Origin of the sequence: Paenibacillus sp. HB172176 (assembly GCF_011947265.1) — a bacterium.
Taxonomy (GTDB): Bacteria; Bacillota; Bacilli; order Paenibacillales; family Paenibacillaceae; genus Pristimantibacillus.
The window spans coordinates 399,286-456,956 of the sequence record NZ_JAATHD010000002.1; the positions used below are offsets into that span (position 1 = coordinate 399,286).

At 52.1% G+C, this 57,671-nt stretch carries 50 protein-coding genes and 1 other RNA gene (2 of these 51 only partly in view); 3 read left to right on the forward strand and 48 right to left on the reverse strand.

Annotation, left to right across the window (positions count from 1 at the left end):
- From HFP08_RS04340 to HFP08_RS04365, 6 genes are all read right to left on the reverse strand, one after another.
- Positions 1–1,925 carry the 5' portion of a glycoside hydrolase family 15 protein gene (locus HFP08_RS04340; RefSeq protein WP_168119276.1) on the reverse strand. Its footprint begins 49 nt before the window's first position, so the window shows 1,925 of its 1,974 coding nt (coding positions 1–1,925); it begins with the start codon at positions 1,923–1,925; the stop codon falls past the left edge of the window.
- The gene (gene glgA / locus HFP08_RS04345; protein WP_168119277.1) at positions 1,907–3,370 is read right to left on the reverse strand and encodes a glycogen synthase GlgA; all 1,464 of its coding nucleotides are present in this window, start codon (positions 3,368–3,370) and stop codon (positions 1,907–1,909) included. Before glgA ends, HFP08_RS04340 begins: the two co-directional genes overlap by 19 nt.
- 70 nt (positions 3,371–3,440) lie before the next feature.
- Positions 3,441–4,553 carry a glucose-1-phosphate adenylyltransferase subunit GlgD gene (gene glgD / locus HFP08_RS04350; RefSeq protein ID WP_168119278.1) on the reverse strand — a complete coding sequence of 371 codons (1,113 nt, stop codon included), beginning with the start codon at positions 4,551–4,553 and terminating at the stop codon, positions 3,441–3,443.
- A complete protein-coding gene (locus HFP08_RS04355; RefSeq protein ID WP_168119279.1) occupies positions 4,550–5,716 on the reverse strand; it encodes a glucose-1-phosphate adenylyltransferase in 1,167 nt (388 codons plus the stop codon). Before HFP08_RS04355 ends, glgD begins: the two co-directional genes overlap by 4 nt.
- Positions 5,717–6,009: 293 nt before the next feature.
- The gene (gene glgB, locus HFP08_RS04360) at positions 6,010–7,902 is read right to left on the reverse strand and encodes a 1,4-alpha-glucan branching protein GlgB (protein ID WP_240941075.1); all 1,893 of its coding nucleotides are present in this window, start codon (positions 7,900–7,902) and stop codon (positions 6,010–6,012) included.
- 116 nt (positions 7,903–8,018) lie between these two features.
- A complete protein-coding gene (locus HFP08_RS04365; protein WP_168119280.1) occupies positions 8,019–8,243 on the reverse strand; it encodes a hypothetical protein in 225 nt (74 codons plus the stop codon).
- 234 nt (positions 8,244–8,477) lie between these two features.
- Between HFP08_RS04365 and HFP08_RS04370 the strand changes: the two genes are divergently transcribed.
- Complete coding sequence (locus tag HFP08_RS04370; RefSeq protein WP_168119281.1) at positions 8,478–9,392, forward strand: helix-turn-helix domain-containing protein; 915 nt, start codon at positions 8,478–8,480, stop codon at positions 9,390–9,392.
- 1 nt (position 9,393) lies between these two features.
- Here the strand turns inward: HFP08_RS04370 and helD are convergent, their stop codons facing one another.
- From helD to HFP08_RS04400, 6 genes are all read right to left on the reverse strand, one after another.
- A complete protein-coding gene (gene helD / locus HFP08_RS04375; protein WP_346768716.1) occupies positions 9,394–11,730 on the reverse strand; it encodes an RNA polymerase recycling motor HelD in 2,337 nt (778 codons plus the stop codon).
- Entirely contained in the window at positions 11,717–14,044 is a 2,328-nt protein-coding gene (locus HFP08_RS04380) for an alpha/beta hydrolase family protein (RefSeq protein ID WP_168119282.1), read from the reverse strand. Before HFP08_RS04380 ends, helD begins: the two co-directional genes overlap by 14 nt.
- Positions 14,044–14,826, reverse strand: a complete 783-nt coding sequence (locus HFP08_RS04385; protein WP_168119283.1) for an ABC transporter ATP-binding protein — start codon at positions 14,824–14,826, stop codon at positions 14,044–14,046. Before HFP08_RS04385 ends, HFP08_RS04380 begins: the two co-directional genes overlap by 1 nt.
- Before the next feature lie 89 nt (positions 14,827–14,915).
- Complete coding sequence (locus HFP08_RS04390; protein WP_168119284.1) at positions 14,916–15,266, reverse strand: hypothetical protein; 351 nt, start codon at positions 15,264–15,266, stop codon at positions 14,916–14,918.
- A 5-nt stretch (positions 15,267–15,271) separates the two neighbouring features.
- Positions 15,272–15,484, reverse strand: coding sequence for a DUF1540 domain-containing protein (locus HFP08_RS04395; RefSeq protein WP_168119285.1), 213 nt, complete (start codon positions 15,482–15,484; stop codon positions 15,272–15,274).
- Positions 15,485–15,539: 55 nt separating this feature from the next.
- Entirely contained in the window at positions 15,540–16,040 is a 501-nt protein-coding gene (locus HFP08_RS04400) for a YpuI family protein (protein WP_168119286.1), read from the reverse strand.
- 201 nt (positions 16,041–16,241) lie between these two features.
- Between HFP08_RS04400 and HFP08_RS04405 the strand changes: the two genes are divergently transcribed.
- Positions 16,242–18,071: a S8 family peptidase gene (locus HFP08_RS04405; protein WP_168119287.1), complete on the forward strand. Its 1,830-nt coding sequence runs from the start codon at positions 16,242–16,244 to the stop codon at positions 18,069–18,071.
- 330 nt (positions 18,072–18,401) lie between these two features.
- Here HFP08_RS04405 and rnpB read toward each other — a convergent pair.
- The 31 genes from rnpB to HFP08_RS04560 form a co-directional block, all read right to left on the reverse strand.
- An RNA gene (rnpB, locus tag HFP08_RS04410) (RNase P RNA component class A) lies at positions 18,402–18,807 on the reverse strand.
- Positions 18,808–18,858: 51 nt separating this feature from the next.
- The gene (locus HFP08_RS04415; RefSeq protein WP_168119288.1) at positions 18,859–19,980 is read right to left on the reverse strand and encodes a Nif3-like dinuclear metal center hexameric protein; all 1,122 of its coding nucleotides are present in this window, start codon (positions 19,978–19,980) and stop codon (positions 18,859–18,861) included.
- Entirely contained in the window at positions 19,956–20,729 is a 774-nt protein-coding gene (locus tag HFP08_RS04420; RefSeq protein WP_206109173.1) for a tRNA (adenine(22)-N(1))-methyltransferase, read from the reverse strand. The genes HFP08_RS04415 and HFP08_RS04420 overlap by 25 nt, the downstream gene beginning before the upstream one ends.
- The gene (locus HFP08_RS04425; RefSeq protein ID WP_168119289.1) at positions 20,729–21,568 is read right to left on the reverse strand and encodes a hypothetical protein; all 840 of its coding nucleotides are present in this window, start codon (positions 21,566–21,568) and stop codon (positions 20,729–20,731) included. The genes HFP08_RS04420 and HFP08_RS04425 overlap by 1 nt, the downstream gene beginning before the upstream one ends.
- A gap of 120 nt (positions 21,569–21,688) precedes the next feature.
- Complete coding sequence (gene rpoD, locus HFP08_RS04430; RefSeq protein ID WP_168119290.1) at positions 21,689–22,819, reverse strand: RNA polymerase sigma factor RpoD; 1,131 nt, start codon at positions 22,817–22,819, stop codon at positions 21,689–21,691.
- Between the two features lie 28 nt (positions 22,820–22,847).
- Positions 22,848–24,686 (reverse strand): DNA primase, encoded by a 1,839-nt coding sequence (gene dnaG, locus HFP08_RS04435; RefSeq protein ID WP_168119291.1) that lies wholly within the window; start codon positions 24,684–24,686, stop codon positions 22,848–22,850.
- A gap of 54 nt (positions 24,687–24,740) precedes the next feature.
- Positions 24,741–25,211, reverse strand: a complete 471-nt coding sequence (locus tag HFP08_RS04440; RefSeq protein ID WP_168119292.1) for a YaiI/YqxD family protein — start codon at positions 25,209–25,211, stop codon at positions 24,741–24,743.
- Positions 25,212–25,249: 38 nt separating this feature from the next.
- Positions 25,250–26,068, reverse strand: a complete 819-nt coding sequence (locus tag HFP08_RS04445) for a pyruvate, water dikinase regulatory protein (RefSeq protein ID WP_168119469.1) — start codon at positions 26,066–26,068, stop codon at positions 25,250–25,252.
- A 74-nt stretch (positions 26,069–26,142) separates the two neighbouring features.
- Positions 26,143–28,224 (reverse strand): glycine--tRNA ligase subunit beta, encoded by a 2,082-nt coding sequence (gene glyS / locus HFP08_RS04450; RefSeq protein WP_168119293.1) that lies wholly within the window; start codon positions 28,222–28,224, stop codon positions 26,143–26,145.
- Complete coding sequence (gene glyQ, locus HFP08_RS04455) at positions 28,217–29,104, reverse strand: glycine--tRNA ligase subunit alpha (RefSeq protein WP_168119294.1); 888 nt, start codon at positions 29,102–29,104, stop codon at positions 28,217–28,219. Before glyQ ends, glyS begins: the two co-directional genes overlap by 8 nt.
- Before the next feature lie 592 nt (positions 29,105–29,696).
- Positions 29,697–30,440: a DNA repair protein RecO gene (gene recO / locus HFP08_RS04460; RefSeq protein ID WP_168119295.1), complete on the reverse strand. Its 744-nt coding sequence runs from the start codon at positions 30,438–30,440 to the stop codon at positions 29,697–29,699.
- A 71-nt stretch (positions 30,441–30,511) separates the two neighbouring features.
- Positions 30,512–30,667: a YqzL family protein gene (locus HFP08_RS04465; protein WP_168119296.1), complete on the reverse strand. Its 156-nt coding sequence runs from the start codon at positions 30,665–30,667 to the stop codon at positions 30,512–30,514.
- A gap of 108 nt (positions 30,668–30,775) precedes the next feature.
- Positions 30,776–31,699, reverse strand: a complete 924-nt coding sequence (gene era, locus HFP08_RS04470) for a GTPase Era (protein WP_168119297.1) — start codon at positions 31,697–31,699, stop codon at positions 30,776–30,778.
- Positions 31,696–32,106 (reverse strand): cytidine deaminase, encoded by a 411-nt coding sequence (gene cdd / locus HFP08_RS04475; RefSeq protein WP_168119470.1) that lies wholly within the window; start codon positions 32,104–32,106, stop codon positions 31,696–31,698. The genes era and cdd overlap by 4 nt, the downstream gene beginning before the upstream one ends.
- Before the next feature lie 47 nt (positions 32,107–32,153).
- Entirely contained in the window at positions 32,154–32,501 is a 348-nt protein-coding gene (locus tag HFP08_RS04480) for a diacylglycerol kinase family protein (RefSeq protein WP_168119298.1), read from the reverse strand.
- Entirely contained in the window at positions 32,501–32,998 is a 498-nt protein-coding gene (ybeY, locus tag HFP08_RS04485) for an rRNA maturation RNase YbeY (RefSeq protein WP_168119299.1), read from the reverse strand. The genes HFP08_RS04480 and ybeY overlap by 1 nt, the downstream gene beginning before the upstream one ends.
- The gene (locus tag HFP08_RS04490; RefSeq protein WP_168119300.1) at positions 32,999–35,239 is read right to left on the reverse strand and encodes an HD family phosphohydrolase; all 2,241 of its coding nucleotides are present in this window, start codon (positions 35,237–35,239) and stop codon (positions 32,999–33,001) included.
- Positions 35,240–35,294: 55 nt separating this feature from the next.
- Positions 35,295–36,263, reverse strand: coding sequence for a PhoH family protein (locus HFP08_RS04495; RefSeq protein WP_168119471.1), 969 nt, complete (start codon positions 36,261–36,263; stop codon positions 35,295–35,297).
- Positions 36,264–36,275: 12 nt separating this feature from the next.
- Positions 36,276–37,469 carry a sporulation protein YqfD gene (gene yqfD, locus HFP08_RS04500; protein ID WP_168119301.1) on the reverse strand — a complete coding sequence of 398 codons (1,194 nt, stop codon included), beginning with the start codon at positions 37,467–37,469 and terminating at the stop codon, positions 36,276–36,278.
- A 20-nt stretch (positions 37,470–37,489) separates the two neighbouring features.
- Complete coding sequence (gene yqfC / locus HFP08_RS04505) at positions 37,490–37,768, reverse strand: sporulation protein YqfC (RefSeq protein WP_168119472.1); 279 nt, start codon at positions 37,766–37,768, stop codon at positions 37,490–37,492.
- A 580-nt stretch (positions 37,769–38,348) separates the two neighbouring features.
- Positions 38,349–38,876 carry a hypothetical protein gene (locus HFP08_RS04510; protein ID WP_168119302.1) on the reverse strand — a complete coding sequence of 176 codons (528 nt, stop codon included), beginning with the start codon at positions 38,874–38,876 and terminating at the stop codon, positions 38,349–38,351.
- 39 nt (positions 38,877–38,915) lie between these two features.
- A complete protein-coding gene (gene floA / locus HFP08_RS04515) occupies positions 38,916–39,914 on the reverse strand; it encodes a flotillin-like protein FloA (RefSeq protein WP_168119303.1) in 999 nt (332 codons plus the stop codon).
- 53 nt (positions 39,915–39,967) lie between these two features.
- Positions 39,968–41,386: an NfeD family protein gene (locus HFP08_RS04520; RefSeq protein ID WP_240941076.1), complete on the reverse strand. Its 1,419-nt coding sequence runs from the start codon at positions 41,384–41,386 to the stop codon at positions 39,968–39,970.
- Positions 41,387–41,508: 122 nt separating this feature from the next.
- Entirely contained in the window at positions 41,509–41,952 is a 444-nt protein-coding gene (locus HFP08_RS04525) for a GatB/YqeY domain-containing protein (RefSeq protein WP_168119304.1), read from the reverse strand.
- Positions 41,953–41,966: 14 nt separating this feature from the next.
- Entirely contained in the window at positions 41,967–42,140 is a 174-nt protein-coding gene (gene rpsU / locus HFP08_RS04530) for a 30S ribosomal protein S21 (RefSeq protein ID WP_005547957.1), read from the reverse strand.
- Between the two features lie 98 nt (positions 42,141–42,238).
- Positions 42,239–42,583, reverse strand: coding sequence for a histidine triad nucleotide-binding protein (locus HFP08_RS04535; RefSeq protein ID WP_168119305.1), 345 nt, complete (start codon positions 42,581–42,583; stop codon positions 42,239–42,241).
- A gap of 129 nt (positions 42,584–42,712) precedes the next feature.
- Positions 42,713–43,024, reverse strand: coding sequence for a hypothetical protein (locus HFP08_RS04540; RefSeq protein WP_346768718.1), 312 nt, complete (start codon positions 43,022–43,024; stop codon positions 42,713–42,715).
- Between the two features lie 115 nt (positions 43,025–43,139).
- On the reverse strand, positions 43,140–43,760 hold the full coding sequence (locus tag HFP08_RS04545; protein ID WP_168119306.1) for a hypothetical protein: 621 nt from the start codon (positions 43,758–43,760) through the stop codon (positions 43,140–43,142).
- A gap of 49 nt (positions 43,761–43,809) precedes the next feature.
- Positions 43,810–47,703, reverse strand: coding sequence for a helicase-exonuclease AddAB subunit AddA (gene addA, locus HFP08_RS04550; RefSeq protein WP_206109174.1), 3,894 nt, complete (start codon positions 47,701–47,703; stop codon positions 43,810–43,812).
- Between the two features lie 6 nt (positions 47,704–47,709).
- Positions 47,710–51,267, reverse strand: coding sequence for a helicase-exonuclease AddAB subunit AddB (addB, locus tag HFP08_RS04555; RefSeq protein ID WP_168119307.1), 3,558 nt, complete (start codon positions 51,265–51,267; stop codon positions 47,710–47,712).
- A 16-nt stretch (positions 51,268–51,283) separates the two neighbouring features.
- On the reverse strand, positions 51,284–52,651 hold the full coding sequence (locus tag HFP08_RS04560; protein WP_168119308.1) for a class I SAM-dependent rRNA methyltransferase: 1,368 nt from the start codon (positions 52,649–52,651) through the stop codon (positions 51,284–51,286).
- 98 nt (positions 52,652–52,749) lie between these two features.
- Between HFP08_RS04560 and HFP08_RS04565 the strand changes: the two genes are divergently transcribed.
- Positions 52,750–53,727, forward strand: a complete 978-nt coding sequence (locus tag HFP08_RS04565; RefSeq protein WP_168119309.1) for a Na/Pi cotransporter family protein — start codon at positions 52,750–52,752, stop codon at positions 53,725–53,727.
- Positions 53,728–53,733: 6 nt separating this feature from the next.
- On the opposite strand, the gene HFP08_RS04570 is transcribed toward HFP08_RS04565, so the two are convergent.
- The 5 genes from HFP08_RS04570 to prmA form a co-directional block, all read right to left on the reverse strand.
- Positions 53,734–54,168, reverse strand: coding sequence for an NUDIX hydrolase (locus tag HFP08_RS04570; protein ID WP_168119310.1), 435 nt, complete (start codon positions 54,166–54,168; stop codon positions 53,734–53,736).
- A gap of 160 nt (positions 54,169–54,328) precedes the next feature.
- Positions 54,329–55,669 carry a tRNA (N(6)-L-threonylcarbamoyladenosine(37)-C(2))-methylthiotransferase MtaB gene (mtaB, locus tag HFP08_RS04575; protein WP_168119311.1) on the reverse strand — a complete coding sequence of 447 codons (1,341 nt, stop codon included), beginning with the start codon at positions 55,667–55,669 and terminating at the stop codon, positions 54,329–54,331.
- 5 nt (positions 55,670–55,674) lie between these two features.
- A complete protein-coding gene (locus HFP08_RS04580) occupies positions 55,675–56,472 on the reverse strand; it encodes an RsmE family RNA methyltransferase (protein WP_168119312.1) in 798 nt (265 codons plus the stop codon).
- A gap of 63 nt (positions 56,473–56,535) precedes the next feature.
- The gene (locus HFP08_RS04585) at positions 56,536–57,207 is read right to left on the reverse strand and encodes a site-2 protease family protein (RefSeq protein WP_168119313.1); all 672 of its coding nucleotides are present in this window, start codon (positions 57,205–57,207) and stop codon (positions 56,536–56,538) included.
- Positions 57,207–57,671 carry the 3' portion of a 50S ribosomal protein L11 methyltransferase gene (gene prmA, locus HFP08_RS04590; RefSeq protein ID WP_168119314.1) on the reverse strand. It continues 543 nt past the right edge of the window, so the window shows 465 of its 1,008 coding nt (coding positions 544–1,008); its start codon lies off the right edge, out of view; its stop codon occupies positions 57,207–57,209. The genes HFP08_RS04585 and prmA overlap by 1 nt, the downstream gene beginning before the upstream one ends.

Genomic DNA, 57,671 nt, shown 5'->3' on the forward strand with positions numbered 1-57,671 from the left:
CTCACGCTGTGCACGACCGTAGCATGCGACCAGGTGAGCGGAGCGACGGACAAAGGCGTGCCGTCATACGGATTCAACTGCTCGGGAAGCAATCCGCTCGGAAGCGCGTGATCCGCGACCCATTGCAGGGTTCGACGCGGCCCCTCCAGCTCCTCAAGCGATGTGGCCGAATCAATCTCGAAATTCGCCACCCATAGCGTGCATATGATCCACGGATTGCCCGGCACCTTGTCGATTTCGCCGGACTGTTGGAAATAATAATCATTCGTATAACGGGCAATGCCGCCTATTTCCGTTTTGATTTGCAGGCCTTCTTTGATTGCGTTCATCGTTCGGACCACTCTGTAGTCATCTGCAGGCAGAACGCCAAATTCCAGAATGCCGAACAGACTGCTCTCGAGCGTCATATCCTTCACCCAACGATTGTCTTTCTGAATCAAGCCTCGCGCGAACCTTCCTGTTTCCTCGTCCCATAGATGCTTCAAGATGCCCTCTTTGATTGATTGCGCGGTATTCTTGTAATGGTCGCTTCGCTCGTAATCGCCGAACAAATCGGTGAAGAACGATGCCGCCATAAGTCCGCCGTATACGGAAGCCGCCGTATAGCTCCAAATGCCGTAGCGTTCCTCCCACAGATCATAGCTCGGCTTCGGGAGCGACAAAGAATGCTCCACATATTGACTCAGGAAGGATGCTCCCTTGCGAATCAAATTGCTGTATACCGCCTGCGGGAGCTCTATAACCCCATTCCGGTCATAGTCGCGCCACAGCGCGAACAGCACGAGCGCGGTTTCATCCTCTTGAATCGGCAGACGCTTGCTTCCCTGCACGATATAAGGATGCCAGCTGGAGCCCACCGTTCCGTCCGGATTATATTTGTGATAGAGATACCCTTCCGGCGCCAGCGCCGCCGCGCAGAAGTGGAAGAAGGGCACGATGACGCTCTGATAGCCGGCCATCGACATCGCCTCCGCAATCAATGCGCCGTCTCTCGGCCACATATAGCTGTAATGATCCCGGTTATATTGCAGAATATCCGTATCATTCGCAGCCAATATCGCTCCGCGTTCGTCGACCTGCGTTCGAACGAGAAGCAGGCTCTTCTTGAACAACTTCACGACATCGCCGGGAAGATCGCCCAAATCCTTCTCCGCCCGGCGCAGCCAATGATTCCAATAGATCACCATCCGGCTTAGCAGCTTCTCGGGATGATTCTCATGGACATATTGGTTCAAAGCCTTCACTTCTTCGAGATTTTTGCCAATCGACATCCAATAATAGACGCTCTTATCGCCTCGCGGCTCCACGAAGGTGCGGAAGCTGATCGTGCTGTCTACCGAGCCTTGCGCGATCGTATTGCCCATAAGCACGCCGTCCTCTGCGTCCTTCCAAGTGCCCTCCGCGGATTGGAATCTCTTGATTCCCGTCGAATATTGCATCATGCCGCCTTCGTCGGAGAAGCCGTTGAACATGAAATAATTCGAGCGCTTATAATGAAACAGAGTATGGTTCTCCGGATAATACACCGCGGTATCTCCGACCTCGGAGCCTTCGATCATCAGATCCTGATGAAAGAATAATCGAACCTCCTTCTTCTCGTCGCTCTGATTGCGGATAACGACCCGCTTGATATAGATGCATTCGCGTTGATGAATGCCGTCGTTCATATACAGCTCGACGCCGAGTCCTTCATGCTTCGCCGTCACGTTCGTAACCAGCGAATCCTCTATATAATCCAGCTCAATCTTCCAAGCCGGCTCATCAAGCCAAGAGAATACGCCGTCAACCCAGATGCCGAGACGGCAATAATGGCCGCCCACATGATTGAGCTGACCGACATAGGGATAGTAAATATCGCGTATATAACAATGATTATCCAGATTAAGCAGCATTTTGCCGTTGCCGATTACAAGATCACGGGACATGGCTCAGTCTCCTTTCGATGCGGAATCATGTCTGAATAGAGCTTAAGGTAAGCTTTGGCGGAGCTGGTCCAGCTGTAATCCTGCTTGGCCCCATTGCTAACGATTTGCTTCCATTCCTCTTCCTTCTCATAGACGGCAAGCGCTCTTCTAACTCCGTCCAGAAATTCATGCGCGTTATAATTGGCGAAGGTGAAGCCGGTTCCTTCGCCCGTGAACGCGTTGTAAGGCTGAACCGTATCCTTCAAGCCGCCCGTTTCGCGCACAATCGGCACGGTTCGGTAGCGAAGCGCGATCAGTTGACTCAGCCCGCAAGGCTCAAATTTCGACGGCATCGCGAACATATCCGAGCCGGCATAGATTCGCCTCGCTATACGATCGCTGTAGCCAAGCCAAATGGCCGCTTTATGAGGAAACTCCCTGGCCGCGCGCTGGAACATCTCTTCATACTTCCTGTCGCCCGCGCCGAGTACGATCAACTGAATTTCCTCCTGGAGCAAATCGTTCAGAATCGCTGCAATGAGATCGAAGCCCTTCTGTTCCACCAAGCGGGATACAATGCCGATGACCGGGATCTGCTGCGACTGCGGCAGACCGAACTCCGCTTGCAGATCAAGCTTGTTGCGGCGCTTGCGAGGCAAGGAATTGCGATAAGGCGTATGAAGCGAGCCATCGTTCATCGGATCGAACGAATTCTCGTCGATTCCGTTGACGATGCCGGTCAGATCCCCCGATCGATAACGAAGCAGCCCGTCAAGCTGTTCGCCATAGTACGGAGACTGAATCTCCCGGGCGTACGAGGCGCTTACCGTCGTCAGCTTATCTCCGTACACCAGCCCGCCCTTCATGCAGCTTGCCGCGCCGTTGAACTCCAGACTATCCGCCGTGAAGCATTCATCGCCCGCTCCTGTGAACTCCTTCATCAGATCAATGCCGAACAAGCCCTGATACTGCAAATTGTGAATGGTGAACACCGACTTCACACTACGCCATAGCGGATCATAAGCGTATCTTGTTTTGAGCAGAAACGGAATGAGACCCGTCTGCCAATCATGGCAATGCACGATATCAGGCCGGAATCCCATATATTGAGCGCACTCTGCGACGGCGAAACAGAAGAACACAAATCGTTCCGGGTCATCCCCGTAGCCGTACAAGCCGCCGCGTTTGAAATAAAATTCATTATCGATAAGATAATAGACCGTCCCGTCTATTTCCGCTTTCAGCAAGCCGCAATATTGATTGCGCCAGCCGAAGGAGACCGTGAATTCCGCGATACGCTCGAACTTGCTGCTGAAAACATCGGGAATTTGCTCATATTTCGGCAGAATGACGCGCACATCGCTGCCCAGCTTGTTCAACGCCTTGGGCAGCGCTCCGGCTACATCCGCAAGTCCGCCTGTTTTGGCCAGCGGCACCGCTTCCGAGGCTGCAAACAGTATATTCATCTTCTCTCCAACCTCCTGATCCGACGCAAAATTCTAATCTCCTGCAAGCTTCTCTCTATCTATCTCAACCTTAAATGACTTTCCGTTTGCCCGCCAGGAACGGCGAGGTCGCCGCGCCGCGGATATCGCGCTCGGCCTCCACAAGCACATCTTTATCCAGAATGCTGAATTGCACATGGCTTCCCGCTCCGATTCGACCATTCTGCATAATAATACTGTCCTGCACAACTGCGCCAGGCTCCACATGAACGCCCCGGAACAGGATGCTGTTCGTCACTGTGCCTTCAATGCGGCAGCCGTTGGCAATAAGCGAGTTTGATACCCGCGAGCATTCGGCATACCGTGCGGGCGGCTCATCCTTCACTTTCGTATAGATAGGTCCGGGCTGGAAGAACAGCTGCTTGTATACCCTGCTGTTCAGCAGATTCATACTGTGCTCGTAATAGCTCGGGAGCGTGTTGACAATGCCGAGATAGCCTTCGTACAAATAAGCTTGCACCTTGAGCTGATCCAGTCTCGAGAAGATCGCGTGACGCACGAGATGATCCTGTCCCTGCGCCAGCGAAGTTTCCACAAGCTCCATCAACAGCTCCTTGCGCATCACGTACATTTCCATCGAGGAGGTGTTGCTGACCATCCTGCCATAGCTATCCTGCATCGCAACGATTCTGCCGCCTTCGTCCAAACGGACCTTGCGCGCCGTGCCTGAGAGCGGCTGCTCGTGCTGCTTGCAAATGACTGTAATATCGGCTTCCGTCTCGAGATGCCGGGCAATTACCTCATCAAAGTCGACATTGCACACCATGTGGCTTCTTGTAATCACGACATAATCCATGGAAGAACGGTTGAAATAATCCCGGTGCTGATAGAAATGATAGAGATCGCCTCTGGAAATCTCCTGAATATCGTCGGTTCCGGGCGGAAGAATGAACAAGCCGCTTTGGCGGTGCTGCAAATCCCATGATTTCCCTGATCCGAGATGATCCATGAGGGAACGGTATTTCGTATGCGCGAACACGGCTACGTGATTAATGCCGGAATTGACCATGCTCGAGAGCACAAAGTCGATGAGGCGGTATCTCGCTCCGAACGGAACGGTCGCGAGGCAACGGCTTTGCGTAAGTCTTTCCAATTCATCCGACTCGTGAATCAGATTAATGACGCCCATTACTTTATGTTTCATGGCAGCTCCACCTCCAGAAGTTCATGCTCCTTCTCGACATATTGCTCCACGGCAATGACCGTAATCGCTTCGTCGTCCGGGCTTCCAATCGTAACCCCGGCTTGAATGACGGCGCCTTCGCCAATAATCGCCCGATGAATCCTCGCGCCTGCTCCAATCCGGACATTCGGCATAATGACAGACTCTGCAATGTACGTGTTCTCTTCGACTTGCACGCCGTAGAACAGGATGGAGCGCTCTACGGTGCCCTCGAGAACACAGCCTTCAGTAATAAGCGATGAGGTAATCACCGCCGTCGAAGAAGCGAATTGCGCAGGTTGATTCGGACTGACGGAGTAGATTCTCCACTCCGGATCGTTAAGCTCCAGTGACGGCTCCTCTTCAAGCAAATCCATATTAGCCTCCCACAGACTTTCGATCGTACCGACATCCTTCCAGTAGCCCTTGAACGGATAGGCGTAGAATTGAAGTCCGTCGCGCATCATTGCGGGAATGACGTCCTTGCCGAAGTCATGGCTGGATGATCGATTCGCTTCATCATAGATCAAGTACTTCTGCAACGCCTTCCAGGAGAAAATATATACCCCCATCGAAGCGATATTGCTGCTCGGGTTTTTCGGCTTCTCTTCAAAAGCCGTAATCCGGTCCTCATCGTCCAGATGCATGACGCCAAAGCGGCTGGCTTCCTTCCAATCCACCTGTATGCCGGCAATGGTTACATCGGCTCCGCTGTTTTTGTGATGCTGTAGCATCAAATCATAATCCATCTTGTAAATATGATCGCCGGATATAATAAGGACATACTCGGGATCGTATCTTTCGATGAAGGCCATGTTTTGATAGATTGCATTCGCCGTTCCCTTGTACCACACCCCGCCCTTCTGCTTCATGAACGGAGGAAGAATGGTCATGCCGCCGTCCCTGCGGTCCAGCCCCCAGGGACTGCCGATGCCCAGATAGCGGTTAAGCTCAAGCGGTTGATACTGGGTCAAGACTCCGACGGTGTCTATGCCGGAATGCGCGCAATTGCTTAACGTGAAATCAATAATGCGATATTTGCCGCCGAAATAGACAGCAGGCTTTGCGAGATCCTTCGTCAACACTCCAAGTCTCTTGCCTTCTCCTCCGGCAAGCAGCATTGCTATCATTTCCTTGCGACCCATGGACACCAGCTCCTTTTAGAGGTTGTTCAAAAAGCCCAATTTCAATAACGAAGTAGAACTGTAAGTAGCTCGACATCCCATATTGCATTCAGCCGAAACAAGTATATGCTTACGAAGCGATGTTTCCTACGGAAATATTTCAGTTGCTCACGTAGTATTCACTACAAGCGGATGCTTACGAAGTACGTTTCTCACGAAACGTTTTAGCTACTCACTTTCTAGCTTCATACAATCTCCTCGATTCTTGAAACCGGACTTTTTGAACTCGCACTTTTAATAGATGATTCCCTCTTTCATTTCAATATAAGAAGCATAAACGCAAAAGGGGGCAATTGAATTGAAATGCTCTGATTGCGGCCATGCCAAGCGACAGGTTCGCTGCTGTAGGTTTGCAATCCTCTATCAGCCGGTCCGCCGTACTGTTGCAAGGTGCTGTCGATCAAGGTGGAGTAGCTTCCTTCTTCGGGCACTCCCACCCTGTAGGAATCATAAGCATTTCCCGAGAAATTCGCCGCTATAAGCGAAATGCTAGATTCACCGCAACGAATAAAGGATATGACGGAGTGCTCCGCATTATGAACGTCAATCCATTCAAAGCATCCGGGATCCCGATCCCTCTCCCAAAGCGAAGGAGTTTCCAAATAAACATGATTGAGAGTATGGACATATTGCCGCATGCTTCGATGGGATTCATACTCCAGAAGCATCCAATCGAGCATGTCGCCGTCCTTCCATTCGTCGAATTGCCCGAATTCGCCGCCCATGAACAGCAGCTTCTTGCCTGGATGCGTCATCCAATAGCCGTAAAATAGCCGCAGCTGAGCGAATTTCTGTTCATAATCGCCGGGCATCTTGTTCAATAAGGATCTTTTGCCGTGCACGACCTCGTCATGCGAGAGAGGGAGCACGTAATTTTCTGAAAATGCGTACGTCAGCGAGAAAGTGATCAAATGATGATGACGCGAACGATCATGCGGCTCCAGCTCCATATACCGAAGCATGTCGTTCATCCATCCCATATTCCACTTGAAGTTAAAGCCCAGTCCGCCCATATAGGTCGGCGAGGTGACGGCTGGCCAAGCGGTCGAATCTTCAGCCAGCATTAATGCATCGGGGTAATAATGAAACACGTTTTCATTAAGTTGTTTGAGGAAGCGGAGAGCGTGCAAATTCTCTTTCCCGCCATATTCGTTGTAGGTATACATCTCCGGCGGTTTGTCCATATGCAGATTTAGCATATTGGCTACCGCATCGACTCTGAGACCGTCAATATGGAACATATCCAACCAGAAGATCGCGTTCGAAATAAGAAAGCTTAGTATTTCTTGCTTGGAGAAGTCGAATTGAAGCGTTCCCCACAGCGGCAATTCGGCCCGTTTCCCGTCCGCGCCTTCGAACAGAGGCGTTCCGTCGAAGAGGCGAAGGCCATGACTATCCTTGCAGAAATGTCCGGGGACCCAGTCCAATATAACGCCGATGCCATGAGCATGACAGTCGTCAATGAGCCTCATCAGGCCTTTCGGAGAGCCGTAGCGGCTTGTCGCACTGTAGAAGCCCGTTACCTGATAGCCCCATGATTGATCAAGCGGATGCTCGGCGAGCGGCATGAACTCGAGATGCGTATAGCCCATTTCGGCCAAATATGGGATGAGATCATTTCCTAATTGTTCGTACGTATAGAAATCTTCCTTGCCTTTAATCTTCCATGATCCGGCATGCGCTTCATAGATCAGCATCGGATTGGTGTAGACCGATTTATCATGCTTCCCGGTAATCCAATCGCCATCGCTCCATGCAAAGCCGTCCAAATTCGCAACGATGGAAGCCGTTCCGGGACGCAGCTCCGATTGAAAGGCATAAGGATCCGCCTTTCTGATTATCTGTCCATTCGATCCTATTAGCTCGAATTTGTACAGCTCTCCTTCGCATAAATGCGGAACAAAAAGCGCGAAAACGCCTGTTGTGCCCAGTCTCTCCATGCGATGGGAATCGCCTTGCCAATGATTGAAATTGCCGATTACTCGAACCTCTCGGGCATTGGGGGCCCAAACAGCGAAGCGAACCCCGTATGTATCGTCCCAATAGCCGGGATGAGTGCCCAAGAAACGATAGCTGTGATGCGACACGCCTTTGTTAAACAAATACAAATCCTCTTCGGTAATGCCGAAGAACTCCATATTCACCATTTGCTGTCTCACCTCCGCCGGGAAGAGTAATACTTATTAGTATACATCCTTCTTTGAAAAAGAAACAGTCCATTTTCATAGCGGAGAAGCCAAATGTTAATAAAGCTTACAAATCCCTATTCTTTGCCCGTTACGCGTTGAATGTAATAATGCTTCGAGCAATAGCCTTTTGCTAGAACCTTGCCCTGACAATTTGCCCATTCGCAAACCTTGACTGTTTTTACTCGGCGCGGCTTGACGATTTCAGGATCTCCGTGCCGAATCAATCGCTGATGATGCATGGCGCAGAGCCTCTTTGCTTTAACCGTCTTCAAACAGTTATCGATGATGCAAATCTCCATAAGCTGTTCCCCCTGTCTATTTCCATCCTAAAGGGAATTTCGCTTATCATAAAGTCTGCTGAAAGCTCGTCAGCATTCACTTACTCTATGCTTAATAGAGCTTTCTGCTCCTACATCTTTTTTCTGTCACGAAGTTTAAATGATTAAACAAAAGGATTCAAAATATAGGGAATTTCCCCCTTTTATGTTACGATGACATGAAAAGGCGATTTAAAGAGAGAGCGGGGAAATCATTTGCCAATATTCGAACAGGTATTTCAGTTATTGGAGCAGCCGATGCTTCTGCTTGCACAATCAAGAGGCAATATAAAAATCAAAGCCGCGAATCAGGCCTTTCAGCAATTCGTCGGAAAGTCGACGGAAGAGCTGCTGGCGCAAGGCTTCGATTCATTGTTTGCGCCGCTGGCGTTCGATCTGTCGAAGCGTTGCCATAAAAGCGAGGCTGTTCTGCACGCGAACAAGAAGAGGGAGGTCGCCGTCCGTATCGAGCTCATCCCGATCGACTCGCTAGCGCAAGCGCGGGTCGATTCCGGGAGCAGACGGACACAGACAGCCGTTATGCTGATTGAGGATTTAACGGCTTACAAATGGCTGTCGCAGCAATTGGAACGGGACAAGGTGCTCATCAGCGGTATTGTGAACAAGCACCTGCATATTCAATTTCTTCGCGACAGCCTCTCCCCTCTGCTGTTCGAGCCGGATCGATCCCTCGATGACGAGAATCTGCTTCAATTCATTGCCGAGCATGAGAGAGAGAAGATTATATCGATTCTGGAGCAGGGAAGCGCCGTTTCGAAGGAGCAGCGCATCAACGTGCAGACCAGCAAACAAAGCGGCGTGGAAGCCGAACTGGAGTTGACCTATATTCCCATTCTCGACGGTTTTGGCCAATGCTCGCAATATGCCTTTGTGATCTGGGATTTAAGACCCTCCGAGGACAGGACGGACGCTTCCATGAAGCTTCGCATCTGGATGGCGAAGCGGGATATATCCGCCGCGCAGCTTTCCTCTGCGACCGGAATATCCATTCAGACGATATCCAAGCTGCGAAACGGCAAGATCGAGAAACCGCAGCGACTTACCGCCGAACTGATCGCGTCCGAGCTTGGCGTCAAGGTTCAGGATATATGGCCGCGCACTCGCAAATAATTCAGAAAGGAGCGGATTGGACTGCGATTTCAAGAAACGGCGTCATCTTGCCCGTATATCCGATCTGCAGCTCATGCATGGCCCTCGTGCATGCCGTGTAGAACAGCTTCCGCTCGGTTTCTAGGCCGTAGTTCGTGCTTGATGCGTCGCAAATCCATACCGCATCGAATTCGACGCCCTTCGCCAGGTAGGAAGGAATAACAACAATACCTCTTTCGAAGGAAACGGTCTCTTGCTCAATCAGCTTTAACTGCGGAATGATCGGCTTCAAGCGAGCATAGATTTCCTTGCTCGCCTTGGCGGTCTTCGCGATGACCGCCAGCGATGCGTAGCCGGCTTCCTTCCATTCCGCAAGCTTGCCTGCCGTCGCAGCATCGCTTTGCGATTCATTCTGGAATGCCTGGACGACCGGCTGAGGTCCTTGGCGATTGAACGGAATAATATGTTCGCCGCGAGCCAGTATCCCTTTCGTGAACTCCACAATTTGCCGGGTGGACCGATAGCTTCGGCTCAGCACAATCTCCTTCACTTCCACAGCCTCGAAGCTGTCCGCCAGGGCATGGAAATAGTCTCCTTCGCCGCCGTGAATGAAAATCGACTGATTAAAATCGCCGAGCACGGTCATTTTGCTGCGCGGAAAAATATGACGCAAATAATGGAATTGGAACGGCGTATAATCCTGCGCTTCGTCGATGAAGACATGCTTCACCGTTGTATTCGTATGAAAGCCCTCCAGCTTCTCCAGAAGGAACAAATAGGGCGTCGCGTCCTCGTAGCTCATAATGCCGGCGTCAAGCCGCTCCAGCGTAGATTCGCAAATCCCCCTCCATTGCTCCGATTCCGGGCTGTCCGAATATACTGTCGCTGGTTGGAACAAAGCATTGTAAATGCGCGGCATATCCAGAAATGCGTATTGCTTGACCTGCCTTCGGAGTTTCTTGAATTTTTGCTGAACAACCTTCGCCGCCAGGAAATCCCGCTCCGATTCGAAATCATTGAAGGACTGCTCCGTGAATTTGTTTTTCTTGCTCAGCATCTCATAAGCGTCCGCATACGCATCCGGATCAAGCAGCTCGACGGCATTGTCGACCCATTTCTTCTTTCGCTCCAGCTTGCCAAGCGCAGTTAACTGCTTAAGCAGCATGGCTGAAAGCTGTCTGATACGGTTCGGGATCGAGGTCGACTTGTTCAAGCTGTAGAATTGTGTTGTCAGCTCTTCCTCCGAGACAAGCACTCGGCCGCGGAACCTGATCGCTTTGAAGCGCAAGCCCGCTTCTCCAAGCGCGGCAACATAGTCATTAATCGTCGACATAAAGGCTTGGCTGGACTTTAGCTTGATACCCGCGATACGGGCACAATAGCGATTGTCTTGCTGCGCGGTCAACGTATACTCCAGTTGAGTGAAGGGATCCTCCAGAGAGAAGCTGCCGCCCAGTCGATGCTCCAGATACTGCTGGTAGGTTGTTTGCTGCATATTCTGCTCGCCCAGCTCAGGCAAAACCGTCGAAATGTAGCTGTTGAACATTGGATTCGGCGAGAACAGCACGATTTGATCCGCTTGCAGCGTCTCACGGTAGCGATAGAGCAAATAAGCGATTCTCTGAAGCGCTGCCGACGTCTTCCCGCTCCCGGCCGCGCCTTGCACGAGGAGCAGCTTTGCCCGTTCATCCCGTATGATTTGATTCTGCTCATGCTGTATGGTTGCGACAATGCTTCTCATCTGAGCATCGGACTGCTTGCCAAGCACCTCTTGCAGCAGCTCGTCTCCAATTGTAACGCCGGTGTCGAACATGTTTTTGATTGCGGCGCCCCGAATGATGAATTGACGCTTGAGATGCATCTCTCCTTGAATCGTTCCGCTTGGGGTCTCATAAGCGACAGGTCCCGGACCATAATCATAGTACAGACTGGATATCGGGGCGCGCCAATCGTAGATCAAATAATGCTCGCCTCTGTCGTCGAGGAGAGAGCCTACCCCCAAGTAGATCCGCTGCGGCTTCGTGTCGTCGACACTCTCCTCCGACACATCAATTCGGCCGAAATAAGGCGATTGCGCAAGCTTCTGGAGCGTCCTTAACTGCTGCTGATTATGTCGATGTCTGCGCTCGCGCTCCGATAGAAGCTCGGCCTGTTGCTTCAAGCTGGCATGTGTTTCGGCCGATTCGGCGGCATCCTCGAAATTAATCGTCACATCGTCCCAGAAATTTTTCCGAATATCAACAATTTCGCCCTTCGCATCGACAGCTTGATTCTCAAGGCCGTTCATTCTGCTTATTATTAAGGAGCTCACTTCTTCGACGCGTTGCTGTTCATAACGTCGTTCGTCATCCAAATTCAATATAGGTGCCTCCTTCCGGCAAAAATCCAATGTCGTCAAGCAATATTTTGCCGTTGTCGCTGAGCATTGTCACTTTAATCGACAAGATGCTGCCTGGACTCGCCGAGAGTTGAAATTGATCGAAAGGAATAATATAGGTTTGGGAAACGGCCTCTGATGATCGCCTGAATTTGTTGTTCAAATAGCGATGCTCGAGCCAATCCCAATTCAAATAGGCGTGATAAAATGGCGATTTCACGGGCATTAGGGCTTGCAGCGAGCTGCTTAGAAGCTCTCCGGAGGCAAGCTGCAGCGAAATTTCAAGCTCTGGCAGCATAGGCAGCTCGGAAGTCGAGGTCGCGAAACCTGTATCATCCTTTTCCTCCTCAGAACGATGCTCTAAAAGCTCGGCCTCCAGATTGGTAATGGAAAAGACGAGGCTGCCTCCTGCAAAGTCGTTCAGCCTTGCCTGTTGGGATTTCGAAAGCAGCTGTTCATAAGAAGCTCCCGCCGCCTCCCACGTGAGCTCCATGCCTGATGTTCCTTTTGATTTCCCGTCCCGATCCTTAGCCGTCGCTTCCAAGACGGACATCATGCCCCTTGTTTCATACGAATTAGAGTCCAGCGCAACCTCTTCGAAGTTTTCCACAGTAAACATATCGCCGCTGTCATAGCGACTGACATAAGCGGTGTCCGGCAGCCAGTCTCTTCCAATCTCTTGATTCTGAAACAGCGCGCGATAGCCTTCCTTCCCTTGCAATGTGCTCTCCAGAAAAGCGGAGATATAGACCTTGGCGATTTGCCGCTGCTGCCGGGGCTCAAGAAGGCCGTGCTTGTTCAGGAAAAGTCCGCCGGGCAGCCGTTCATCCATCGATCCCCAAGAGCTATTGAATTGACTATGATTCGCGTCTTTGATATAGAGCAACGCTTTGAACCGATCGGAGCCGAGGCTGAATGCTGTGCGATTATATTGCCTGTCTCCAGTAAACTGATTCACATCTGCATCGCTCGCTCCCTGAAGGGTCAAATAATTGATATCCAGAAGCTCGGCCGATTTATTATCGACAATCTTATCCGTAGGGGCAATGGAGACAACAGACGCGATATGCACTTCCGAGAGGCTTTCAAGCGTGCTGTCCTCTTCGAACCATCGATCGGAATCTGCCGCCATGGCTACCGCCTGGGCGCCCCTGGAATGACCGATAAGCGCAATCTTCTTCCAATCCACCTTTCCCGAGAAGAGCGTTCCCTCTTCCTCCGAGAAGGATTGAATCTGTTGAAGATGCTTAAGCATCAGCCACGCTCTCATCATCATGTCATCATTCGGGATGCTCGACCATACCGAATAATTGAAGAAATTCGCATCAACAGACACGGCGATAAAGCCCCTGCTTGCCAGCAGCTCTCCCAAATACGCATAACCTCCATCGGAAAAATCCTCCATGAGATGATTGCCGTGTACAATGAGGGCAAGCGGAAACGGTCCGTCCCCTTCCGGCATCCACACTCTTCCGTTAATGGGCAGATCATGCTGATCGAATCCCCAAAACCAGGTTTTGAGCTTGGGCCAATACGTAATATACGAGGATGCGTCAACGGAATTCGAAACGAGATTCACATCTTTGCCGAACAAATCCCGATGCTTGTCCTTCCCGCTCCCATAGCTGAAGGCAATATAATCGAAACTCCCCGGCTGAGAAGGATCTTCCAGCTTCGAAGCCGGCATGGCGGCAAACTCCGACTGTTCGATTATAGAAGAGGCTCTGGTCGGCAATGATTCCGGCTGGACGAACGACCATGCTTGCGATAATATACCCAGTATTGCGGCAACGGAACCCCATAGGAGCAATCTCGGCAGCACCCGAAGCTTCAACCGCCAAATCGCTCCGGCGGATAGGCCGATAATGAGACCGATGCTCGCATAGCCGCCAGCCAGCGCCATGGAAGCCAAGGGATCAAAATCGGCGTAATACAAAATGATGCCGACTTCAATAATAAGATAAATCCAATAAGCCGTCAGGCGCCGCGGCAAAGGCAGATAAAGAAACGAAAGCAAAATCGTCAAACCATATCCCGTAAGCAGCATAATCCCGAGATGGATGCCAATCATGAGCAACAGATCGATCCAGATGCCTAGACCCGTGGGAATGCCTAACGCGACAGCTGCCATTGCCGCGCTTCCAAACAACAGCAGGCCTCCTTCCGCAAAGCGGCTGACGAAGCCTTCGCCCGCTAGGCGACGAAGATACCGGCTGTGCATCCAGCGCGAAGCCTTACGAGCGATGCGCCGAATACCATGCTTTTGGCCAAAAGCCGTCTTCACGATCTCTTCCATCAACGACCGCCAACTGATAGCCAGCTTCTGCCGTCTCTCCGCTCGATTTGAACTTCCACATCGAAGAAGCGGCTCATGCGATCCGAGATCAAAATTTCTTCTGTCAATCCCGCGGCGAATACGCTGCCTTCTTTGATCAGCAATGTTCTGGAGAAGCAAGGCAACACTTCTTCTACATGATGGGTCACGTAAATCATAGTCGGAGCTTGATCCTCCTCCAGAGCAATGGATTGAATCATGCCAAGCAGCTGCTCTCTAGCGAAAATATCCAATCCCGTACAAGGCTCATCCAGAATAAGCAGCCTTGGATTGTTCATCATGGCTCTGGCAATAAGCACTCTTTGGCGTTCGCCTTGGGATAAGGTGTTATAAGTTCGATCCATTAGCGCCTTGCAGCCAAGCGATTCCATCATGCGCTGAGCCCGCTCGATATCCTCTTCATCGATTTGATCATAAACACCGATCGTCGCATATTTGCCGCTGAGCACAATCTGCAACGCCGCTTCGCTTCCATAAAGTTTTTCCTGCAAAGAGGTGCTCACCCATCCGATGCTCTTCCTTAATTCGCGCAGATCATATTCTCCGAAGCGATGCCCGAGCACACTGACTCTTCCCGATGTAGGCCATATGTATCCGTTAATCATATTGAGCAAAGTCGTCTTCCCCGAACCATTAAGCCCCAGCAGACACCAATGCTCCTTCTCGCGCACCTGCCAATCGATGCCTTTCAGTATCGTTTTATCCGCTCTCTCCCACGTAACTGCTTCCAGTTGAATAACCATAATAATCGCCTCCCCGTATCATTCCAAAAGCAGAACTCCTCCCTGTAACGGGGAGGAGTCTGTTAGCAAATCGTGTGATCCCTTGCTTGTCATGTCAACGCATAATAGAAGGGAACAACAATAACATGAAGCAGGACTGCGAATAGTCCCATCGCAATTGCCCAGCCGCCGAGTCCTCTTGCTCCTTGCCGGAACGCGACATAACCCAGAACCGCAGCCGAAGCGCCGATCAGCAAAGGCCAAACGAACCATGACGCGATGGCAAATACGAGAGCAACCCACCCCAAAGCGCCGCTTCCCTCCGACGCATTCACGCGTTCGAGATGTGTATCCCGAATATCTACATCATGTGCCATGGGAAGTCCATACGCGAAATCGGACGCCATCTCTTCGTTCACATTTTGAACGGGTTCCCGACTCTTGTCTGCGCGGTCATCCATAACGCTCACTCCTTTGGCTTAAAGGTGTGGCAGCAAGTCGCCGCGGATGCCGTCGCTTGATCTTGATGGTATAACCCCAGATCGTCTCCTGCGAATTCTTCCTTGAAGGATGCTGATGAATGCTGGTCAATGTCAATCATGATTTCATTCGCGCCGCAATTATTGCCTTCCTTCCAGAAGCTGCAATTCGCTACAGAACAAGTTACGCCTTTTGGCATAAAGAAATCACCTCCGCTATGTAGGTTTCCTCAAGCGAAAGTGATTCATTCTGCCTTATTTTTGTCCTTGCATGCGACGCTGGGTCATATAGTCGCTCTCATAATAGGACAGATCATCGCGAAGCTCCTCGAAAATCTTGGAGACGCTCAGTACGATATTCCTTGCCTCGCGCACAGGCTTGTATCTGAAGCGAATGGCGTCTTGACCGGTGTAAGCATAACGCCCGTCTTCAGAATAACATTCATTCTTCGGATAGAAGAACGCGTTCACGCAATGATGGTATACTTCGTACAATACGCGCTCGCCGTATTCGGAGTCGAAATTGGGTCTTCTCAGCAATACGCCCAGCTTCTCGGCGGCAACTTCGGAATATACCAGCAACTGTCGCAGATCGGACAGCAAGCCCTTATAGAACAGGCTTCCCTCTTCGTCTTTGTCTTCACCCAGCAATTGCGATAACGCGTAATGATTCAAGAATGGTTCAAGCTGATCGACAGCTCCTTTAAGCTTTTCGCGCGTGTTTTCAGATAGCGCCTTAACATTTGCAGATGGCATCTTGGTAGTTCCCCTTTCGTAATTCCAAACAAAAAAAACTATAAACACCAACATCGTACCACAAATTGACGAGAAACGGTACTAGCGTTTCTCAATTTCACATTTTCCCCGTATAAATTCTTCATGATTTTCGGAATCTAAGCTGTAGTATTCGAAATAATGAGCTTATGTAAAATCCCCTAAAGAAATGGAGAATAGATTATGCGAAAGTCATGGATTGCCGCTTTTACCATTGTAGCCTTGGCTACATTACTTATTCCCGCCACGCCCTTCTTCACCTCGAAGGAGAAAAATGTTAAGCCGAAAGCCATATCTTATTCCGCAACGGAGGAGCATAAACGAAAGCTAAACATTCTGCAAAATGACATGAACGCCACTTCGCTGCTTGTGACAACCGATTTGAGCCGGGATTTCCAAGCCGCATTCGATCGCACAGCAACAGACAGAAATGCGCGTATTACAGCGATGAGAACATTGATGAACAATCACGCTCATCTTACGTCGCTAAGCTGGACCTCGGGCGGCAGCGTATTGCATCAAGGGTCGTTGCCCGATTCGAAACTCGCCAAGAAGTATGCCGCCGAAGCAGCCTCCAGAATCAAGAAAAATCAAAATTATCAATCGCCAGCGTTTGAATCAAGCGACGGCAATCGTTATATTGTTATGGGTTTCCCCAACGGCAGCGAGCCCAAATCCGGCATCGTCGGTCTTGTAAAGCAGGATATCGTACAATCGGTGGAAAAGCATCAAAAGCGAAATTTGCGCCTCATTCCTTATCCTTCCGAGGGCAATTACCGCATTGAATCCGTGCATCCTAACTCAACCGTCGATACAACCGTCAAGGATGGCGAGGATAACGGAAATACCAGTCATTATCATGTTAAGGATGCCGTCGTGCATTTCGAACAGCCTCCCTCTGAAGCTGATCTTGCCAAAATCAAAAACGATATCAACGCCGTAAAAATCCAGCAAATCGGAGACACCTATGTGTTTCGTTCCCAAACGATGGACGCCGAGCAGATGATGGCCTATTTCAAAAATAATTGGAAAACCGCCTACACCGAGCCTCATTATTTGTATATGACGAATGACGCAAATGATGCAAAGAGTATTATACCGAATGACGTGCTCTACTCGCAATATCAATGGAATCTCCCCTCGATTGAAACGGAGAAGGGGTGGACCCTCTCCAGAGGCAGCGAGGATGTCATTATCGCGGTGCTCGATACCGGCGTGCAAAGCAATCATCCCGATCTGCAGGGCAAATTGTTAACCGGCACGAATATCATTAACGATAAAGCGGCGCCGGATGACGATGTCGGCCACGGCACGCATGTGACCGGCATTATCGGCGCGAATGTCAATAACGGCGAAGGCGTTGCCGGGTTGTCCTGGTACAATAAAATCATGCCGGTGAAGGTGCTCGACAACAGCGGCGCCGGATCTACCTATTCCGTCGCCCAAGGATTAATCTGGGCCGTCGACAACGGGGCCAAGGTGATTAATATGAGTCTGGGCAATTACGCGGAAGCGGAGTTCCTGCATGACGCGATCAAATACGCCTACGATCATGATGTCGTGCTAATCGCCGCCAGCGGCAACGACAATACCGATCGTCCGGGCTATCCGGCCGCTTATCCGGAAGTATTCGCCGTTGCGGCGACGACTAATAACAAACAGAAGGCTTCCTTCTCGAACTATGGCGATTACATTGATGTGGCGGCTCCGGGGGACAGCATTGCCTCCACTTATCCGGACAGCCAATACGCCGCCTTGTCCGGCACATCGATGGCAAGTCCCCATGTCGCAGCGCTGGCCGGCCTTATCCGCTCCATCAATCCTCAGCTAACCAATGTCGAGGTGATGGATATTATGCGCATGTCCGCGCGTGATCTCGGCGATTCGGGCAAGGATGTCTACTTCGGCTACGGCGAGATTGACATCGACAAGGCGCTGAGCGCCGCAAGCAGCTATGGAGAGTCTTTGCAGACCTATCCCGAGCAAGTGAAGCGAAAGCTGAATCGGCTATAAAGGAAGTTCAAAAAGTCCACTTTTGATCACGATGCATGCCAAGAAGCCAATTCGACATCGAATATTGCATTCAGCCGAAACAAGCGGATGCTTTCGAAGCGATGTTTCCTACGGAAACATTTCAGTTGCTCACGTAGTATCCACTACAAGCGAATGCTTTCGAAGTACATTTCTTACGAAACGTTTTAGCTACTCAGTTTCTAGCTTCATACAATCTTCTCGGTGCTGAAAACTGAACTTTTTGAACAGAATTAAATTAAATAAAAAAGGCGCTTCCCTCATGTGAGCATGGAGGAAGCGCCTTGTTTTGGCCTATTAAAAATCATTCGTGCGGAAAGCTTGCCGTAAGCCGGGTTCTGTACTTCTCGTGGTGCAGACGGGAACGACCCTCCCACTGTGAAGCGACAATCATCTATCTAGGCGGCGCATTGCTGCGCAGCTCCAGCAACCAACCCGGACGCGCCTCGGGCTAAGGCTGCGGTCGCGTAGGCCGCGGCGTCCTCTCGGTCTTGCTCCAGATGGGGTTTACCAGGAACAAAGTCACCCTTGCTCCTCGTGGTCTCTTACACCACGGTTCCATCCTTGCCTGTTCTGGCAAAGCCAGTCATCGGCGGTCCATTTCTGTGGCACTATCCTTCAGCTCGCGCTGACTGGACGTTATCCAGCATCCTGCCCTGTGGAGCCCGGACTTTCCTCTCGCAGCAACAAGGCTGCCAGCGATTGTCTGTCAAGCTTTCCGTTTGCAGAGTTAAGTATACAAGGTTTGCATCCAAAGCTCAAGCCTTAATCAGACGAAAGAAAATGGTTCCGTATCCAATTGCGAAGAAAGGATCTCCGTCGTGTATTTGCTCTTCGCGCATTGTCCTGTGAGATATTCGGCCACCTTGCTCTTCATAATCTTCTCGATATTGTGACCGGCGTCGATAATCGTCATGCCTGCCGCGAGCGCGTCGTGCGCAGTATGATAATCGATGTCTCCCGTGACCAGCACATCCGCTCCCGCAAACATCGCATGCCTCACATACCGCGAGCCCGAGCCTCCGAGCACGGCAGCTTTGCGGATCATCCTGTCTTGCGGACCGACCACTCGCAGCATAGGCACGTCGAATGCCGTCTTCAGACGCGCAGCAAGCTCGCCTAGCGTCGCTGGCGACTCCAGCTTCCCCGCACGTCCCAAACCGAAGGTGCGGCCCTTCAAATCAACGGGATAGAGGTCGTAAGCCACTTCCTCGTACGGATGCGCCTTCAGCATCGCCGCAACAGTCCTCCGATGCAGACTGTTCGGAACAAGCGTCTCGATTCGAATCTCATTCACGCGCTCCAGCTTTCCCTGCTCTCCAATGAACGGATTCGTTCCTTCCTCAGGCTTGAAGAGCCCGGTTCCCTTGCTGTTAAAGCTGCAGCAGCTGTAGTTCCCGAAATGGCCCGCGCCCGTCCTCCAGATCGCTTCCATCACTTGCTCGGAATGCGTCTCGGGTACGAAAACGACCAGCTTGTACAAGCTGTCGGTATGAACCTCTTCCAGGCAAATGCGATTCTCCGCTCCAATGCCAATCTGATCGGCCAGCCAGTCGTTGATGCCTCCATCGGCCACATCGAGATTAGTATGGGAAATATAGACCGCGATGTCGGCTTTGATCAGCTTCTCATACAGCTTGCCTGCGGGCGTGGAGGTGTCAAGCTTCGTGATCGGCCGATAGATAATCGCATGATGGGCGATGATTAGCTCTGCCCCTGCCGCTATCGCTTCATCCACAACCTCCTCGGTCACATCCAGGGCAATGAGCGCTTTTGAGATCGGCTTGTTCAACATGCCGAGCTGCAAGCCGATTTTGTCGTTTTCGACTGCATAATGCTTGGGCGCGAGCTGTTCCATATATTGTATTAAAGTTTGTCCGTTTGCAAGCAAACGAGCACCTCCTTGATTTGATTCATTTCTTCCCGGAATTGCGCCTTCTTCAGTGCGGCCTCCGGCTGACTGGATTCACCCAACTGTGCGGCTATGCGTTCCAGCTTCGTAAGCTCTGATTGCCATTTTTTCAGCAAGACGGCATTTCCTTCTCGCAGCAAATGCGGACCAAGCCTCAGAAGCAATTTCAATTGCTGCTCCTGATCCCTGCCGGAATTCAGTATAGAGCCGTCATAGACCTCGGCATTGGTCAGCTCACTGACCGCTTCAGGCACGGCGACCAATATTTCATAAATTTTGCCGTCTTCCTCGACAATCATCTCCTGCGTCAACACCCACTCATGCTGAAGCAGCCATATTCGGACCGCGTCCTCTCCGACATTCGGCTGAAGCACCAATTGGGATACGCCTTGAAGCTTGCCAGCGATCCGGCCCGCTTCCAGTATTCCCGTCATCAAACTGCCGCCCATGCCGGCGATTGTGACCGTATCCGCCTCTCCGGGCTCAATAACCTGCAAGCCGTCGCCTTGACGGACCGTGATTTTAGATGTCTGCCCTGCGGCCGCAACTTGCTTCTTTGCAGCCAGAAACGGGCCATCGTTCAATTCGCCGGCGATGGCGAAGGAACAGAGTCCGTTTTGGATCAGATAGACGGGAAGCAGCGCATGATCAGAGCCGATATCCGCCGCTCTGGAGCCTTTGTTTATGTAATCTGCAATACCTTGCAATCTCTTTGACAATTTCACCATTATACAACCCACACCGTCCATTGTTTGCGTAATAAGAAGAGCGTGCCGCCCCCAATAACAAATTTAATCAGCAATTGCATCTGAATCCATTGCATGTTGCCAAGCGCGAGAAGCGAATAGCACTCAGGAGCCAGCCAGGAAATCGCGCATATCAAGAACAGAATCGCCGAAATCCCCTTCGACCAGCGATGAACGAACCAACTGGCCCAGCCGAACAGCATCGCAAGCGGAATCCAATACAATTGTATTTCGTACCATTTGGGATCCGCGGTGTACCTTGTCAGCAAGAAGCCGTATACAAGCAACATCGCAAGCCAGCCGCATAAATGCAGAACGGGCATTTTCCTCTTCATGCCGTAGACGATCCAGAATAGGGAGCAGAAGCCAAGCAAACCTATCGTCCAGCCCCATTCCTGCAGCCCGTGAAGGTGAAGCGTATATAGACCTCCGCAAAGCATAAGCAGCATTCCACAGCTCGATACGAGCAAGCCCGACCATTCATTGCGCTTGCGAAACCGTTCTCCGACCCACAGTAACAAAAGAACAAATAAAGACAAAAGCCCTATTTGCAATGCAGGATGAAAACGACTAAAATAAAGCACAACAAAGGAAATTAAGGTAAAAGTTCCAAATGTAAGAAGCCATTGTTTGCCTGTTGCTTGTTGAACAGTATGAAAGGCTTTTCCGATCGCATGCGATGCTGCCGGAGATGCAGGACGCACCTCATCCGGGTCCGCATAGAGATTAAGGAGAAAATCGCAATATTGATCCGGAAGAAGCTTGCTCCTTCGCCACTGCTCAATTTCTTTGACAATCATTTGTCTGCGATCCTGATTCATCTTATCGATTTCCTTTCCGCGGATGCGCTTCGCGAGCATGAATAATAGGACTACTGCTTCATATATGGAAAAAAGACCTCGCTGCTCGAGCAGAAAGGTCGCCATACATAATTTCGTTCTCTATTCCAGGAAGTCCTTCAGACGCTTGCTTCTGCTTGGATGGCGTAACTTGCGAAGCGCCTTCGCCTCGATCTGACGAATTCTCTCACGGGTAACGCCGAACACCTTGCCCACCTCTTCGAGCGTTCTTGTTCGCCCGTCATCGAGACCGAAACGAAGTCTCAGAACATTCTCTTCACGCTCCGTAAGCGTATCAAGCACATCCTCAAGCTGTTCCTTCAAAAGCTCGTACGCGGCCGCGTCGGCAGGAGCCAATGCTTCCTGATCTTCGATGAAATCGCCAAGATGGGAATCATCCTCCTCGCCAATCGGCGTTTCGAGCGATACCGGCTCTTGCGCAATTTTCATAATTTCCCTTACCTTCTCCGTGCTCAGCTCCATTTCGACCGCAATTTCTTCCGGCGAAGGCTCACGGCCGAGCTCTTGCAGCAACTGCCGGGAAACTCGAATCAGCTTGTTAATGGTCTCCACCATATGAACAGGAATTCGAATCGTCCGCGCCTGATCGGCAATCGCGCGAGTAATCGCTTGACGAATCCACCAGGTAGCGTAAGTGCTGAATTTGAAGCCCTTCTGATGATCAAACTTTTCGACGGCCTTGATCAAGCCCATATTGCCTTCTTGGATCAGATCCAGGAACAGCATGCCCCTGCCGACATATCGTTTCGCAATGGACACCACAAGTCTGAGATTTGCTTCGGCAAGCCTTCTCTTCGCTTCTTCGTCGCCCTTCTCGATGCGAATCGCGAGTTCAATCTCATCATCGGCGGAAAGCAGAGGCACTCGCCCGATTTCCTTCAGATACATTCGAACGGGGTCGTTAATCTTGATGCCAGGCGGCAAAGCCAGATCATCCTCGATGTTGAAGTCGTCGGATTCGCGTTCCTGTTCCTCCCCTCCGCCTCCTAGCGGATGCACCTCTTCATTCTCGTTCAGCACCTCAATGCCAATATCGTCAAGCTGCTCGAAAAATTCGTCGATTTGCTCCGGATCCTGATCAAAGGGAGACAGTTTCTCCATAATTTCTTTGTACGTCAAGGACGATCTCTTCTTGCCGATCTCAATAAGATGATCCTTGACCTGATCCAGTTTCTGTTCGGTATCCAGTTGTGTATGTTGATCGTTCGCCATATTCCGACTCCCTCCTCCCTGGAGATAATCATCCAAGCCCATTCTTCAGCTGTTTCTCCAGAGTTATAATCTCAAGTCCTAATTGCGCTGCCGCCAAAGCGTCGCCAGCTCGTTCAGCCCTTACCATGTCTTCTTTCTTGCGGGCAATTTCCCGCAGCTTGGGCACTTTCATAATGGATTGTATAAAATCATTCATGATCGCCTCATCGAATGGAAAGTCGCTGTCCATCATTAGAATGGAAGTTGCCGTCTCCTCCAGGCGCTCGTCATGCAGGGTACTGATAAATCTCGAGGCATCCGAATCATAGCCCTGCGCGTAGTAGGCGTATAAATAGGCGGCAATTGCCGCGTGATTCTCTACATTGAACGAGTCGCCCATCCGTTCGTGAACGGCTTCCGCAATCTCTCGGTCGCGCATCATGACATGCAGCAATCTCCGTTCAGCATACGTGTAAGCCGGTTGCAGCGTAGGCGCACCGGACGTACGGCGCTTTTCATTCCTACCATTATTCCACGAATTGTCGTTATTATCCCCTTGAGGTTTCTTTTTTTGCAGCTCGATTCGAAACCCGTGGCAATCCTGTTTCAAAGCATCGAGCGATATATCGAACTCCCGGGATAATTCTTTGAGATAGACTTCTCGCTCCGTCGAGGAATCCACATGCGCGACAATCTCTACCGCTTCCATCAGATAATTTTTACGACCTTCTTCTTTTAGCAGTATATGGTTTTTCCTCGAATATATAAGCTTAAATTTTGTAATGGACACAGGCTCGTCAATAATATTCCTCAAGAAATCATCCGGACCGTATTCGCTTATATAATCATCGGGATCCTTCCCTTTGGGCAGCATGGCAATCAATACCTTGAGCCCGGCAGCTTCCAGCAGCGCAATCGATTTCAGGGCTGCAGCTTGTCCGGCATCATCGCCGTCATAGCATATCAACACCTCGTCCGCATGCCTGCCGAGCATCGCGCAGTGCTCTTCCGTCAGCGCCGTTCCCATTGTAGCGACTCCGTTATTCACGCCCGCGCTCCAAGATTTGATCACGTCCATGTAACCTTCGAATAGAACAACCTGCCTCTTCTTGCGAATGGCTGCCTTTGCGTGATGAAGATTGTAGAGCAGCCTGCTCTTGGTGAACAGCATGGTCTCTGGAGAATTCAAATATTTCGGCTGACCTTCGTCCAGAATTCTTCCCGCTAGAGCTGTAGCCTTCCCATTCTGATTCCACAAAGGAAACATGACGCGTCCGCGAAACCGATCGACATAACCGCTTCCGTCGGATTTGGCCGACAATAATCCGCCTTTCTCCATCAAAGCCAGATCAAAACCTCTGCTTGATAAGAAACGAGTTAACACATCCCATTCGTCAGGCGCATAGCCAATCATGAAATGATCAATCAGCCGATCGGAGAGACCTCTATCTCTCAAATAGCGCTTGGCTTTATCTCCTTGCTTGGTGTTGCCCAGCAAATAATGATAAAACTTGATCGTGAGTTCATGCGCTTCTATGAGCTTCTGGCGATTCGGATCCTGTGCGTCTCTATCCCCGTCAGGCGTTGTCCAGCTTATCGGTATTTCGGCCTCTTCAGCCAGTACCCGAACAGCCTCGGGAAAGGAATATCCCTCCATTTCTTCAATAAATCGAATCACATTGCCGCTTTTGCCGCAACCGTAGCAATGAAATATCTGCAGCTCTGGCGTCACGGTGAAGGATGGGGTTTTCTCGGAATGAAACGGACATAGTCCTTTCATATACTTGCCCTGCTTAGAGAGATGAACGTACTTCCCGACCGTTTCAACTATGTCATGACGTTTGCGAACCATGTCTATGACTTCTTCCGGAATTTTTCCGTATGTCATCGTTCATCACCTTCACTCTACTTACACATAAGCTTAGATTTTAAATAATATTCGCTATACGTCATGTTTCTCCTGCTCAATCGCCAAAACTTTTGTCAACTTTTGTTGAAAAGTATGGCGATCTTCCTCCGTCATCGCTTTGGGCCCTTTTGTCCGGCCTCCCGCTCTGCGCTTTCGAGCCGCCTCATGCCGCTTCTCCATCAAATAATCGATATTGTCATCGGTATATGGCTCTCCTCTCGGAGAAAGAACGACGGCTCCTTTGCCAAGGGCCATGCAGGCAAGACCGTAATCCTGGGTAACAAGGATGTCGCCGGCAACTATTGCGTTCATGATATGAAGATCCGCCGATTGGCTGCTGCGATCCACTTGCGCGATGCGAACGCCTTCCTGCTCTTGCAGCCGGTGATCATGCGAAGCTACCATGTAGACGGGAACGCTGAATCGCGCCGCTGTCGCAATAATTTCCGATTTGACGGGACAAGCGTCCGCATCCACTACAATTGTTCTTTCCGATCGTCTCATACGAATCACCGCTCGCTGATAAAATTCCGATGTCGTTATTAATGCTTTCTGACATATTCCATAATAAGGCTTGCTGTTTCCTCCACCGCCCGATGCGACACATCAATAACGACGCAGCCCAGCTCCTTCATAATCGTCTCGGCGTACTGAAGCTCTTCTTCGATTCGCTTCGTGGTCGCGTAAGCGGCTGTGTTCGGCAGACCCAGCGCTTTGAGCCGCTCCTTCCGAATCACGTTCAAATATGTCGTGTCGATCGTGAGTCCCACTATCTTGCCTCTCGGCAGCTTGAACAACTCGTCGGGAGGTTTAATCTCGGGCACCAGCGGCACATTAGCGACCTTGAATTTCTGATGGGCAAGATACATCGACAACGGCGTTTTCGATGTTCGGGATACGCCTACAAGCACAATATCCGCCTTCATAACGCCGGAAGTATCTCTTGCGTCATCATATTTGACCGCAAACTCAACCGCCTCGACCTTGCGGAAGTAATCCGCGTCGAGCACATGATTAAGCCCGGGCTCCTGTCTTGATTTTCTTCCGGTCCGATGCTCCAGCGTCTCGATGAATGGACCCAGAAGATCAATTGCGGTTACGCCGCTAGCCTCGGATAATCTTCTCATCTCGTCGCGAAGCTTGGGCTTCACAAGCGTGTAGAGCATAATCGCATGGGAGCGCTTCGCCATTTCCGTCACGCGCTCCAGCGCCGCTTCGTCCATAATGAACGGCGCGCGCCGAATATCGGCGTGAATTGGATGGAATTGCGCGATTGCGGCTCTGACAACAAGATCGCCCGTGTCGCCCGCCGCATCCGAAACCACGTATACAATGACATCCGCCGACTGTTTCACCGTCATCATCGACCAACCACCCGCTCTCATCTATATGGCATTCGAATTCTACTCCTGTAAGTGCTGCTGCGAGACTTCACTTACCAAACGAGCTTTGAGAAATCCGCCACGACAGCGACATCGCTCGCGATTGCCGCAAGCATGGCCAATCGATTGCTGCGAAGCTTCTCATCGGGAGCCATAACCATGACCTGATCGAAGTACGCGCTTATTGCAGGCTTGAGAGCGGACAGCAGCTGAAGCGCCGTTTCCATCTCACGCTTGGCAATCGCCTCTTGAAAGCTGTCTCTTTGAGAGGTCCATGCGTTGTACAGCTCTCTTTCCGCCGCTTCCTCGAACAACGACGGATCGATACCGGAACGAGACGCCTTGGAAGCGAGATTAGACACCCGGTTGAAGGCTTCCACGACAAGCTTGAACTCCGCCTTCGAAGCGCCAGCCGCTTGCGTCTGAACGGCAGCCGCCCTTGCAGAGGTCAAAGCGAGATCCAGAATGCCCGCCGCCATTACCGCGTCGACGACATCGTAACGAATGCCCTGCTCCGACAGCCAGTTTTTCACGCGCAATCCGAAAAATTCGATCAAATCCTTGCGAATTTCGTCGCTGCCGCGCTTCATGCCGCGACTTTCATGCACGGCGAGCGCCGCGTCATACAATTCGTCAAGACCAAGCTTCATTTGGAAGGCAAGCAGGATTTGAACAATTCCCATCGCTTGTCTGCGCAGCGCGTAGGGATCCTGCGAGCCTGTCGGAATAATGCCGATGGAGAAGCAGCCGACAATCGTATCCATTTTATCCGCCAGACTGACAATCGCCCCCGTCCATTCGGATGGCACGTTATCACCCGAGAATCTCGGCTGATAATGCTCGTTGATCGCTTTCGCGACCGCTTCGTCTTCGCCGGCTTTGCGTGCATAATCCTCGCCCATGATGCCTTGCAGCTCGGGAAATTCATAGACCATCTGGGATACGAGATCGAATTTGCAGATGGAAGCGGCGCGCACGATCGCGGCAATCTCGCCATCTTGAAGCTGCAGCTTCTTCGCAATCCGCTCGGCGATCGCCGTCGTTCTTCTTACTTTATCGCCAACGGAGCCAAGCTCTTCATGATAAACAATCTTCTCCAGTCGGGCCAGCGCACTGTCGATCGTCAGCTTGTGATCCTCTTCGTAGAAAAATTTGGCATCGGACAATCTGGCGCGCAACACCTTCTCGTTGCCCTTGGCTACCAGCTCTAGCGAACGAGTGTCCCCGTTGCGCACCGTTACAAAGTACGGCAGCAGCTTGCCCTTCTGATCAAGCACGGGGAAATAACGCTGATGCTCTCTCATTGAAGTAATAAGCACCTCCTGCGGAATGCCAAGGAAGCTTTCTTCGAAGGTTCCATACAGGGCGCTCGGATATTCGACAAGGAAAAGCACTTCTTCAAGCAAATCGTCCTTGATGGCGATCGTCCATCCCTTGGCATCCTTCAGCTCGTTGATTTGCTTCAGGATCATGGCCTCCCGCTCCGCCACATCTACGATAACATGCTGCTCGCGCAGCTTCTCTTTGTATTCGGAAGGACTTCCAATGACCGTGTTCTCGCCGAGGAAGCGATGGCCCCTCGAGCTGTTGCCCGTGCTTACGCCGGCGATTTCGAATGGAACCACTTCCTCGCCGAACAAAGCAACCATCCAGCGAATCGGACGCACGAATCTAAGCTCATGGCTGCCCCAGCGCATATTTTTCGGGAAGGACATCGATGTGATCAAGGAGGACAAGCCGTCGGACAAGAGCTCGTACGTATTCGCGCCGACGCTGCTCTTGCGAGCATATACATATTCCACGCCCGCCAGCTCGGCGAAATACAAGTCCTGCGGCTCTACGCCCTGACTTCTTGCGAAACCAAGCGCGGCTTTGCTCCAATTGCCTTCGGCATCAAGCGCGATTTTGCGGGAAGGTCCCTTAGCCTCCTCGTTGCGGTCCTCCTGCTTCTCGGCGAGCTCGCGAACAAGAATCGCAAGACGACGAGGCGTCGCGAAGGCTTCCACGTTCTTATAGGTCAGGCAAGATTCCGAAAGCCATTTCTCGGCTTTATCCTTCAATTGATTCATCGCGCCTCGAACAAAACGCGCCGGCACCTCTTCCAGCCCGATTTCCAGCAATAAATCCTTAGCCATTGCTCTCCACTCCTTTCTGCAACATCGGGAAGCCGAGCCTCTCGCGCTCCTCCAGATAAGTAGCCGCGCATTGCTTCGCCAGATTGCGGACACGGTTAATATAACCCGTTCTCTCCGTTACGCTAATCGCGCCTCTCGCGTCAAGAAGATTGAACGCATGGGAGCATTTCAGCACATAATCGTATGCGGGGAATACCAAATGCTGATCCATCGTACGCTTTGCCTCTTCTTCGTACATGGAGAATAATGAGAATAGCATAGCGGCGTCCGACGTTTCGAAGGTATACTTCGAATGCTCGAACTCAGGCTGAAGGAACACATCGCCGTACGTCACGCCGTCCACCCATTCGAGCTCGAACACATTATCCTTCTGTTGAATATAGGAAGCGAGCCTCTCCATCCCATACGTAATCTCGACGGCAACCGGACTCGCGTCAATGCCGCCAACCTGTTGAAAGTAGGTGAACTGGGTAATTTCCATGCCATCCAGCCATACCTCCCAGCCAAGTCCCCAAGCGCCCAGCGTCGGCGCCTCCCAATTATCTTCGACGAATCGAATATCATGATCCTTGGCATCGATTCCGAGTCTGCTGAGACTTTCCAGATAGAGCTCTTGAATATTGTCGGGAGATGGCTTTTGAATAACCTGAAATTGATGATGCTGATACAAGCGGTTCGGATTCTCTCCGTAGCGCCCGTCCGCCGGACGGCGCGAAGGCTCCACATACGCGACATTCCACGGCTCCGGTCCGATTGATCGCAGGAAGGTCATCGGGTTCATCGTGCCTGCGCCTTTCTCTACATCATAGGGCTGCACCAGAAGACAATTCTGTTCGGCCCAGAATTGTTGAAGCGTTAAAATCATTCCTTGGAAATTCATGAACACATCGACTCCTCTTCTCTCATCTATTGTCTTCTACGGATGTTTATCCGGCACCGGGCATTTCGGCAAATGAGCAAAAAACTCTCATCCCTACGTCTGCTGCCAGACATAGGGACGAGAGCTGTATCCCGCGGTTCCACCCTACTTGATTATCTTATAGAGGTTGTTCAAAAAGTCCGCTTTTGATCACGAAGTATCCCGAGAAGTCTTTTCGACATCGAATCTTGCATTCAGCCGAAACAAGCATATGCTTACGAAGCGATGCTTCCTACGGAAACATTTCCGTTGCTCACGTAGTATCCACTACGAGCGGATGCTTACGAAGTACGTTTCTCACGAAACGTTTTAGCTACTCAGTTTCTAGCTATATACAAGCTTCTCGGTGCTGAAAACCGAACTTTTTGAACACGCATTTATAGCAAGATAATCCTCTTTTTTCGCAATGACTCCAGAGCGCCTTCGTCATAATGGTCCTCTCCGGGCTTGCACTGTCCCCGATTCGCTGAGCTTGTCGACACATTAGGCCTACTTTTCTCTTTCACCGTCATCTATCCATAATGTGTTATTCTATGCTTTCCAAGTCAAATTGTCAAATCAATTTCTCGATCTGGTCCAGGAAGCTTCGCGATTTCATTGGAATGGCCAGTTGAGCGTCCATCAGTCCACGCATGCACTGCTTTAATTCCGCCTTCGTCTCGGGCTTCACGTTAATATCGCCCAACCTGCGCATATCCATTCTTGCGAACAATCTCAGCAGCTTATGCGCGCCTTCCCCGACAGGAAGGGCAAACGTATCTCTCGCCATGCATCTCGAGCATAGAACGCCGCCCGAATGACAGGACAGCTTGAAAGGTCCGACCCGATTGCCGCAATGCATGCATTGTTCAAGTTCCGGCAAATAACCCGCCAGCTCCAATATCCGCATTTCATAAAGATGCAGCACAATCTGCGGATCCTTCCCTACTTGCAAGGCTTCCAGGCAAGCCTTGAGCTGTTCGAAATAAAAGCCGCTTGGTTCCTCCTCCTGCAAGGTTCGATCCGTCAACTCGGCGGCATATGCCGCATACGCGGAAAGCTCCAGCTTCGTACGCAAAACATGGTGAGACTCGATTATCTCACCATGATTCAAGGTTCCAAGACCTTTATTGCGGAAATATTGAAATTCTCCGTATGTAAACGGCTGAGCCAAAGAGGAATGCCTGCTTTTCACCTTTTTGGCTCCCCGAACCAGAATGCCCGTTTTGCCGTTTGACTTCGTCAGCAACGTAATAATTTTGTTGTTCTCCCCATAATCCATGCCGCGAAGGACAATGCCTTCCGCTCGATGAAGCATTTCGGCGTCTCCCCCATGAAATATCCGATAAGATAGTCATTCCTTATTGTTTGATACCATGAAACTGGCTGTTAAAGCTCCTGTTCGTCCATAGGCGCAATTTCTTCATCTCTTCCTTGCAAGGAATCCGGGTGGTCGTTCACCCCGTACTGATTCATTTCTTTGTAAAGCATGAAGGATTCGACATCCCCGGTCAATGTGAAATACTTCCACGAAAAATCTCGCATTCGTATTCATCCCTTTCCGCCTCGGAAATGCTGCTCCAGACGTTATTAGGATACGACCATTACCTCCGGGCTATCCTTAGAAAATAACGACAATTGAGAATCTCATTCTCAGTCGTGACGGAAGCCGAGATCCTTCAGCACGCGCTCCTGATTGCGCCAATCCTTCTTCACCTTCACCCAAAGCTCCAGAAAAATTCGGGAACCGAGCAGCGCTTCAATATCCTTGCGAGCTCCTTTGCCGACTTCCTTCAGAAACTCGCCGCGCTTCCCGATAATAATGCCCTTCTGGGAATCGCGTTCCACGAAAATGACTGCGCCGATATACACGACGCCATTGTCCTGCACGCGCATATCCTCAATCGACACCGCGATGGAATGGGGAATTTCCTCTCTCGCCATATGCAGAATCTTCTCGCGAATGAGCTCCGCGCATACGAATTGCTCCGGATGATCCGTAATTTGATCCGCCGGATAATATTGAGGGCCGGTCGGCAAATAACGTGAGAGTTGTTCCAACAAAGTCGATACATTATTGCCCTGCAATGCCGAGATCGGTATAATCTCCGCAAACTCATGGAGAGCGCTGTATTGCGTAATCATCGGCAGCAGCTGCTCCGGCTCGATCTTGTCAATCTTGTTCATGACGAGAAAGACCGGCGTCTTCACCTTCTTAAGCTGTTCGATAATATAGCGGTCGCCTCCGCCCAGTCCCTCCGAAGCGTCGATAAGGAACAATGCCGCCTCCACTTCCCTAAGCGCGCTCTCCGCAGTCTGCATCATATAATTGCCAAGCTTCGATTGCGGCTTATGAATGCCCGGCGTATCCAGGAATACAATTTGCAGCTCGGGCGTTGTATATACGCCGTGAATCTTATTTCGCGTCGTTTGGGGCTTGTCTGACATAATCGCGATTTTCTGACCGATGAGATGATTCATTAAGGTCGATTTCCCTACATTCGGCCTTCCGATAATCGCTACAAAGCCCGATTTGAACGCTTTCTTCTGTGTATCAGATCCCTTTGATTCTTTCATGAATGAGGTTGTTCTCCCTTTGTTAATGATATTGGCGTGAAAGCTCCCGGAAGCAGCTGTGATACCGTTGAAACTTCGAAATCTCCCTGCAGGTTGCTCATAATGACCGGCATATCCGGATCGCAAAGCTCGACCATCACCTGCCTGCATACGCCGCATGGCGTAATCGGCGCCTCCGTATTGCCGATAATGGCAATCGCCTGAAAGCTTCCCGCCTTCTTGCCATCGGCAATCGCGCGAAAGAGGGCGGTGCGCTCGGCGCAATTGGTTGCTCCATAAGCCGCGTTCTCGATATTGCAGCCATGATGAACGCCGCCCTCCGCATCCAGAAGCGCGGCTCCGACATGAAACCTGGAATAAGGCGCGTAAGCACGGTTCATCGCTTCCTCCGCCGCTTTCACAAGCATTCGATCCCCAGGGGAAAGCGCTGCTGCGTTCAAGCTATCCACTCCTCTCACCAGATATGCTTGCCGAATATAAGCAAAGCAATAATAACCGCGCCGATTGCCGTCAGCAGCACGGCTCCTGCCGCGATATCCTTCGCTTTTTTCGCAAGCGGATGTATCGCAGGGCTCGCCAGATCAACCGTTTGCTCGATAGCCGTATTGACAAGCTCGGCGGAAATGACCATTGCCATACAAAGAATAATTAAAGACCACTCGATCGTATCCAAGGCTAGAATGAATCCGGCGACGACGACCAACAAAGCCGCAAGCATATGAATGCGCATATGGCTTTGCGTCCGAATCGCATAGGAAATGCCCTCAAGCGCCAGACCAACACTTCGAGCAAACTTCTTCATCAGCGGGTAAGGCCAGCCTTCAGAAGCACTTGCTCCTGCTTCGCCGTCATTTCCGATTCCGATTGCTCGTCCCCATGATCGTAACCGATCAAATGCAAGAAGCCGTGCACGAACAGAAAGCCGATCTCGCGCTCGATGGAGTGACCGTATTCCTCGCTTTGAGCAACAGCGCGATCTACGGAAATAATAATGTCGCCCAGCATGCCGGAGATCGGGTCCGGTTCATCCTCGCTCTCGACTTCGAATACAATGTCGAGCTCTTCGACGCCGTCATCCTGCATCGCGAAGGACAGCACATCCGTCGGACGGTCGATTCCCCGATATTCCTTGTTCAGCGCGTGAATGCCTTCATCATCTGTGAAGGTCAATGCGACCTCGCCCCTATCCATACCTTCCGCTTCTCCCGCCAACTGCAGCAGCTCTTCCAGCTTCTCAATCCAGTTGTCGGGAATTTCCAGCTTCTCTTGCTCATTGCTCCAATCCAAATGCAGCCCCATCTATTCAGCTCTCTCCTTTGCTTTTACATCCTCCGGGTATTCGATCCTGGAGTGGAATATGCCGATTACGCTTTCTTTAAGCGATTGGGCTATTTTATCCAATTCCTTCAGCGTCAAGTCGCATTCATTATACTGATTGTCGTCCAGCCGGCTCTTGATAATCTTCGCGATCATCGCCTCAACCTGCTCTACCGTTGGATTTCTGAGGCTTCGAACCGCCGCTTCCACACAGTCAGAGATGCCGACGACCGCCGCTTCCTTCGATTGCGCCTTTGGTCCGGGATATCGATAATCATCCTCCGTGAAAGCTGCCTCCTTCCCTTCCTCCTCTGCTTGCTTCAACGCCTTGTAATAGAAAAATTTCAAAGAGGTCGTGCCGTGATGCTGCTCGGCAATATCGCGAATCGGCTTCGGAATATTATAGCCCTTCAGCATTTCCACGCCATCCCTCGCATGCGCGACAATAATCGATTTGCTCAATTTCGGGTCAATCGTGTCATGCGGATTCTCGATATTGGACTGATTCTCGATGAAATAATTCGGCCGCTTCGTCTTCCCGATATCATGATAGAAGGAGCCGACGCGGCACAGCAAGCCGTTCGCGCCGATCGCCTCCGCTGCAGCCTCGGACAGATTTCCCACCATGACGCTGTGATGATAGGTTCCCGGCGTCTCCGTCAGCAGCTTGCGCAGCAGCGGATGATTCGGATTCGAGAGCTCCACCAGCTTCAGAGCCGATAGAATGCCGAATGTTATCTCGAAGAAAGGCATCAAGCCGATGACGAGCACAGCGGTTAGCAAACCGCCGCCGAAGGCGAAAGCGACCGAATAGATAAACGGCATTCGGTTCAAATCCTCCGACAGCATCAGCATGGAGATGACCGACACGGAGCCGAACAAGCTTACCATAATGCCGGCTTTCAGTATGGTCGAGCGCTGACTCGCGCGGTAGATGGAGAAAACAGCCGCGAGCGAGATCACCATAATGAAGAAGCCATATTTGAAATCGAAGATTTGATTCTGACTCGTGTTGAGAATAATGCTGCCCATCACCGTGAAGATGAACGAGGCGATAATGGCCAGATGCATGTCCATCAACAGCGTAATCAGCATAGCGCCCAGGGCCGCCGGAGCCAAATAGCCTGCATAAGGCGCGGAGTCGGTCTGAGTCAACGCAATAATCTGGATAATAATAATATTAATCAGGAAGATGAGCCAGAGCATCAGCAGCTGCGCGTTGCTGTATCTCGGCTTTACGCCGTTAATGCCGCCGGATTGATGCAGATACACATACATCACAATCGCGAACATAACCGACATGAAGAACAGTCCGAGCTGCGGCCAATAATCCTTCTTATCCTGCAGAAGATTCGCATCGGACAGCAGCTTATAGGTTTCTGCCGTTATGGTCTCGCCGCGTTTGACGAACACATCTCCTTCCTTAATAATAACGGGAGGCGTGTTCTGTTTCGCTTCCGCCTTGGCTTCATCCGTCGCTTCCTGATCGAGGAACTTGTTCGGCATAATGACAAAGCGCGCGAGCTCCTGCACGATTTCGCGCTCGGTGCGGCTCGACAAGGAGCTCGAATTAACAAGCTCTGCCACTTGGGTGCGCGCCGTCTCGGCCTCTCTAAGCTGCTCGCTGGTAAGCTTCCTTACAATTCCCTTCGCTACATCTCGCATCTCCGACAACTGCTCGGACGTGAGCTGCGGCATCTTATAGAAGGTTTCTTCGGGAATCGTGTATTGTTGATCCTTCGCTTCCGTCGCCATCTCTTCCAGCAAAGAATCGCTGTAAGTGCCGTCACGCTTGTTCGACTTCACGAATGCATCGATATATTCCCCATATTTGCCCGGAATTTCGCTCTTGTAAATATCAATTTTGTTCTCAGTCGTTACTTGATCGTCCTGATTCAATTGTTCGATTCGATACAGTATTTGCTCGACAAGCATTTCATCATGCAGCGCCACGATCGAGTATTTCGGATCAATTCGCTTAGCCGCCTCTTCCTCAGCCAGCCTTGTCGCATTTTCATCTCTAATCTGGAACGGGGCTTTAATATCGTTCTCGCTGATAGAGCCTTCCGCGATATCATAGGTTTCCGGAATTAAATGCGGCGCCAAGCTGAAATAGAAGAGCAGCACGAACATCACCATCAAGAGCCACTTGACGGCGGGGTTCTGCCTCCAGCCCTGCGGTTTCACAGGATGATCTCTCTTGCTTGTCCCAATGGGGTTCATGCAGCAACAATTCCTTTCCCGAGATGATCACGGACGAGACGCTGGCACCAGCGCCTCAGATCTTATTCTCCGCATCCTTATTATAAGCCACGATGATTTGCTGCACCAAGGAATGCCGGACCACATCCTGGTCCGAGAAATGGACCATGCCGATCTCCTCGATATCCTTCAGAATGCGCTGAGCCTCCACGATACCCGAGGTTTTCCCTCTTGGCAAATCAATCTGCGTCATATCTCCCGTTACGACCATCTTGGAGCCGAAGCCAAGTCTCGTCAGGAACATCTTCATCTGCTCGCCGGTCGTATTCTGAGCCTCGTCCAATATAATAAAAGAGTCGTCCAGCGTCCGGCCCCGCATATATGCAAGCGGCGCGATTTCGATCAATCCACGCTCGAGCGCCTTCACGGTCTGATCCGGGCCGAGCACTTCATGCAGCGCATCGTACAGCGGCCGCAAATAGGGATCTACCTTTTCTTGCAAATCTCCGGGCAGAAAGCCCAGATTCTCTCCCGCTTCCACGGCGGGTCTCGTCAGTACGATTCGTTTCACGGAGCCTTCCTTGAGCGCCGCTACGGCGAGCACAACGGCCAGATACGTCTTTCCCGTGCCTGCCGGACCGATCCCGAACACAATGTCCCGCTTTCGAATCGTCTTCACATAATGCCGCTGGCCGATCGTCTTGACGAGTATCTTCTTGCCCCGGAAGGTCGTTGCGATTTCCTTGCTGAACAAATCCAGCAGCTCCTCCGCCTGCATATTCCGAGCCAGATCAAGCGCATAAGCGACATCGCGCTCCGACGGAACATAGCCTCCGCGCACAAGCTTCAGAAGCACTTGATATAATTGCTCGAGAGAATCGACCTCCGCTGCCGGACCTGTAATGACAATCTCGGCTTCACGCGATGATAGGGTTGATTCCACTCCTTCTTGAACGAGCTTGAGCAGCTTATCCTGGGGTCCGAATACGGCTAGTCCTTCTTCCGCATTTCCAAGCTCGACTCTTGCGATTTTCGTCGTTTCTATTGGCAACAATCCTCATTCTCCCTGCATCTGGACTAATGGCATTTCCTTCACGATCGATTGATCCACTTCAAAAAGAACTTTCATATAAACTTTACCATTGTCGGCCTCTTCATGCAAAACAATTTCATCCTGAATGACGGCGTCCTCTCCCGCCTTCTCCATCACATCCGCTCTCGCCTGCAATAGACCGATATTTTTCGCTTCCTCTCCGCTGATCTGCCGATCCTGCATCTCGGATTCCTTGACCGTCTCCTTAAGCCTTCCAATCGGCAACGTGAAGCCTCGCCAGCTTAGCTTCTGCAGCTCTTGAATCGTCTCGCTGGACTCGTAAGACGACTTGCCGAAGCCGCTGACCTTGAGCGCGCGCGACCCGAGGACGAGATGCCAGCTCTTCTTCTGCTCGCCGGTATATACCTTGATCTGCTGCGTCAAGGGCACCTCCACCTTGAATTCATACCATACGAGTCCCCGCACAGTCCCTTCCGCGACGAGCGCGCGGGAATTGCTCTCCGAGCCGATAATGCCGGAGATGAGGGTTTGTCCTTTTTTAACGCGCGCGTTTTTCTTGACAAGGGGCTTGCCCGTTTCCGCGATAATCTGCGTGACGACGGCATCCTCGGAGGCGACGAGATTGCGCGGGCTTTGAAGCTCCTTCTCATCAGGAAGCGACATCTCCACCACTTGTATCCGTACCTTCGTCCCCTTCTTCTCCACGCCGATCCACGTCGTGCCTGGCAGCGCGTTCACCAGATTCCTCGACATGACGTCGGCATCCTTCAGCCGGAAGGACCACTGCATCGGATAGATTCCTTCCTGCTTCGCCGCTTGCAGAACCTGCTCTCTGGTCAGCTTCACATTACCCTCCACGTCGACGCTCCACACGATTGAAGAGAGCATGAAGATGATTGCGAAGAACAAGGCGATTCCGCCGACGAACCATATTCTCTTCTCCGCTCTCGCTAGAGAGAACGGCATTCCTCTGCGCTGAGTTACATGCATGCGGCAACCCGTCTCTCTCAAATAAGGCCTCATGCGAAAAAAGTCGTTCAGCGACAGCTCGAACTGCAGCAATCCCCTGCTTGTCCAGCGAATGGCCGACAAAGCCAGCCCTCCCGCAAGCGCCTTATTCACCAAATCCTCGGGAGCGCCGCCCCGGACCTCGACCACAACGCTTCCTCTCACCCACATAAATCCTTGTCCCTTCATCCCCGTTCCCTCCCCAATCGTCACGGAATAATCTCGATATTCGCAATCACGCCTTCGATGAACACTTCTTCGGTCCAGATCGTTCGTATCACTAAAGAGCTGCCCGTTACCTCCAGCTCGCCTTTGCTTAGTGCCAGCCTGAGCTTGTCGCTGGAGAAATGCTTGACGCCCCGATGGTTCTCGATATAGAGCTGCCGATCGCCGATCATGGTCAGCCGCGGCAAATCATAGACGACGTCCTGGGGCAAATCGAGCAAATCTGCCGTCATCTTGCGAAATTTCCTTTTCAACTGTCGCATTGCCAATCCGATTCCTCCTTAGCGCTTGCTCACTCTGGCAGTACGAAATTCGTGTACTATACCAAATTATGCTGGCCAGCAGGCGATTATGAGATTGCTGCCGATTAGGCGGATAATAATTCGATTCGCCACCCTCCCTTCTGCAAGCTGAAATTTCGATCCACTTCCTTATCTTCTACAAGCTGTAGCTACGGAATTGATGCAAATATACAGGGATTTATCGGATTGCACCTAAATGAGGAACAAATTAATGCAAATATACAGGAATAATGGTGCTAAGCCCCATAAAGAAAACAATCAACAGAAATTGATGGATATCTGCAGGCTTATCGAAGATCTGGTTGGCAACGGGGGCTTAAAACTCGGGAGGGAACCGATATTTCCTGATTTTCGTTCCAGTTAAGGCACTTACCGGGACATCAAGGAAAATACCTCAGGCTGGCGCAGCGAAAAGGCGGTGCAGGGATAACACCCTGTCACCGCCTTTTTTTCCTTTTTGACGTTTCGTACATCAAGCGAGCTGTCTCTAGTAATGCGAGCGAATTTTTTTGAGAAAGCCTCTTTATCGGAGGATTCCCAATCATTTGCGCAGTGATCGTTTGGCTCTGGGCGGACCCAGAACCTCCGACCAGATAACCGCCTCCCTAAGATTGGAGGAAGAAGGTTTCGACAGCCTAAACGAGGACCTCCGAGCGGACGGACTTACAAGCGGCGGCTGTTTTTTCTGGATGGGCTCGCTCATCTTGCCGAACGGCGAACGAGACTTTGTCTCCGTTTCCCGTTTCGGCTGTTCCTCTTGCTTCAACCGGGTACGGTAAACCGTCTGCAGATCTACCTGGCTGTAGCCCTCCTCGTCCCACCGCTGCTGCTCATCAATCTGCTGCGCGCGAGGCTGCGGCCGCGTGGCGCGAGGCTGTCCCTGAGCCGGCTGAAACGGTCCTGCCTCCTTCCGAGCTTGCCCCGGCTTCCCGGCGTCTCCGCCGCTGAAATCGGGCATTCTGCCTTGCGGCTTCGTCCCGCCAGCCGATTTTTTGAACAAGCGGGAGAGAGCGAATAGTATAATGATGACAATGTAAATATTTTTGATCAGGAAATCAAAAATAGCCATGCCTTGCTCACCTCCAATGCGCGAACTTCGCCGCTCATTCTAGCGATGATCCTTAGGATCAATCGAATCATCCTGTTCTCCGATCGAGCTGCGCATCTTCGTATCCGCTTCGATGTTTTTCAAATTCATATAATCCATCACGCCAAGCTTGCCGCTCTTGAGCGCTTCCGCCATCGCCAACGGCACCTGGGATTCCGATTCGACGACTCTTGCTTCCATCTCTACGACCTTCGCTTTGTTCTCTTGCTCTTGAGCGACGGCCATTGCGCGTCTTTCCTCCGCCTTCGCTTGCGCGATCTTCTTGTCCGCCTCCGCTTGCTCGGTTTGAAGATGCGCGCCGATGTTTTTGCCTACATCGACGTCCGCGATATCAATCGACAAGATTTCGAACGCAGTTCCCGCGTCCAAGCCTTTGCCAAGCACTGTGCGAGACATGCTGTCCGGATTCTCGAGCACATCCTTATGCGTTTCCGCGGAGCCGACAGTCGTTACAATCCCTTCGCCGACACGGGCAATAATCGTCTCTTCGCCCGCGCCGCCGACCAGACGGTCGATATTCGCGCGAACCGTCACGCGAGCTTTAACCTTCACTTCAATGCCATTTTTGGCAACCGCGGCTACGACAGGCGTTTCGATGACTCTTGGATTAACGCTCATTTGCACGGCTTGCAGCACGTCGCGACCCGCCAGATCAATCGCGGCTGCGCGTTCGAAATGAAGAGGAATATTTGCGCGCTGAGCAGCTATCAAGGCATTGACAACGCGGTCAACATTACCGCCGGCAAGGAAGTGACTTTCAAGCTGATTAATGTTGATGCCAAGTCCCGCTTTTGTTGCTTTGATCAGCGGATTCACGATTCGATTCGGCACAACGCGGCGCAAACGCATCGCAACGAGTGTAATAATGCCCACTCTGACGCCCGACGCAATCGCGGACACCCACAGCATAATCGGGAAGAAGCTTAAGAATACGCTTAATACAATGACAATCAATACAATGATTAATAATACGGCAACGCCCGCATCCAATCCGAACATAGTTATTTTCCTCCAGTGCTCTTCGAATCGAAGAGGAATATTTGCTTACACACTTACCCTTCTTCCGTAACTTCCTTCACGACAATCCAGGTTCCTTCAGCCTTGATAATCTTAACCGGTCTATCTGCGGCAATGAATTCCCCGGATGTGACAACATCCATCCGCTCTTCCGCGATAAGCGCCGTTCCTGCGGGCCTAAGCGGCGTTATGGATACGCCGACGGCTCCGACAAGCGTCGTCTTCACCTCGGATGACAGATAACCCTCCTCCGATGTCAGCTTATCCTTCAGAATGAATTTGTTCCAGACACCGCGCCCTCTGTTCGTTCTGGCTACGATAATGACAATAACGGTTGCGACCGCAAAAGCAATAACGATCGTTAGAAATCCCGTCATTGGATCAGGAGCCGACATGACTACGCTGGCGATAAGCGCCGCCCCCCCTAATAAGCCTAATATGCCGAAGCTTGGAACAAATAATTCAATAATGAGAAGCACGATCCCGACGACAAAGAGAATGATCGTCTCGATTCCCGCAAGGCCCGAAATATAGGACCCGAAGAAAAACAACCCGAAGCAGATGAGACCCGTTAAGCCAGGCGCGCCGAAGCCGGGAACGATCAATTCAATCGCGATACCCGCAATCCCGAGGATAAGAAGGATGGTCGCAACGATTCCATTCGTCAGAAACTTCGCCACATTCTCCGCGGCCGACGGCTTCACTTCAATCTGTTCTCTGCCGTCAAGCTGAAGCCAAGTGACGACATCCTCAAGTGAGTCCGCCGTATACTCGGAATACCCTACCTTGAGCGCCTCAGAGGCGGTCAACGAGAGAATATCGCCGGCTTTCTTGCTCCTGCCGATCTCCTCAGTCAGATCCACCTCCGCGTTCACATCGGACATGGCCGCAGCAATGGACGGATCTCTGTCATGCAGTCTGGCTGCTTCAGACATTTGCCCGACCCAGAAGGAGACCGTCTTCGGGTTATCGACCAACTCGCCCGAGCCGTCCACAACCGCCGCAGAGCCGATCGAGCTTCCGCTCTGCATCGCAATCTGATCCGCGTTAAGAATGATGTAGGTTCCGGCTGAGACCGCTTTCCCCTCTACGAATGCCGTAATCGGAATATTCTCGTCTCGCAGCAGCTCGCCGATATCGTCTGCGCTGTCGATCCGCCCGCCGTACGTATTCACCACGAGGATGATTCGCTCCGCTTTCGCTTCCCGCGCCTCCTTGAACGCTCTCTTCAGGAAAGCGTACATGGAAGGCTCTACCTCTCCTTTCAACGGAATGACATACACAGCCGGTCCTGCATCCGGAGTGGTCTGATTGGCTGCATCCTGCTCCGAATCAGTCGATACAGCCGCAGAGACAATCGGCGCTGAAGCGATCCCTGCGAAAGCAATGAACAGCATGACTGCCGCAAGTACGGACAGGGCAGCCCTCTTGTGCCGCTTCGTTAATGTAAGCAAGCAAGATCCTCCTTTTCATAATTGCATACCTTACATACGTATGTCGGATTGCCATGTTTCAATATTTACATCATAACACAAAAAAACACCCCGGTAGGGGTGTTTTGAGAGTCCGTTGTTAGCTATTGCAGAAATTGCTGTACGACTTGATTTACTAGTTTACCGTCAGCGCGTCCTTTTGTTTTGGGCATCAGGGCGCTCATAACTTTCCCCATATCGGCTTTGGAAGAAGCACCGAGTTCTTGGATGGTCTGCCTTACTATCTCTTGAATCTCTTCTTCAGTCAGCTGTTCGGGAAGGTATCCACTAATAATTTCAATTTCTGCGGCAAGATCTGACACTAGATCATCTCGGCCGGCTTTTTTGAATTCTTGGAGGGAATCTTTACGTTGTTTGATCTCACGACTTAATATATCAAGCACTTCGCTATCCTCCAGAGGACGCTTCAGATCAATCTCCAAGTTTTTCACCGATGCGCGAATCATGCGAATCGTAGTGAGCTTGAATTTCTCTTTGCTCCTCATGGCATGCTTCATATCATCGTTTAATCGTTCGCTCAGGTTCATCTATAAGGCTCCTCCTAAAACTTTCTCTTACGCGCAGCCTCGGACTTTTTCTTGCGCTTCACGCTTGGTTTTTCATAATGCTTGCGTTTCTTCACCTCAGCCAGAACACCGTCTTTCGCGATGGATCTCTTAAAACGGCGAAGCGCAGCATCAATGGTTTCGTTTTTGCGAACTTTAGTTTCAGACACCAGTTTTCCCTCCCTCCGAAACAGACCGTCCAGAGCTATTACAACACGGTTTATCAAACTTCATTATAAGGCAAACCAAAACCCAGTGTCAACTTTGTCTACTCGGCAAGCAACGGACCTACTTTCTTGCCGCCCAAGAGATGAACATGCAGATGATAGACCACCTGTCCGCCGTCCTTGTTGACATTGTTGATCAAGCGATAGCCCGCTTCGGCAATGCCTTGCTCCTCCGCAATCTGCTTGGCAGTCAGGAACAATTCGCCAATCAATGCTCCATCCTCGGTTTCGATATCATTCATTGTAGCGATATGTTTTTTCGGAATAATGAGAATATGTACGGGCGCTGCGGGCTGAATATCCTGAAAAGCGAGAACGCGCTCGTTCTCGAACACCTTCTTCGAAGGAATGGAGCCTTCGATAATTTTGCAAAACAAACAGTCCATAGGGGCAATCTCCTCACATCGATTCGTATTGACAGCCATTCTTTATATTTTACCTCAAATTGGCATTGCTCGTCCAATAGCGCTCCGCGAACAACAGGCTCGCGCCTGTCGTTCGATCGATGCACATGATTAAAAGTAATAAGGCAATAGGGACAAAGCCAGCAACGAGCCCAGCGGAAACGCTCTGCGGTAAAATCTTCTGCGGGGATAAAACCCGCCATAGCCGCCGAAGCCCCCAAAACCGCCATATGGAAAAAAAGCTCGGCCGTCCCATTCACCAGGACAATAAGGTACAGCGATGCAAACCATTTCATCATCCACATGCTCCACGATGCCGTCAAAGCAGCAGCCCTCGTTCGTCTGCACCATCACATACCGATGCATATGCTTCTCGCACAGCTCCTTCTGCTGCATGGCGGATGCCGCCATAGAATTCTCCAATATTCTCAGCCTCCTGTCACTACAGCATATGCTGGAGTAGGCGGATGGCTACTGCGGACAACCCTGGAAGAATATGGGATATCATGGAGCATTCAGAATCATTTCCGCAAGGCCTTTAATTCGTCGATGTTTGTGTCAACTCGTCTTGAAGCTCCGCCGCTATGTCGAGCCAATTCAATCCGTTGGACAATTGAATGAGCGAGCTTCGATCATCGCCGATATCATAATCGAACTTCGCCAGTACGGCTTTCAAAGCCGTCAACTCCTCCTCCATCGCGGAGAGCTTTGTCAACTCCTCTTCGGTCAATTCGCCTGTTCCAGCAGCAATGGCAAGCAAGCTTGCGACGATCCTGTTTTGCCAATATCCTTCGGCCTCTTCAGGAGCTCCCTCGAAACGGCCGGGCTCTTGTTCGCTTGCCGCCGTCATTAACTGATACAAGCTCATTCTTTCAGGCTGTGCCGCCTTCCCCGCATGCGTAGCGGTCAGTCGGGCTGCGCTGCCCTCCTTCTCGCCGTTCAAAGTGATGATTTCCCGCAAGTAGACTTGCATCTCATCCGCTTGCCGGACACTCTCGGCGAAGTAGTCATAGATCGCTTTGCCCCTCTCGACCGCTTCGTCCCGGGTATGCTGCACATTTTTCGTTAGCAGCAAAATGTTGCAAGTTAAACTCATCACTAACAAAAGCAACGTGATGGGCAACGCGTACCCGCGCCTCTTCTTCCCGTTCTTGTCCACGCTTTTCCCTCCCGCATTTGTTATAAGCTTCACTATTTATCCCTATAACCTATAATTGCACAGATACCGCGCCGTCAAAGAAGAACACGTGGCGTTCAGCCACGCGCCGGCCGATGACGCCTTCAATCGCTTCGCTGTACAGCTCCAGTTGAAAGCGATGGCGTTCGGCCGCTTGTTCCCAGCTCCCGTCTGCAATGCGATCTGTCTTGTAATCAACCAGAATGACGCCTCGCTCGTCCTCGAACAAACAATCAATCACGCCTTGAATGAGAATCGGTTCATTTTCCAACCTGATGTCTGCGGCGGCGTATACTCGGCCGGCGGGAAGCATGCTGTTGAACGGAAGCTCGCGTTCCACCCAGCGCGCTTTTTGGAGTCGCTTGCCAAGCTCGCTTCCCATGAAGGCTTCGACGCTTGCCAGATGGACAGCCTCTGCCTGCTTCTCCGTTATGAGCTTCTTCAAGATCAAGCCCGACAACACCTCTTGCAGCTTCTGCTGGGAAATCGGCTCATGCAGAGGCATGTGCTGCATGAACAGGTGATTCACGGAACCCTTCTCCGCTGCCGTCAATGTTTTTCTTGCCATGAAAGATGGACGTGTCAGGCTTAATGCTCCGGCAGCGCCGTAATCCTCCCGCGAATTGCTTTGCTCGAATAATGGATAAGCATCCGTTGCCGCTTCCTGCTGCAGTCTCTTCATTTCCGTAACCGAGGTTTTGGCGGCGATGCCTGCCGCTTCTTGATACGGATATTCCCATTCCAGTCGTTCTCGAAGCTCATGATCGCGCTCGACATCGTCAAGCTCGGCAAGCGAGCGGATTGCAAGCCATTTCGCTTCCCTGATTTCCGTCTCTGCTTCATTCTCACCATGGAGCGCCGCGGCCGCTTCGACGCCGAATAAGGATTCAGGCAGAATGCGCGCTATCCAGGCCGCCCCGTCAATCGTCGCTTCATTCTCGAACGCCGCGGAGCATATCGGACCCAGCCAGTCAAGGAAGGAACGAGCCGTCGCAATCCGATAATCGGTAATTTGTCCCGCTTGATTCCGCGATGCTCTCCAGTTTTGAAGCTTCTTCTCCGCGTCGGACACGGTTCCGACCAGGAAAAGCTTCTCCTTGGGCCTGGTCAAAGCCACATACAAGATTCGCATCTCCTCGGCGAGCAGCTCCATTCGAAGCGCTTTTCTAATAGCCAGATAGGAGAAGGCGGGATAGCTGATTCGCAGGTCAGGATCAATATAACGCGGACCGAAGCCGAGCTCCTTGTGCATCAGGAAAGCTTTCCTCAGATCCTGCTGATTGAACATTTTGCCCAGCCCTGCCACGAATACGACCGGGAATTCCAAGCCTTTGCTCTTGTGTATGGACATAATGCGAACAACATCCTCTTGCTCGCCAAGCGCTCTTGCCGTTCCCAGGTCGCCTCCGCTGTCGCGCATGCGTTCAATAAACCGCAGGAAACGAAACAGTCCGCGGAAGGAGGTTGCTTCATACTGCCTCGCCCGATCATGCAGCGCTCTCAGATTCGCTTGCCGCTGCAAGCCGCCCGGAAGTCCGCCAACGAAATCATAATAACCGGTCTCTGTATAGATTCGCCAGATGAGATCGACGAGCGAGCCTTGCCGAGATTCAATTCTCCAGCGCTCCAGACTCTCGAGAAAGAGCGCAAGCTTCACGCCTGCCGGCTTGTCCAGCGATTCGTCTCCCGCGGCATGAAGCACCGCGTCGTAGTACGAAGCCTTCGGCGACAGAATGCGAATGCGGGCAAGCTCCTCTTCCTTCATCGCGAACAACGGCGAGCGAAGCACGGAAGCCAGCGGTATGTCCTGATAAGGATTATCGACGACACGCAGCAGCGACAGCATGGTTTCCACTTCAACCGCCTCAAAATAGCCGCTGCTCAGCTCGGCATAAGCCGGTATCTGGCGTTGCTGCAACTCATCGATAATAACCGGCGTCCATGCCTGCGTAGCCCGCAGAAGAATAACGACATCGCGCCATTCCAGCTTGCGCCAGCTTTTGCGGCGCGGATCAAACACCTCTTCGTCCGCATCCATCATCGCTTGCAGTTGATTGGCGATATACCGAGCCTCCAGTTGAACCGTCTGAAGCTCCGAAGCGTTCTCCATCTCTCCGTAGGCGCTCGATCCCGCCTCGACTTCCTGATGATCCGCGGCATCGGCATCCCGGGCTTCCTCATGATCAAGGCCGGTGTCGCCTCCGCGATCAAGCAGCGCAAACTGCACTTTACAGTCGCCTCGCTTCTTAGGCTCAGGATAAGCCGCGCCAGCGACAAGCTCGGCCTTCGGATCATAATCCATCTCGGCGACATTCGCCCGCATAATCGCTCTGAATACCGAATTAACGCCGTCCACTACCTCTTGCCGGCTCCGAAAATTCCGCGCCAGGTCAATCCTTATCCCTGGAGGGTACGATGCGAACTCCGGCGAGCGTGCCGCTTCAATCCTTTCTTCTTGCGCCGCGCGGCTTTCATCGCTCAAGTCGTCGGAATAGGATGGATAGGCTCTGTATTTGCTCAGGAACAAATTCGGCTCCGCCAGTCGGAAGCGATAGATGCTCTGCTTCACATCCCCAACCATGAAACGGTTGCCTGAAGCCCATGCTTCATCGTCCGCCGTTCCTCGCGCTATAAGCGAAATGATTGCCTCTTGCACCATGTTCGTATCCTGGTATTCATCCAGCAGGATTTCATCGAATTGCCGCTGATATTCCACTGCAGCAGACGACGGAACAAGCTTGCCGGGCTCGGATTGCTCGGAACGAAGAATGCGCAGGCAATAATGCTCAAGATCGCCGAAGTCGAGCAAGCCCTTGCTCCGCTTGGCCGCTTCATACCGCTCCCCGAAGTCGATAACAAGCTGAGACAGGGCGGCCATGAGCGGCGCAAGCTCCTGCAGCTCCTCCAGAAACTGCAAGGCTGAACGGCCGAACAGCTCCTCTGTCAAATCGCCGATTATTTTTTTCGCGGCATCTCTTAAGCTCTTCGCTTGTTCTTGCAGTTCCTTGTCGTACTCGTCTCCCCGCGCTGACTTCAAGCGGCCGAAAGCTGCCGCCCGGAAGTGCTGCGGCCAGGAACGCCACGATGAAGCGCGAATCGTTCGCTGCAATTCAAGAATAACAGCTTCATCAGCCTCGAAGTTGTCCGCATAGGGCGCCGGTCCGCCAGGCAGTCGAGTGAGCTCAAGCCCCTGCTCGATTAGAGACTGCGCGCCGCTGAGCGACAAGACGAGGTCCTTGCGAAGCACCTCCGCCCAATTGCTCTGCTCCAGTTCCTCCTCGGAGCCGAGGTTATAGCTTCCCGCCGTCTCCATTAGCCAGTGCTCCGGCCAAGGATGGCTTCGAGAAAATTCATAGAGCTGCTGAACGAGCCGATAAAGCGGCTCATCGCCCTTCTCGCCGCCGAATCGATCCGCCAGCATTAGAAATGCGCCTTTGTCCGGAGCTTCATCGCTGTATCTGTGCTCGAACAACTCGTCCAGCACATCGAGACGCAGAAGCTCGCTTTCCGTCTCATTCGCGATTCGGAAGCCGGGATCAAGCCCGATAAGCGAATAATATCTTCGAATGACATCCATACAGAACGAATGCAGCGTCGTAATTGAAGCTCGTCCCATAAGAGCAAGCTGCTTGCGAAGATGCTCGGAGCCGGGATCGCGATCCAGCTCCTTCTCCAGCGCAATTCGAATGCGATCCTTCATTTCCGCAGCGGCGGCCTTCGTGAACGTAGCTACCAGAAGACGGTCGACATCGGTATTGGAGGCGATCTTCCTGATAATGCGCTCCACAAGCACCGCCGTCTTGCCCGATCCCGCCGCTGCAGCCACTAGCACATTGGAGCCGCTCGTTACAATCGCCTGCCATTGCTCGTCGGTCCACGTGCTCCCGGCTGGCTTCGGGGTTCTATTGCCCATTGGCTGACTCATGACGCATCACTCCTTCTCCAGCTCCTGCCATACCTCGTCCTTGGTTGGTTTGCTCAGCTTCTTGAATGCATTCCCGTCGAACAGGGGATCGAATTGACATAAGGATTTGTAGTGACAAAATTGACATGGCGTCCGCCCTTCCAGGCGATACGGCTCGATCTTCACTTCCCCCGCCTGTACATCGCTGCCGATTTGGGAGATGCGCTCCCGCACCATCCTGCGAAGAATCGTCCAGCGCTCCTGCGAAATAACGGACGACGAGCTGTAGAAGCTGCCGTCCTTCTTCACGCCTACGGGAAGCACTTCGGATTGTCCCGTCTCCAGCTCCTCATCCATCAGCCGCACGATTTCGGCATCCGCGGTCAGCAGGCCCTTAGGCTTATAGCGCTTCAAACGCTCCGCGTTCGCCTCTTTCTCTTCGATTCGGTTGGCCAGAGAGAGCATGGGGTTATGCACATGAAAGTATAATACGCCGGCAGGATCGGCCGGTTTGCCCAGCCACTCTTGACCGAACGTGATTAATACGTCGAGGTAGGTCAGCATCTGCAGCGATAGGCCGTGAATGACCTCCTCCAGCCTTAGCGCTGTCGAACTGGACTTATAGTCCATCACGCGCAGGAGCAGTCCCTGATCGGTCTCCGCAGCGTCAACCCGATCGATCCGGCCAATGACTTCCAACTCATGTCCGCCGCCGAGCGGCAGCACCAGCGAAGGCAGCTCGCCGTCCGGCCCGAAGCCTACCTCCATGCCGACAGGACGGAATACCGCGCGCCTGGCATGCTCGCCAAGCGCAATAGCCGCTCCTGCAACCACTTCCTTCAGCTTGCGGGCAATAAATTGCATGCGCCCGCTGCTAAGCAGAATTTGCGACTGCAGCTTCGGCACGATCGCATCCACAGTCCGGTCGGACGCTTCTCTGATCTCCCGGGAGGATTTTCTTCCCCAGGTTTCGCCCAGCTCCTTGGCGAGCTGGCTGAGCGCCGCATGAAACAGCTGGCCGACATCCGGCGCGTTCAAGCGATACAGCTTGCGTTCGCGAAGCTTGAGACCGTGAATCGCGAAATGCTGGAAAGGGCAGGACACGAACCTCTCCAATCGGGACACGCTCACTTGCATGCGGACGCCGTAAAGGTCGGCGGCAACCGCCTCCGACAGCGCCGTTGCCCGATTGTCGAACGCGAGAGACCGAAGAAGCAGCTGCAGCCTGTCTTGCCACTGCGGGCGCACGGCATACCAATTGTACAAATCCCACCAAAATGGCGGAATCTCGTCCCCCTGCTGCCAATTCCGCAGCATGGATACGAAAGAGGTCAGCGTACGGCCCGGCAGTTGAAGGAACGTTTTCTGCTCTTCCGCAGTCATTGAAGGAGTTGGCTCCAGATGCTCTTCCTGAATCGCGATGCCGGGAAACATTTTACGAAGCTGTCTGATGATCTCGGATGGAAGCAGCGTTTTGCCTTCCTCGTCGGCCTGAGCCCAACTGATCCATAGATGCGCGCTCGGCTTCGTGAAAGCATTGTAGATCATGAACCGTTCATCCAGAAGACGTCTTCTGACGCTTGGCGCAAGCTGCAATCCGTCCTCCGCGAGACGTTCCCGCTCCGCTTCCGTCAGAATGCCGTCCTCTTGCACGCGCATCGGCATGATGCCGTCATTGGCGCCAAGCACGAAGCAGACGCTGATCTTTCCCGCTCGGGTGCGGTCCATGCTGCCTACCAGCACCTGATCCAACGCAGGCGGCACCGACGCCAGATTCATGCTGTCCAGCCCCGCTTCGACCATGCCCGCGAATAGCTCAGGCGATAACGTCTCTTCCCCGGCCAGCTCTACCATTTGATCAAGCAAATCCATGACATTGCCCCATAGCTGACGATGCGTTCTTGATCGCAGCACATTGCCGTTCTCCAGATCGATGTCGCTCCATCGCTCCAAGCGGTCCGCCGCCTGGATTCTGTCCAGCAGACGGTACAGCGCCTCGCACATTTGTGTGACATTGCCCGCCTTTCGCAAAGACTGCTCGAATCCGGCCAAAGAAGGGACAATGGCTTCCCGAGCCTTCATGACCAGCTCGAATTCTTGGCGAGACGCTTCGCTAATGACCGTCTCCATCTCCGAATCCTCTTCCAGCGAGACCGCAGCCTGCGGCCTCCAGCTTCCTGCATCCTGCCATTTCCAGCCATCTATGCCGCTAGCCAATACAAAGTTTTCCAGAAGATCGAACCATTCTCTAGGCAGTCTATCGTCAATCCCAAACAGCAATTCGGTCTTGATGCAGCGGAAAACGGCGTCATAATGCCAGCCTTGCAGAACGGTCTCCAGCGCAGAACGAATAAATTCCACTAGGGGATGATGCGCAGCCTTCTCTCTCTGATCGATGAAATAAGGAATGCGATAGTCCGTGAACACAATGGACAAGTAATTCGCATAATCCTCCGCATTGCGCACAAGAACGGCCATATCCCGCCATCTGATACCATCCTCGCGCGCTCTGCGGATCATATCCCGGGCAACAGACTCCACCTCTGCGCGGCGGCTGGAGACGGCATGCAGAGAAAGTCCTGGAAACGGCGATTCCCGCGAGATATCCGTTTTTAAGTCGACGCCGTCTGTCGGCGAACGGCGAGATGGAAGAAGCGGCACTCGGTCGTCGAAATGCTTCTCAAGATGAGCGAGCGTCCGATTGAAAGCGAATCTCGGCGGCGCTTCTTCACCATTCAAGAGAAGCGGATTCAGAATCTCGGCTCCATGCTGCCCGGCGAGCGCCAGCAGCTTGCCATAGGTTTCAGCGGCGGGGTGAAACAGATCCAGCTCATGTGGAAGTTCTCCAAGCTCATACTCGCGATCCAGCGTTAACGTTACATTCAGATCAGCCGAAGCCGACAGCAGTGCGCCGATCGCTTCGTATTCCGCTGGCGTAAAGCCGTGAAAGCCGTCAATCCAAAACCTCGCGCCGCGCATCGCCGAGGCTTTCCCGAAGCCTTCCCTCAGATGGGTCAAATAATCCTCGGCGTCCACGTATTTGCCTGCCAGCTCCGATTCGAGCTGATCGTAAATCATCGTCAAATCATGCAGCTTGCGTCGCAGCATGGGCGAATGCGTCTCTGAGCGCTTATGAACATCGACAAGCTCCGCGCTGGTAAGCCCGTAACGCTTCCATTCCGTAATCAGCTCCGCGAGACGGTCGATGAATCCGGGCTGACCGGCGCCGCCTTGGAACAACTCCAGCCTCGAAGCGTTGCGCTCCACGATTTTGTACAGCAGCATGTGCTTTCCTGTATCGCCAATCGGCGTCAGCGCCGTTCCGCCCGTTTCCTGCATAACGCGAAAAGCCAGCCTGCGGAAGCTTAACGCTTGCGCACGCAAGGTGCCGCTTAGAGGAGCGCCGACGGAATAACCCTGGTCGCCGCTCAGCAATTCATACTCCGTTTGAAAGGTCGCTTGCTCCGGGACCAGCATAATAAGAGGCGGTCCGATGGGAGCCGCCCCAAGCTGTTCGCGAATTTCACTAAGGCATCTGCCAGTCTTCCCTGTGCCCGAACGTCCAAGAATGAACCGCAATCCCACTCGACATTCCTCCCTCTTATTCCTTGCTCTTGCTGCGCACCTCGAAAATGGCGAACTTCAAATAATGCCCCTCGCTAACGCCGAGTCGCTGCGGGTGATCCTTGCCCGCGGCACGCCATTCCACGAGACGAAGCAGCTTGCCGGCATCCTTGGCCGCTTCGTGAACCGCCTCCAGAAACAGATCGGGAAGCATATGATAGGAGCAGCTTGCCGTGACGAGATAGCCGCCCTCATTGACCAGCTTCAGCCCCTGCAGATTTATGTCCTTATAGCCTCTGCGGGCGCCCGCTACCGCGTTTTTGGTCTTGGCGAACGCGGGAGGATCAAGAATGACCACATCCCAGGTGCGCCCCTCCCGCTCCAGCTTCTTCGCGGTGAGGGCTCCGCCCTCCGATCTCTGCTTTCTCTCCTGAAGGCCGTTCACCTGCGAACGCAAATAATCGAAAGCGTCGGCAACGATGAATTCAACGCGGTCCGAGAAACCGTTTCGCTCTACATTGCTGCGCGCTGTATCAATAGCATGCTGGGACACATCCAGGCAGGTTACCTTCTTCGCCCCGTGCTTGCAAGCGTTCAGCGTGAAGCTGCCGGTATGCGCGAAGCATTCCAGCACCGTTGCACCGTCCCAATAAGGGAAGGATACGCGCTTGCCGTTGCTGTTCACGGGAACGAGACCCGCTTCGGGCTCGTCCTGGAGCAAACCAAGCTTAATGCCGCTCCGCCCGCCCCATCCGGTCATCAGCGGTGCAATCGCAGCCCGATTCTCGCGTTGGTCGAAGAAATAGCCCGTTTTCTGGCCGTTCACGATATCGACTTCCAGCTTCAGACCATTCTCTTCAATCTCTACGATAGAAGGGCATTCGCCATGCAGCAGTCCCGCTCTTTCCTCCAAGCCTTCGAGCTTGCGCACACTGACATCGCTCCGCTCGTAAATGCCCCCAGGCTCGAATACCTCGATTAATGCTTCGAGCAATGCTTGCTTTGCTTTTTCCATGCCAAGCGTGAGCAACTGAACGACCAGCACATCCTTGAAGCGATCCACAATCAAGCCCGGCAAGAAATCGGCTTCGCCGTAGACAAGCCTGCAGTCATGATCAGGCACGAAACGTTCGCGATACGCTTTGCATTCTTGCAATCTCTGTATGAAAAACGCTTTGTCCATCTCCGTAAGCTCTGTATAGGATACGACGCGAACCGTAATTTGAGATTGCGGATTCCAATAGCCCGTCGCGACATATTTGCCCAAGTGAGTCAACACCCGGACCAAATCTCCTGGCTCCGCTTCTCCTTCCAATCTATCAATCTCGCTGCTATAGACCCAAGGATGGCCTTCCTCGATTCTTTTCTTGCGACTCTTCTGCAAAATCACCGAAGTCTGTTCCATGCCTTCTACTTCCTCTCCCTTTGAACAGCTTGTCATGCTCCTCCGCGCTTCCGCATAGCAATATACGAAGCGAATATGCTTTGAAGGAGATTCAGCCTATGTTTCAAACATTAATTATGCCCCTGTTATTCGGATTCGCCGTCTTTCTGTGCGGAATGAAGCTGATGGAGCTTGCGCTTCATCGTCTTGGCGGCCCTTACTTGAATAAGCTGATTCATTCGGCTACCGATACGCCTGTGAGAGGCATGACAACCGGCGCCGTTGCGACAGCCTTCCTGCAAAGCAGCACAGCCGTGACGCTCATCTCGATCGGCATGGTGAATGCCGGCCTGTTGACCTTTCCTCGTACGCTCGGCATTATTCTTGGAACCAATATCGGCACCTGTCTGACGACGGAATTAATTGGTCTTGAAATCCATCAATTGGCATTGCCTTTGCTTGTTTGTTCCATATTGATGTGGCTTGGAACCGTTCTCCTTGCCGAAGTGGGGTTGGTTTCCCGCCTTCAAGCGGTTGGTTGGCTCGATCCCTTCCGCTCAGCGGCAGTCGCGCTGTGCGGCTTCGGTCTCGTCCTCTCCGGGCTCTCGATCATGCAGGCTGCAGGGCCTTATGTTCAGAACAGCGCCATGTTCGACTGGTTCCTCGACAAGGCCTCCTCCAACCTGTGGTGGGGGCTCGTTGCAGGCGCCGTCATTACGGCAGCCGTTCACAGCAGCACGGCCGTCATCGGACTCGCGATGGGCTTTGCCGCAACAGGCGTCCTTCCAGCTCCGCTTGGCATTGCCATCATGCTTGGCGCGAATGTCGGTACATGCATGACCGCCGTCCTCGCTTCCATTGGCGGTTCAAGAGCGGGCCGGCTTGTCGCGGTTTCGCATATTGCGCTGAATGTGGGCGGCGCGCTGCTGTTCATGCCTCTCGTCCATGAGCTGTCGATTGTTTCCGGTTTGCTGTCCCATACGCCTTCCTCGCAAATTGCGAGGGCGCAGACCCTATTCAATATCGTCAGTTCTCTGCTTGCGCTCCCCCTCTGCTATCTGCGCATCCTTCGAAGGCTTGAACCTATCCGTACATGATCAGGCTCAGACCGTCACCTGATAGCCGAGTTGCCGCAAGGCGCCTGCCAATATGCGATGATTGTTGTCATAGCCGGATTGCCTCTGCCTTCTCCAGGCCTCCATCGGCTCAAACCAATCCACGCCGCGTATTTCCTCAATCTGCGCTTGATGGGTCCCTCCAATTGCCTTAACCAAATAATAATGCACTTCCTTATCCACCAAGCCGAATGAGGAATGCTCATACTGATATTTGATTTGATCGATCTCGGACACGATTTCTCCGGTCAGCCCCGTTTCTTCCCGGATTTCGCGCAGCGCGGTTTCCTCGACCGTTTCCCCGGGCTCCATTTTGCCCTTCGGCAGGGAAACCTTGCCGTAGCGATCTTGAATAAGCTGCACCTGCAGCTGTCCTTCCTCGTTGTGGCGGAACACGACGCCGCCAGCCGATATTTCCTTCATAAAGCCTACCCCCCTGCAACATTCGCCCTGACAAGGTTGTTCGATCATCCCATTTCGAACGATTGAACTCGTACTTCTAGTATATGCAGCAAAGGATTCCTTCATCTTTTCCATATTTAACTTGGAAAAGCGAGAGGAATCCTGCAGTTGGCCGCTGTCGCTATGCTTGCTTCGCGAGCTTGTTATCGAGTACCCGCAGAAGCTGTCCTCGACATTCGTTGACGCCCGTCTCCGCAATTTTCACTCTGCACAGCTGTCCAATCAAGGATTCGTCGCCCTCGAAAACAACTTGCAAATAATTATCCGAATACCCCATCACAAGCCCCGTGCCCGGCGCTCCTTTATAGTCGCGTTCCGGAATGACGTCCACGATTTCTCCTTGATAGGCATTCGCATACCTCAGCTGCAGCTTCTCGGACAAATCGATCAGTTGATGCACGCGATCATTTTTCACTTCCTCGTCGACCTGATCCTCCATACGGGCGGCCGGTGTTCCCGTTCGTTTCGAATAGGGAAACACATGCATCTCCGCAAAGCCCATCTCTTCCATGAATGCGTAGCCTCTCTCGAACATTTCCTGCGTCTCGCCCGGGAAGCCTACGATGACATCCGTCGTTATCGCTACGCCGGGCATCGCCTTATGCAAGAGCTTGATTTTCTCCGCGAATTGCTCTGTCGTATATTTACGGCGCATTCGCTTCAGCACCGAATCATCTCCCGCTTGCAGCGGAATATGAAGATGTCGGCACATCTTGGGAGAGCGGTTAAGCACATCGATCATCGCGTCGTCGATTTGGCTCGCTTCAATCGATGAAATGCGAATCCGCTCAAGACCTTCTATTTTGTCCAAATCCCACAGGAGGCTGGTCAAATTGTAGTTCTCCATATCATCGCCATAGCCGCCGGTGTGAATCCCCGTGAGCACGATTTCCTTGTAGCCTGAGGCTACCAGCGCTCTGGCTTGCTCCAGGACGCTGCCCGACTCTCTGCTGCGCGACAAGCCGCGCGACCATGGAATGATGCAGAAGGTGCAGAAGTTATTGCAGCCCTCTTGAATTTTCAGGAATGCCCGTGTGCGTTCCGTGAAATCGGGCACATCCAGTTCTTCAAAGCTTCTCGTCTTCATAATATTGCGCACTGCGTTCAAGGGCTGCCGAGTTTGTTGAAATTGCTCTATGAACGAGATGATTTTCTCGCGATCCTGCGTTCCGATGACGAGATCGACGCCTTCAATCGCCATAATTTCAGCCGGTGAAGTTTGCGCATAGCAGCCGGTGACCGCAATAATCGCATCCGGATTTCGCCGTACAGCGCGACGGATAATCTGCCGACTCTTCTTGTCTCCCGTATTGGTAACCGTGCATGTGTTGATAACATACACATCGGCGGTAGTCTCGAAATCCACCTGCTCGTAGCCCTCCGCCTTGAACAGCTGCCAGATCGCCTCCGTATCATAGAAGTTAACCTTGCAGCCAAGTGTGTAAAATGCGACCGATGGCATAATGGTCACGCTCCTCCCATTTCTCCAGATTCATATAATAAGCAAGTCAATCCGACGATGCCTGCCGTCTCCGTTCTTAAAATCCGTTTGCCAAGACTAACGCAAATCGCGCCGGCTTCCTCTGCCTGCGAGGCTTCCTCCTCAGCGAAGCCTCCCTCGGGGCCTACGACAAGCAGCACCTTCGGAGAATTAGCCTTTTCATCAGCCTTCCCCATTTCTTCCTGCTTAGAACGCCATTCCTTCACCGCCGTCCCGATTCCTCTGCCATGAGCCGCATGTCCCTCTTGCTCATAGCAGAACAAAACGAGATCGAAGCCTTCCGCCGCTTTCAGCAGCTCACGCCAGCTATGGACCTGCGATATGATTGGAATCCGATGCCGATGCGCTTGCTCGGCCGCTTCCTTCGCGATTTTGCTCCAACGCTCCAGACGCTTTGCTTCCTTCTTCCCGTCATACTGCACAATCATCCGTTTGGACTGGAAAGGGAGAAAGGCCATCGCTCCGATTTCCGTGCCCTTCTGAATGACAAGCTCCATCTTGTCCCCCTTGGGCAAGCTCTGAGCAATCGTAATGGACCAGGCAGGCTCGCTGTTGCGAGGAAGCCACTCCACAATCTCCGCGACAACGGATGCAGGCTCGCTTTCGCTGATTCGCGCAAGCGCTGTGCGACTGACGCCGTCGCTGACGATGATCTTCTCATTTGGCTTCATTCGCATGACGCGGACGATATGATTCGCGTCTTCGCCGGTTATGATAACCTGATTATCCCGCATCTGCTCCGGCTCGACAAAATATCGTTGCATGTTCAACCACCTTATTCGATTATTCTTACGCTATCAAAAGCCTGTATAAGCAATTGTTATCATTCAAAGTATGCTCTGAGCGAATTCAAGCGCAAAGCGATATAAAGGATTCACTAAATTAAGAATCGGATCGATCGTAAACTCTCTCAAGTGAGGAATGAAGACAAGCATTAAAAAGATAATGGTTCCCCAATGAATGTTCTGTTCCACCTTGTATCTTACCCGGAGCGGCAGAAATTCAGATACGATTCTATAGCCGTCAAGCGGCGGCAACGGTATCAAGTTAAAGACGAATAATAGAAAATTATAAGAAATAAAATAACCAAGAAACTTGTAAATCGCATCGGTTGATCGATCCATTCCAACATGAATAAATCCACTGTTAATCAGGTAAACAAGCACTAAAGTCCCAATCATCCCAAGAAGAAAATTGCTAATCGGTCCTGCAGCCGAAACAATAATACTCATCGTGCGCGGCTTCCGGAACCGGCTGGCGCGCACGGGTACAGGCTTGGCCCAGCCAAAGCCCGCTATCAATATGAGGAAAAACCCGAGAAAATCCAAATGTGAAACAGGATTTAACGTTACCCGGCCCTCCTTGTAAGCTGTATCGTCACCGAATTTATAAGCCATAAAGGCATGAGCGAATTCATGAACCGTGAAGCACAGAATGAGCGCCAGCACAATAAACGGCAGATCCTCAAGCGGAAATCGAAAAAAACTTTGCAGATCCATCAATTCACCTGCGGTTTTCTAGCTACAAACGCGATCCAATCCGCGTCGCGGCGTTTCTCTACGATTTCAAAGCCCGCCTTCATCAAGCCTTGCTCCACATCCTCTTCCTTATTCATGTACACGCCGGATGCAATATAGATCCCTTGCGGCTTAAGCGAAGCGTAGACATCGTCAATGAACAGCAGAATAATCTCTGCCAGAATATTCGCCACAATCAAATCGACAGGCAGTTGCACCTTCACCTGTGCAGACGTAGCAGGCGAGCCGTTCAATTCCGCGGCAGACTCCGATTCATGCAGCACGCCAAGCAGATCGCTAAGCCTCACTTCGACATCGTCGGACAGATCGTTAAGGCGCACATTCTCTGTGGCGCTCGATACGGCGACCGGATCCAGATCCAGCGCAAGCACTTGCTTAACGCCAAGCCTGCAAGCGCCTATTGCAAGTATGCCCGAGCCCGTGCC

What these genes read in the sequence shown, in the direction of transcription:
- HFP08_RS04355 (WP_168119279.1), bottom strand. Translation starts at nt 5,716, where the DNA reads ATGGGTCGCAAGGAAATGATAGCAATGCTGCTTGCCGGAGGAGAAGGC.
- rpoD (WP_168119290.1), bottom strand. Translation starts at nt 22,819, where the DNA reads ATGGCGAACGATCAACATACACAACTGGATACCGAACAGAAACTGGAT.
- HFP08_RS04380 (WP_168119282.1), bottom strand. Translation starts at nt 14,044, where the DNA reads ATGGAAGAGATCGTGAAGACGGCTTTTGGCCAAAAGCATGGTATTCGG.
- HFP08_RS04425 (WP_168119289.1), bottom strand. Translation starts at nt 21,568, where the DNA reads ATGAATCAGGATCGCAGACAAATGATTGTCAAAGAAATTGAGCAGTGG.
- HFP08_RS04440 (WP_168119292.1), bottom strand. Translation starts at nt 25,211, where the DNA reads ATGAGACGATCGGAAAGAACAATTGTAGTGGATGCGGACGCTTGTCCC.
- recO (WP_168119295.1), bottom strand. Translation starts at nt 30,440, where the DNA reads ATGCTTCATCGAGCGGAAGGCATTGTCCTTCGCGGCATGGATTATGGG.
- HFP08_RS04535 (WP_168119305.1), bottom strand. Translation starts at nt 42,583, where the DNA reads ATGGACTGTTTGTTTTGCAAAATTATCGAAGGCTCCATTCCTTCGAAG.
- HFP08_RS04525 (WP_168119304.1), bottom strand. Translation starts at nt 41,952, where the DNA reads ATGAACCTGAGCGAACGATTAAACGATGATATGAAGCATGCCATGAGG.
- HFP08_RS04580 (WP_168119312.1), bottom strand. Translation starts at nt 56,472, where the DNA reads ATGCAACGATATTTTGTCGAGCCGGAGCAGATGCGGGATAATCAGGTT.
- HFP08_RS04365 (WP_168119280.1), bottom strand. Translation starts at nt 8,243, where the DNA reads ATGGAGATTTGCATCATCGATAACTGTTTGAAGACGGTTAAAGCAAAG.
- HFP08_RS04570 (WP_168119310.1), bottom strand. Translation starts at nt 54,168, where the DNA reads ATGAAGGAAATATCGGCTGGCGGCGTCGTGTTCCGCCACAACGAGGAA.
- addA (WP_206109174.1), bottom strand. Translation starts at nt 47,703, where the DNA reads ATGAGTCAGCCAATGGGCAATAGAACCCCGAAGCCAGCCGGGAGCACG.
- HFP08_RS04585 (WP_168119313.1), bottom strand. Translation starts at nt 57,207, where the DNA reads ATGGATCTGCAAAGTTTTTTTCGATTTCCGCTTGAGGATCTGCCGTTT.
- HFP08_RS04480 (WP_168119298.1), bottom strand. Translation starts at nt 32,501, where the DNA reads ATGAAGAAGTTTGCTCGAAGTGTTGGTCTGGCGCTTGAGGGCATTTCC.
- glyS (WP_168119293.1), bottom strand. Translation starts at nt 28,224, where the DNA reads ATGGCTAAGGATTTATTGCTGGAAATCGGGCTGGAAGAGGTGCCGGCG.
- HFP08_RS04565 (WP_168119309.1), top strand. Translation starts at nt 52,750, where the DNA reads ATGTTTCAAACATTAATTATGCCCCTGTTATTCGGATTCGCCGTCTTT.
- HFP08_RS04405 (WP_168119287.1), top strand. Translation starts at nt 16,242, where the DNA reads ATGCGAAAGTCATGGATTGCCGCTTTTACCATTGTAGCCTTGGCTACA.
- HFP08_RS04490 (WP_168119300.1), bottom strand. Translation starts at nt 35,239, where the DNA reads ATGAACCCCATTGGGACAAGCAAGAGAGATCATCCTGTGAAACCGCAG.
- glgD (WP_168119278.1), bottom strand. Translation starts at nt 4,553, where the DNA reads ATGAAACATAAAGTAATGGGCGTCATTAATCTGATTCACGAGTCGGAT.
- glgB (WP_240941075.1), bottom strand. Translation starts at nt 7,902, where the DNA reads ATGGTGAATATGGAGTTCTTCGGCATTACCGAAGAGGATTTGTATTTG.
- HFP08_RS04560 (WP_168119308.1), bottom strand. Translation starts at nt 52,651, where the DNA reads ATGGAACAGACTTCGGTGATTTTGCAGAAGAGTCGCAAGAAAAGAATC.
- HFP08_RS04510 (WP_168119302.1), bottom strand. Translation starts at nt 38,876, where the DNA reads ATGGCTATTTTTGATTTCCTGATCAAAAATATTTACATTGTCATCATT.
- HFP08_RS04400 (WP_168119286.1), bottom strand. Translation starts at nt 16,040, where the DNA reads ATGCCATCTGCAAATGTTAAGGCGCTATCTGAAAACACGCGCGAAAAG.
- HFP08_RS04445 (WP_168119469.1), bottom strand. Translation starts at nt 26,068, where the DNA reads ATGACGGTGAAACAGTCGGCGGATGTCATTGTATACGTGGTTTCGGAT.
- HFP08_RS04395 (WP_168119285.1), bottom strand. Translation starts at nt 15,484, where the DNA reads ATGCCAAAAGGCGTAACTTGTTCTGTAGCGAATTGCAGCTTCTGGAAG.
- ybeY (WP_168119299.1), bottom strand. Translation starts at nt 32,998, where the DNA reads ATGGGGCTGCATTTGGATTGGAGCAATGAGCAAGAGAAGCTGGAAATT.
- yqfD (WP_168119301.1), bottom strand. Translation starts at nt 37,469, where the DNA reads ATGAAGGGACAAGGATTTATGTGGGTGAGAGGAAGCGTTGTGGTCGAG.
- HFP08_RS04465 (WP_168119296.1), bottom strand. Translation starts at nt 30,667, where the DNA reads ATGCGAGATTTTTCGTGGAAGTATTTCACATTGACCGGGGATGTCGAA.
- era (WP_168119297.1), bottom strand. Translation starts at nt 31,699, where the DNA reads ATGAAAGAATCAAAGGGATCTGATACACAGAAGAAAGCGTTCAAATCG.
- cdd (WP_168119470.1), bottom strand. Translation starts at nt 32,106, where the DNA reads ATGCTTGTGAAAGCGGCGGAGGAAGCGATGAACCGTGCTTACGCGCCT.
- HFP08_RS04390 (WP_168119284.1), bottom strand. Translation starts at nt 15,266, where the DNA reads ATGGATGACCGCGCAGACAAGAGTCGGGAACCCGTTCAAAATGTGAAC.
- glgA (WP_168119277.1), bottom strand. Translation starts at nt 3,370, where the DNA reads ATGAATATACTGTTTGCAGCCTCGGAAGCGGTGCCGCTGGCCAAAACA.
- floA (WP_168119303.1), bottom strand. Translation starts at nt 39,914, where the DNA reads ATGTTCGGATTGGATGCGGGCGTTGCCGTATTATTAATCATTGTATTG.
- mtaB (WP_168119311.1), bottom strand. Translation starts at nt 55,669, where the DNA reads ATGCCATCGGTCGCATTTTACACACTTGGCTGCAAGGTTAACTTCTAT.
- dnaG (WP_168119291.1), bottom strand. Translation starts at nt 24,686, where the DNA reads ATGACATACGGAAAAATTCCGGAAGAAGTCATAGACATGGTTCGCAAA.
- yqfC (WP_168119472.1), bottom strand. Translation starts at nt 37,768, where the DNA reads ATGCGACAGTTGAAAAGGAAATTTCGCAAGATGACGGCAGATTTGCTC.
- glyQ (WP_168119294.1), bottom strand. Translation starts at nt 29,104, where the DNA reads ATGAATTTCCAAGGAATGATTTTAACGCTTCAACAATTCTGGGCCGAA.
- HFP08_RS04420 (WP_206109173.1), bottom strand. Translation starts at nt 20,729, where the DNA reads ATGGTGAAATTGTCAAAGAGATTGCAAGGTATTGCAGATTACATAAAC.
- HFP08_RS04385 (WP_168119283.1), bottom strand. Translation starts at nt 14,826, where the DNA reads ATGGTTATTCAACTGGAAGCAGTTACGTGGGAGAGAGCGGATAAAACG.